This is a genomic window from Streptomyces cyslabdanicus (genome assembly GCF_052663305.1).
In genome coordinates this window covers 1-54,467 of record NZ_JBQRUW010000014.1, presented here as the reverse complement: position 1 = coordinate 54,467, position 54,467 = coordinate 1, and the positions used below count along the sequence as shown (strand labels likewise).

Annotated in this window: 48 protein-coding genes and 3 pseudogenes; 25 read left to right on the top strand and 26 right to left on the bottom strand. The window is 73.2% G+C overall.

Annotation, left to right across the window (positions count from 1 at the left end; genetic code table 11):
* Positions 1-92: 92 nt before the first annotated feature.
* Both ACTYVM_RS10190 and ACTYVM_RS10185 read right to left on the bottom strand, forming a co-directional pair.
* Complete coding sequence (locus ACTYVM_RS10190; protein ID WP_445525591.1) at positions 93-476, bottom strand: anti-sigma factor antagonist; 384 nt, start codon at positions 474-476, stop codon at positions 93-95.
* A gap of 427 nt (positions 477-903) precedes the next feature.
* Positions 904-1,815: pseudogene (locus tag ACTYVM_RS10185) on the bottom strand (ribose-phosphate diphosphokinase); the annotation flags it as partial.
* 260 nt (positions 1,816-2,075) lie between these two features.
* Between ACTYVM_RS10185 and ACTYVM_RS10180 the strand changes: the two are divergent.
* Positions 2,076-3,329, top strand: a complete 1,254-nt coding sequence (locus ACTYVM_RS10180; RefSeq protein WP_445525590.1) for a lectin — start codon at positions 2,076-2,078, stop codon at positions 3,327-3,329.
* Between the two features lie 253 nt (positions 3,330-3,582).
* Here the strand turns inward: ACTYVM_RS10180 and ACTYVM_RS10175 are convergent, their stop codons facing one another.
* The gene (locus ACTYVM_RS10175) at positions 3,583-3,816 is read right to left on the bottom strand and encodes a hypothetical protein (protein ID WP_400028472.1); all 234 of its coding nucleotides are present in this window, start codon (positions 3,814-3,816) and stop codon (positions 3,583-3,585) included.
* A 108-nt stretch (positions 3,817-3,924) separates the two neighbouring features.
* On the opposite strand from ACTYVM_RS10175, the gene ACTYVM_RS10170 reads away from it, so the two are divergent.
* Positions 3,925-4,944 (top strand): PHP domain-containing protein, encoded by a 1,020-nt coding sequence (locus ACTYVM_RS10170; RefSeq protein ID WP_445525589.1) that lies wholly within the window; start codon positions 3,925-3,927, stop codon positions 4,942-4,944.
* Between the two features lie 91 nt (positions 4,945-5,035).
* A complete protein-coding gene (locus tag ACTYVM_RS10165) occupies positions 5,036-6,064 on the top strand; it encodes an SDR family oxidoreductase (RefSeq protein WP_445525588.1) in 1,029 nt (342 codons plus the stop codon).
* 33 nt (positions 6,065-6,097) lie between these two features.
* Here ACTYVM_RS10165 and ACTYVM_RS10160 read toward each other — a convergent pair whose 3' ends face one another.
* Together ACTYVM_RS10160 and ACTYVM_RS10155 are read right to left on the bottom strand one after the other, a co-directional pair.
* Positions 6,098-6,703 (bottom strand): DUF6624 domain-containing protein, encoded by a 606-nt coding sequence (locus tag ACTYVM_RS10160; RefSeq protein ID WP_445525587.1) that lies wholly within the window; start codon positions 6,701-6,703, stop codon positions 6,098-6,100.
* A 146-nt stretch (positions 6,704-6,849) separates the two neighbouring features.
* Positions 6,850-7,359 carry an ATP-binding protein gene (locus ACTYVM_RS10155; RefSeq protein WP_445525586.1) on the bottom strand — a complete coding sequence of 170 codons (510 nt, stop codon included), beginning with the start codon at positions 7,357-7,359 and terminating at the stop codon, positions 6,850-6,852.
* Between ACTYVM_RS10155 and ACTYVM_RS10150 the strand changes: the two genes are divergently transcribed.
* Together ACTYVM_RS10150 and ACTYVM_RS10145 are read left to right on the top strand one after the other, a co-directional pair.
* Complete coding sequence (locus ACTYVM_RS10150; protein WP_445525585.1) at positions 7,250-7,987, top strand: Scr1 family TA system antitoxin-like transcriptional regulator; 738 nt, start codon at positions 7,250-7,252, stop codon at positions 7,985-7,987. The two genes, ACTYVM_RS10155 and ACTYVM_RS10150, sit on opposite strands and share 110 nt — an antisense overlap.
* Before the next feature lie 3 nt (positions 7,988-7,990).
* Positions 7,991-8,236, top strand: coding sequence for a DUF397 domain-containing protein (locus ACTYVM_RS10145; RefSeq protein WP_445525584.1), 246 nt, complete (start codon positions 7,991-7,993; stop codon positions 8,234-8,236).
* Between the two features lie 113 nt (positions 8,237-8,349).
* Here ACTYVM_RS10145 and ACTYVM_RS10140 read toward each other — a convergent pair whose 3' ends face one another.
* From ACTYVM_RS10140 to ACTYVM_RS10130, 3 genes are all read right to left on the bottom strand, one after another.
* Positions 8,350-9,561, bottom strand: a complete 1,212-nt coding sequence (locus ACTYVM_RS10140) for a cysteine desulfurase-like protein (protein ID WP_445525583.1) — start codon at positions 9,559-9,561, stop codon at positions 8,350-8,352.
* 76 nt (positions 9,562-9,637) lie between these two features.
* On the bottom strand, positions 9,638-10,924 hold the full coding sequence (locus ACTYVM_RS10135) for an ROK family transcriptional regulator (protein ID WP_445525582.1): 1,287 nt from the start codon (positions 10,922-10,924) through the stop codon (positions 9,638-9,640).
* Positions 10,925-11,016: 92 nt separating this feature from the next.
* Positions 11,017-12,072, bottom strand: coding sequence for a phosphotransferase family protein (locus tag ACTYVM_RS10130; protein WP_445525581.1), 1,056 nt, complete (start codon positions 12,070-12,072; stop codon positions 11,017-11,019).
* Positions 12,073-12,156: 84 nt separating this feature from the next.
* Here ACTYVM_RS10130 and ACTYVM_RS10125 point away from each other — a divergent pair, with 84 nt between their 5' ends.
* From ACTYVM_RS10125 to ACTYVM_RS10110, 4 genes are all read left to right on the top strand, one after another.
* Positions 12,157-12,651: an FBP domain-containing protein gene (locus ACTYVM_RS10125; protein ID WP_445525580.1), complete on the top strand. Its 495-nt coding sequence runs from the start codon at positions 12,157-12,159 to the stop codon at positions 12,649-12,651.
* A gap of 53 nt (positions 12,652-12,704) precedes the next feature.
* On the top strand, positions 12,705-14,012 hold the full coding sequence (locus ACTYVM_RS10120; protein WP_445525579.1) for an FUSC family protein: 1,308 nt from the start codon (positions 12,705-12,707) through the stop codon (positions 14,010-14,012).
* Positions 14,009-15,046 (top strand): hypothetical protein, encoded by a 1,038-nt coding sequence (locus tag ACTYVM_RS10115; RefSeq protein ID WP_445525578.1) that lies wholly within the window; start codon positions 14,009-14,011, stop codon positions 15,044-15,046. The genes ACTYVM_RS10120 and ACTYVM_RS10115 overlap by 4 nt, the downstream gene beginning before the upstream one ends.
* 571 nt (positions 15,047-15,617) lie before the next feature.
* Positions 15,618-16,865, top strand: a complete 1,248-nt coding sequence (locus tag ACTYVM_RS10110) for a lactonase family protein (RefSeq protein ID WP_445525577.1) — start codon at positions 15,618-15,620, stop codon at positions 16,863-16,865.
* Here the strand turns inward: ACTYVM_RS10110 and ACTYVM_RS10105 are convergent.
* The 10 genes from ACTYVM_RS10105 to ACTYVM_RS10060 all read right to left on the bottom strand — a co-directional run bounded on the left by ACTYVM_RS10105 (position 16,833) and on the right by ACTYVM_RS10060 (position 27,723).
* Positions 16,833-17,558 carry a DUF2470 domain-containing protein gene (locus ACTYVM_RS10105; RefSeq protein WP_445525576.1) on the bottom strand — a complete coding sequence of 242 codons (726 nt, stop codon included), beginning with the start codon at positions 17,556-17,558 and terminating at the stop codon, positions 16,833-16,835. The two genes, ACTYVM_RS10110 and ACTYVM_RS10105, sit on opposite strands and share 33 nt — an antisense overlap.
* 88 nt (positions 17,559-17,646) lie before the next feature.
* Positions 17,647-18,501: a pentapeptide repeat-containing protein gene (locus ACTYVM_RS10100; RefSeq protein WP_445525575.1), complete on the bottom strand. Its 855-nt coding sequence runs from the start codon at positions 18,499-18,501 to the stop codon at positions 17,647-17,649.
* Positions 18,502-18,548: 47 nt separating this feature from the next.
* Positions 18,549-19,391: an alpha/beta fold hydrolase gene (locus ACTYVM_RS10095; protein ID WP_445525574.1), complete on the bottom strand. Its 843-nt coding sequence runs from the start codon at positions 19,389-19,391 to the stop codon at positions 18,549-18,551.
* A 60-nt stretch (positions 19,392-19,451) separates the two neighbouring features.
* Positions 19,452-20,357, bottom strand: a complete 906-nt coding sequence (gene sigJ, locus ACTYVM_RS10090) for an RNA polymerase sigma factor SigJ (RefSeq protein WP_445525573.1) — start codon at positions 20,355-20,357, stop codon at positions 19,452-19,454.
* Positions 20,358-20,483: 126 nt separating this feature from the next.
* A complete protein-coding gene (locus tag ACTYVM_RS10085; RefSeq protein WP_445525572.1) occupies positions 20,484-21,785 on the bottom strand; it encodes an alpha/beta fold hydrolase in 1,302 nt (433 codons plus the stop codon).
* A gap of 108 nt (positions 21,786-21,893) precedes the next feature.
* Positions 21,894-22,934 (bottom strand): LacI family DNA-binding transcriptional regulator, encoded by a 1,041-nt coding sequence (locus tag ACTYVM_RS10080; RefSeq protein ID WP_445525571.1) that lies wholly within the window; start codon positions 22,932-22,934, stop codon positions 21,894-21,896.
* A gap of 103 nt (positions 22,935-23,037) precedes the next feature.
* Positions 23,038-24,123, bottom strand: coding sequence for a rhamnose ABC transporter substrate-binding protein (gene rhaS, locus ACTYVM_RS10075; RefSeq protein ID WP_445525570.1), 1,086 nt, complete (start codon positions 24,121-24,123; stop codon positions 23,038-23,040).
* Positions 24,124-24,135: 12 nt separating this feature from the next.
* Positions 24,136-25,179, bottom strand: a complete 1,044-nt coding sequence (locus tag ACTYVM_RS10070; protein WP_445525569.1) for an ABC transporter permease — start codon at positions 25,177-25,179, stop codon at positions 24,136-24,138.
* A complete protein-coding gene (locus tag ACTYVM_RS10065) occupies positions 25,172-26,212 on the bottom strand; it encodes an ABC transporter permease (protein ID WP_445525568.1) in 1,041 nt (346 codons plus the stop codon). Before ACTYVM_RS10065 ends, ACTYVM_RS10070 begins: the two co-directional genes overlap by 8 nt.
* Positions 26,209-27,723, bottom strand: a complete 1,515-nt coding sequence (locus ACTYVM_RS10060) for a sugar ABC transporter ATP-binding protein (protein WP_445525567.1) — start codon at positions 27,721-27,723, stop codon at positions 26,209-26,211. The genes ACTYVM_RS10065 and ACTYVM_RS10060 overlap by 4 nt, the downstream gene beginning before the upstream one ends.
* Before the next feature lie 291 nt (positions 27,724-28,014).
* Between ACTYVM_RS10060 and rhaI the strand changes: the two genes are divergently transcribed.
* The 6 genes from rhaI to ACTYVM_RS10030 all read left to right on the top strand — a co-directional run bounded on the left by rhaI (position 28,015) and on the right by ACTYVM_RS10030 (position 35,813).
* The gene (gene rhaI / locus ACTYVM_RS10055) at positions 28,015-29,175 is read left to right on the top strand and encodes an L-rhamnose isomerase (protein WP_445525566.1); all 1,161 of its coding nucleotides are present in this window, start codon (positions 28,015-28,017) and stop codon (positions 29,173-29,175) included.
* A 90-nt stretch (positions 29,176-29,265) separates the two neighbouring features.
* Positions 29,266-31,305 carry a bifunctional aldolase/short-chain dehydrogenase gene (locus ACTYVM_RS10050; RefSeq protein WP_445525565.1) on the top strand — a complete coding sequence of 680 codons (2,040 nt, stop codon included), beginning with the start codon at positions 29,266-29,268 and terminating at the stop codon, positions 31,303-31,305.
* On the top strand, positions 31,302-32,756 hold the full coding sequence (locus ACTYVM_RS10045) for a rhamnulokinase (protein ID WP_445525564.1): 1,455 nt from the start codon (positions 31,302-31,304) through the stop codon (positions 32,754-32,756). The genes ACTYVM_RS10050 and ACTYVM_RS10045 overlap by 4 nt, the downstream gene beginning before the upstream one ends.
* A gap of 152 nt (positions 32,757-32,908) precedes the next feature.
* Positions 32,909-33,664 carry a (Fe-S)-binding protein gene (locus ACTYVM_RS10040; RefSeq protein WP_445525563.1) on the top strand — a complete coding sequence of 252 codons (756 nt, stop codon included), beginning with the start codon at positions 32,909-32,911 and terminating at the stop codon, positions 33,662-33,664.
* Positions 33,661-35,163 (top strand): LutB/LldF family L-lactate oxidation iron-sulfur protein, encoded by a 1,503-nt coding sequence (locus ACTYVM_RS10035; protein ID WP_445525562.1) that lies wholly within the window; start codon positions 33,661-33,663, stop codon positions 35,161-35,163. The genes ACTYVM_RS10040 and ACTYVM_RS10035 overlap by 4 nt, the downstream gene beginning before the upstream one ends.
* Entirely contained in the window at positions 35,160-35,813 is a 654-nt protein-coding gene (locus ACTYVM_RS10030; RefSeq protein WP_445525561.1) for a LutC/YkgG family protein, read from the top strand. The genes ACTYVM_RS10035 and ACTYVM_RS10030 overlap by 4 nt, the downstream gene beginning before the upstream one ends.
* A 152-nt stretch (positions 35,814-35,965) precedes the next feature.
* Here the strand turns inward: ACTYVM_RS10030 and ACTYVM_RS10025 are convergent, their stop codons facing one another.
* Together ACTYVM_RS10025 and ACTYVM_RS10020 are read right to left on the bottom strand one after the other, a co-directional pair.
* Positions 35,966-36,646, bottom strand: coding sequence for an ABC transporter ATP-binding protein (locus tag ACTYVM_RS10025; protein ID WP_445525560.1), 681 nt, complete (start codon positions 36,644-36,646; stop codon positions 35,966-35,968).
* Positions 36,643-37,761 carry an FtsX-like permease family protein gene (locus tag ACTYVM_RS10020; RefSeq protein ID WP_445525594.1) on the bottom strand — a complete coding sequence of 373 codons (1,119 nt, stop codon included), beginning with the start codon at positions 37,759-37,761 and terminating at the stop codon, positions 36,643-36,645. The genes ACTYVM_RS10025 and ACTYVM_RS10020 overlap by 4 nt, the downstream gene beginning before the upstream one ends.
* Before the next feature lie 115 nt (positions 37,762-37,876).
* Between ACTYVM_RS10020 and ACTYVM_RS10015 the strand changes: the two genes are divergently transcribed.
* A complete protein-coding gene (locus ACTYVM_RS10015) occupies positions 37,877-38,464 on the top strand; it encodes a TetR/AcrR family transcriptional regulator (protein WP_445525559.1) in 588 nt (195 codons plus the stop codon).
* A 186-nt stretch (positions 38,465-38,650) separates the two neighbouring features.
* Here the strand turns inward: ACTYVM_RS10015 and ACTYVM_RS10010 are convergent.
* Positions 38,651-39,172, bottom strand: a pseudogene (locus tag ACTYVM_RS10010) (GNAT family N-acetyltransferase); the annotation flags it as partial.
* A gap of 117 nt (positions 39,173-39,289) precedes the next feature.
* The gene (locus ACTYVM_RS10005) at positions 39,290-40,321 is read right to left on the bottom strand and encodes a cytochrome c oxidase assembly protein (RefSeq protein WP_445525558.1); all 1,032 of its coding nucleotides are present in this window, start codon (positions 40,319-40,321) and stop codon (positions 39,290-39,292) included.
* Between the two features lie 489 nt (positions 40,322-40,810).
* On the opposite strand from ACTYVM_RS10005, the gene ACTYVM_RS10000 reads away from it, so the two are divergent.
* The 6 genes and pseudogenes from ACTYVM_RS10000 to ACTYVM_RS09975 all read left to right on the top strand — a co-directional run bounded on the left by ACTYVM_RS10000 (position 40,811) and on the right by ACTYVM_RS09975 (position 47,181).
* Entirely contained in the window at positions 40,811-42,604 is a 1,794-nt protein-coding gene (locus tag ACTYVM_RS10000; RefSeq protein WP_445525557.1) for a bifunctional metallophosphatase/5'-nucleotidase, read from the top strand.
* Between the two features lie 448 nt (positions 42,605-43,052).
* Positions 43,053-45,362, top strand: a complete 2,310-nt coding sequence (locus ACTYVM_RS09995; RefSeq protein ID WP_445525593.1) for a heavy metal translocating P-type ATPase — start codon at positions 43,053-43,055, stop codon at positions 45,360-45,362.
* Between the two features lie 198 nt (positions 45,363-45,560).
* Positions 45,561-45,818, top strand: a complete 258-nt coding sequence (locus ACTYVM_RS09990; RefSeq protein WP_400028419.1) for a DUF1876 domain-containing protein — start codon at positions 45,561-45,563, stop codon at positions 45,816-45,818.
* Between the two features lie 201 nt (positions 45,819-46,019).
* On the top strand, positions 46,020-46,475 hold the full coding sequence (locus ACTYVM_RS09985) for a cyclic nucleotide-binding domain-containing protein (RefSeq protein WP_445525556.1): 456 nt from the start codon (positions 46,020-46,022) through the stop codon (positions 46,473-46,475).
* A 73-nt stretch (positions 46,476-46,548) separates the two neighbouring features.
* Positions 46,549-46,680: pseudogene (locus ACTYVM_RS09980) on the top strand (CBS domain-containing protein); the annotation flags it as partial.
* A 111-nt stretch (positions 46,681-46,791) separates the two neighbouring features.
* The gene (locus tag ACTYVM_RS09975; protein WP_445525592.1) at positions 46,792-47,181 is read left to right on the top strand and encodes a CBS domain-containing protein; all 390 of its coding nucleotides are present in this window, start codon (positions 46,792-46,794) and stop codon (positions 47,179-47,181) included.
* 49 nt (positions 47,182-47,230) lie between these two features.
* On the opposite strand, the gene ACTYVM_RS09970 is transcribed toward ACTYVM_RS09975, so the two are convergent.
* Both ACTYVM_RS09970 and ACTYVM_RS09965 read right to left on the bottom strand, forming a co-directional pair.
* Complete coding sequence (locus tag ACTYVM_RS09970) at positions 47,231-48,127, bottom strand: universal stress protein (protein WP_445525555.1); 897 nt, start codon at positions 48,125-48,127, stop codon at positions 47,231-47,233.
* A gap of 108 nt (positions 48,128-48,235) precedes the next feature.
* Positions 48,236-48,649 (bottom strand): Hsp20/alpha crystallin family protein, encoded by a 414-nt coding sequence (locus ACTYVM_RS09965; RefSeq protein WP_400028413.1) that lies wholly within the window; start codon positions 48,647-48,649, stop codon positions 48,236-48,238.
* Between the two features lie 281 nt (positions 48,650-48,930).
* Between ACTYVM_RS09965 and ACTYVM_RS09960 the strand changes: the two genes are divergently transcribed.
* Positions 48,931-49,512, top strand: coding sequence for an Rv1733c family protein (locus tag ACTYVM_RS09960; RefSeq protein WP_445525554.1), 582 nt, complete (start codon positions 48,931-48,933; stop codon positions 49,510-49,512).
* Between the two features lie 53 nt (positions 49,513-49,565).
* Here ACTYVM_RS09960 and ACTYVM_RS09955 read toward each other — a convergent pair whose 3' ends face one another.
* Complete coding sequence (locus ACTYVM_RS09955; protein WP_445525553.1) at positions 49,566-50,684, bottom strand: baeRF2 domain-containing protein; 1,119 nt, start codon at positions 50,682-50,684, stop codon at positions 49,566-49,568.
* Between the two features lie 251 nt (positions 50,685-50,935).
* On the opposite strand from ACTYVM_RS09955, the gene ACTYVM_RS09950 reads away from it, so the two are divergent.
* A complete protein-coding gene (locus ACTYVM_RS09950; RefSeq protein ID WP_400028407.1) occupies positions 50,936-51,676 on the top strand; it encodes a PP2C family protein-serine/threonine phosphatase in 741 nt (246 codons plus the stop codon).
* 40 nt (positions 51,677-51,716) lie between these two features.
* On the opposite strand, the gene ACTYVM_RS09945 is transcribed toward ACTYVM_RS09950, so the two are convergent.
* Positions 51,717-52,361: a protein-L-isoaspartate(D-aspartate) O-methyltransferase gene (locus tag ACTYVM_RS09945; protein WP_445525552.1), complete on the bottom strand. Its 645-nt coding sequence runs from the start codon at positions 52,359-52,361 to the stop codon at positions 51,717-51,719.
* A 303-nt stretch (positions 52,362-52,664) separates the two neighbouring features.
* Here ACTYVM_RS09945 and polX point away from each other — a divergent pair, with 303 nt between their 5' ends.
* A complete protein-coding gene (polX, locus tag ACTYVM_RS09940; protein ID WP_445525551.1) occupies positions 52,665-54,392 on the top strand; it encodes a DNA polymerase/3'-5' exonuclease PolX in 1,728 nt (575 codons plus the stop codon).
* The last annotated feature ends 75 nt before the right edge of the window (positions 54,393-54,467 follow it).

The window sequence follows — 54,467 nt, the reverse complement described above, 5'->3', positions numbered from 1 at the left end:
TGGTTGGGGCACCCCCAAGGTGGTTTTACTCCCGGGGGCCATCCCGCCGGGCGGCGCACCGAGGGCCGGCCCGCGTCCGGCGGCGTGCCCGGTCACACGGAGCCGGACGCGGCCCCGTGCTGTTCCAGGGCCGCCTCCAGCGTCGGCTGCGGGGGCAGCAGCCGGGACAGACCGGTGACCTTGAGGATGCGCAGGGTCAACGGATGCGTGCACACCAGGTGCAGCTCTCCACCCTGGTCGAGGACCCGGCCGCGGGCCCGGTACAGCAGGCGCAGGCCGGAGCAGTCGAAGAAGTCCACGCGGCTCAGGTCGAGCACGACCCGGGCACCGGGCCGTGCCGTGACCCGGTCGATGTGCGGGGCGATCTGCGCCTCGGCGGCGATGTCGATCTCGCCGCGGAACTCGAGCACCGTGTGCCCGCGGTCCCGGTGGACGCGCAGATGCCGGGTGAACGGCGGCGCAGGATCGTGCTGCACGACGACATTCCCCTCCAACCGGCTCCTCGTGCGACGGGCCCGGAGACCACAGCATCCCCCGGCCTTCGGGGCCCAACACCCCTACCTACTCTGCAAGTTACCCTCGCAGGAGGGAAATCCAGCATGTTCGGTTGACATATGTCTCCGCGGTGCGGCCGACTGAGGCTACTCGCCGGGCGGCGCGTCGAACAGGGCGCTGACCGACTCCCCGTTGTGGATGCGGCGTACGGCCTCGGCTAGGGCCTGTTGCGAAAGTCCCGTCGTCCGCCCGGAGGGCGGGCCTCGCGGCGTCAGGTGCGTGCTCTGGGGGTCCCCCCTGCTCGAAGAGCTTGGGGGAGTGCCGGGCCCTGGCCCTCGTACTGGACGTACTTGGGTCAGAGCCCGGTGCGGCGAGAGTGCGTGCCTGGCGTCGCGGGGCAGACGGGACTTTCGCAACAGGCCCTAGGGCCGGGGCGATGGACAGGATCCGCAGCTTGCCCTTGTGCGTCCGGTACTCCTCGTCCTCCACCGGCACGGGCACGGTGTTGGTGCACACGATCTCCAGGACGTCGCTCTGCTCGGTCAGCCGTTTGAGGGCGCCCGCCGCGAACAGGCCGTGGGTGCAGGCGACGCGGATGGACCGGGGCCCCAACTCACGCAGTCGATCCAGGAGTTCGAGCACGGTGCTGCCCTTGGCGATCTCGTCGTCAAGCACGATGACGTCCCGTCCGGCCACGTCACCGATGACGGAGCTGATGCTCACCCGGTCGTCGGCGTAGCGCTGCTTGGCCCCGGCGGCGACCCGGGCTCCGATCATCCGGGCGAACGCGGCCGCCTCCTTGGCGTTGCCCAGGTCCGGAGAGACCACGGTGGTGCGGGACAGGTCGTACTGCCGGAAGTGTTCGGCGAGTTCACGCAGCGCGTGCAGATGGTCGACGGGCACCGAGAAGAAGCCGTGCACCTGCGGGGCGTGCAGCGTCATCGCCAGGACACGGCTCGCGCCCGCCGCGACCAGCAGGTCGGCCACCAGCCGGCCGCCCAGCGAGATGCGCGGCGCGTCCTTCTTGTCGGAGCGGGCGTAGGAGTAGTGCGGCATCACGACGGTGATCCGCCCGGCGGAGGCGCCGCGGGCCGCGTCGCACATCAGCAGCAGCTCGACCAGGTGCTCCTGCACCGGCTTGACCAGCGGCTGGATGAGGAAGACGTCCCGCTCCCGGCAGTTCGCCCGCAGCTGCACCTCCAGGCAGTCGTTGGCGAACCGGCTGACCCGCGCCGGGCTGAGGGGCACGCCCAGATGCGCGCAGACCTCCGCCGCCAGCTCGGGATGGGCGCTGCCGCTGAACACCGCGATGTCTCGCACGATCCGCTCCTCGCCTGATCACTGACGACTGCCGCTCATGCTACTGATCACGCGGGAACCCGGTCGCCGCACGCCGCCGGGGCGGGCCAGGGCCTCGGGCGTTGCGACGCCGCCCGCGGCAACTTCCGGAGTGATGGCCGGAATTGGTCCGTACCACGTATTGACGCTCCCTTATCTCACTCCTTGAATCAAGGGCGACACATTCACCCCCCACCACGGTCGGCGGCCCGGGCCCGGGCCGCCGCACGGAAGGGAGAGCCGTGGTCCGTCCACGCCTGCTCCGCAGATGTCTGTTCGCCGCCCTGTCCGCGATCCTGGTCGGCTCCGCCACCGTCGGGACCGCCGAGGCCGACTCCCCGAAGGCGGCCGTCCCCACGGCGGCCGCCGCCGTCACGTTCTCCGACACCTTCGACGGTCCCGCCGGCGCGGCCGTCGACTCCTCCAAGTGGCAGCTCGAGACCGGCGACAACGTCAACAACCACGAACGCCAGTACTACACGGCGGGCAACAGCAACGCCGCCCTGGACGGCCAGGGCCATCTGGTCATCACCGCGCGCCGGGAGAACCCGTCCAACTACCAGTGTTGGTACGGCACCTGCCAGTACACCTCCGCCAGGCTGAACACGTCCGGGAAGTTCTCCGCGCAGTACGGGCACGTGGAGGCCCGGATGCAGATCCCGCGCGGGCAGGGCATGTGGCCCGCGTTCTGGATGCTCGGCACCGACCTCGGGCAGGTCGGCTGGCCGAACTCCGGCGAGATCGACGTGATGGAGAACGTCGGTTTCGAGCCCTCCACGATCCACGGCACCATCCACGGCCCCGGCTACTCCGGCGGGGACGGTATCGGCGCGTCCTACTCGCTGCCCGGTGGCCAGCCCTTCGCGGACGCCTTCCACACCTACGCCGTCGACTGGGCACCCGACTCGATCACCTGGTCGGTGGACGGCACCGTCTACCAGCGCCGCACCCCCGCGGACCTGGGTGGGCGGAGCTGGGTGTTCAACAAGCCGTTCTTCCTGATCCTGAACCTCGCCGTGGGCGGCGACTGGCCGGGCGACCCGGACGGCGCCACCTCCTTCCCGCAGCAGCTGGTGGTCGACTCGGTCTCGGTGACCACGAGTGACGACGGGCCCGCCGGCGGCGCGATCCGGGGCCTGGCCGGCAAGTGCGTGGACGTGGCCGGGGCGAGCCCCGCCAACGGCACCCCGGTACAGCTCTACGACTGCAACGGCACCCCCGCCCAGCAGTGGACGGTCGCCTCGGACGGCACCCTGCGCGCGCTCGGCAAGTGCCTGGACGTCACGGACGGCTCCACCACGGACGGCGCCACCGTCCAGCTGTGGGACTGCACCGGCGGACCCAACCAGAAGTGGGTGGTCTCCTCGGCGCGGGACATCGTCAACCCGCAGGCGGACAAGTGCCTGGACGTCACCGACAACAACTCCGCCAACAGTACCCGGCTGCAGATCTGGACCTGCACGGGTGGCGCCAACCAGAAGTGGACGGTGGGCTGAGCCCTCGGGCCGGCACCAGTGCCCGCGGCTAGGGTCTTCCGTTTGGATCAGGCCGGCATGATCCAAACGAGAGGCCCTAGGTCCTGTCGTCAAACTCCCGTCGTCCGCCCGGAGGGCGGGCCTCGCGGCGTCAGGTGCGTGCTCTCGGTGTGCCGGGCCCTGGCCCTCGTACTGGATGTACTTGGGTCAGGGCCCGGTGCGGCGAGAGTGCGTGCATGGCGTCGCGAGGCAGACGGGAGTTTGACGACAGGGCCTAGTGCACGGTCCAGGTGAACTTGTCGCCGCCGACCCAGCGGACGACGTCCGGATCGTCGAGGTCGTGGACGTTGATGCCGAAGGCGGCGGCGGCCTCCAGGACGTCGATGACGGTCTTCGCCTCGCCGACCACCTCGCCGTCGATCTCCACGATGCGGAAGGGCGGACTGCCCGGCTGCACGGCGAGCACCAGGATCCGCGGCCGGGAGATGTGCAGGGCAGCTTCGGTCATACCTGCAAGGGTAAAACGCCGCCCGCGGCGACGGGTTTCCGTCGGACACCGGAGTGCCGCGTGATGCGGTCCCGGTGGCTCCGGGGAACCCTGGGGGTGGAGGTGGCGATGGACCCTGTCGAGGCACTGGACCGGATCGCCTTCCTGCTGGAGCGGTCCCTGGCGCCGACCTACCGCGTGCGCGCCTTCCGCACCGCCGCCCGGGTCCTGTCCGGACTGCCCGAGCACGAGGTCGCCGAGCGCGCCACGGCCGGGACGCTCCAGTCGCTCAAGGGCGTCGGCCCGAAGACCGCCCAGGTGGTGCGGGAGGCACTGGCCGGGCAGGTGCCCGGCTATCTGCGCGCGCTGGAGGACGAGGCGGACGCGCCGCTCGCCCCGGGCGGTGAACGGCTGCGGGCGCTGCTCCGCGGCGACTGCCACCTGCACTCCGACTGGTCCGACGGCGGCAGCCCGATCGACGAGATAGGCCGGACCGCGGCGCGCCTCGGGCACGAGTGGGCGGTGCTCACGGACCACTCACCGCGGCTGACGGTGGCCCGCGGGCTGTCCGCCGAGCGGCTGCGCGAGCAGCTGGAGGTGGTCGCGAAGCTGAACCGGACCTGGGCGCCGTTCCGGCTGCTGACCGGCATCGAGTGCGACATCCTCGACGACGGCTCGCTCGACCAGGAGCCGGAGCTGCTGGAACGGCTGGACCTCGTGGTGGTGTCGGTGCACTCCACACTGCGGATGGACGCCCGCTCGATGACCCGCCGCATGGTGACCGCCGTGCGCGACCCGCACTCCGACGTCCTCGGCCACTGCACCGGACGGCTGCTGACCGGGCGGCGGCGGCCGGAGTCGGAGTTCGACGCGGACGCGGTGTTCGCCGCGTGCGCCGAGACCGGCACGGCCGTGGAGATCAACAGCCGCCCGGAGCGGCTCGACCCGCCGCGGCGGCTGCTGCGCCGGGCCGTCGGGGCCGGCGTGCTGTTCTCCGTCGACACCGACGCCCACGCGCCCGGCCAGCTGGACTGGCAGATCCACGGGTGCGCGCGGGCCGAGGAGTGCGGGGTGCCCCCGGAGCGAGTGGTGACCACGTGGACCGCGGAACAGCTACTGGCCTGGACCCACGAGCGCCGGACGCCCTGAGGCACCTGGTGCTCGTCCGCGCGGTCCGCGTCGGCCGGCCGGGGCCGGGTACTCGGTGGTTCGCACTGTCCGCCGCCGAGAGGAGCCGAAGGTGAGCAGCGCTTCGGGCAGCCGGGTCGTCGTCACGGGCGCCACCGGCAATGTCGGCACAAGTGTCGTACGCGTTCTCTCCGAGGATCCGGAGATCGGGTCCCTGCGGGGGCTGGCCCGCCGGATCCCACAGTGGTCGCCGCCGAAGACGCAGTGGGCCTCGGTCGACCTGTCCTTCGAGCAGTCAGGGCTGGCCGGGGAGTTCGCGGGCGCCGACGCGGTGATCCATCTGGCCTGGGCCTTCCAGCCCACGCACGACCCGGCGGCCACCTGGCGCACCAACGTGCTGGGCAGCATCCGGGTCTTCGAGGCGGTGGCCGCCGCACGGGTGCCGGTCCTCGTGCACGCCTCGTCGGTCGGCGCGTACTCACCGGGGCCGAAGGACCACGCGGTGGACGAGTCGTGGCCGACCCACGGCTGGCCGGACGCCGCGTACTGCCGGGAGAAGGCGTATCTGGAACGAGCCCTCGACGTCTTCGAGCGGGACCACCCGGACGTGCGCGTGGTCCGGATGCGCCCGGCCTTCCTGTTCAAGCGGGAGTCGGCGAGCGAGCAGCGCCGGATCTTCGGCGGCCGGTTCCTGCCGGGGCAGCTGGCCCGGCCCGAGCTGATGCCGTTCCTGCCGGACGTCCCGGGCCTGCGGGTGCAGGCACTGCACACGGACGACGCCGCCCGCGCCTACCGGCTGGCGCTCGCGCACGAGGTCCGGGGGGCGTTCAACCTGGCCGCCGAACCGCCGCTCGACGCGCGGGTGCTGGGCGAACTGCTCGGCTCCCGGCCCGTACGGCTGCCGCGCACCGCCGCGCGTTCGGCGATCGCCGCCGCGTGGGGGCTGCGCCTGCTGCCCGCGTCCCCCCAGCTGTTCGACGCGGTGCTCCACCTCCCCCTGATGGACTGCACCCGGGCCCGCACCGAACTGGGCTGGCGCCCGGAGCGTACGGCGACCGAGGTGCTCCAGGAGTTCCTCCAGGGAATGCAGCGGGGCGCGGGCGAGGAGACGGAGCCGCTGCGGGGCCGCAAGGTCGGATGAGCCGCGGCGGGCCCAGGGGCGGCCCCGGAGGTGTCAGCCGTGCGCCCGCAGCGCCCGCATCTGCTCCTCCAGCGGGCCGAGTCCGACGTCCCGGCGGCGCTCGTCGAGGGTCTGCGGGTGGCGGACGGGGTACGGGCGCAGGGTGGCGGGGTTGATCCGCGTGCCGTAGAACTGCGGCTCGCCCAGTTCCACGGCGCAGTGGTCGGCGATGTAGGCCAGGTGGACCGCGGGGCAGCGGCCGTCCGCGGTCGCCTGGGCGATGAGCTCCCGGCAACGCAGCCGGAAATCCAGGTCCGGGGCGTGCAGCAGGATCATCAGGGCCGCCGTCGACGCGGCCCCTCCGACGGCCTCGACGGTCGGCCAGCCGTGCCGGCGCACGATCGCGGCGAGCGCCTCGGCGTTGTCCCCGCGGCACCGCGCCACACGCCGCCGCCGCTCCGCCGTGGGCGCGGCACCCGCATCCCGCGTCGACTCCCGGTCCGCATCGGCCCTGCGCACCAACTCGGCCGCGACCGGAGAACCGGCCTCCCCCGACAGCGCCAGGGCACCCTGCCCAACCGGCACCACCGCACCCCGGCCGCCCGGCGGCACCGCGCTCTGCTCGCCCGGCGGTACCTCGTCCCGCTCCGCCGGCGACACCGCTTCCCACTGCCCCGGTGGTGGGGCTGTCTCGGGCTGTCCCGGTGCCGGTGTGTTCGAGAGTGCGTGGGGCGTCCGGGCCGTGGGGTCCCCGTTCGGGTCGTGGGGTGTCGTGGGGGTGTCCACGGGGTGGTCCGGGGAGGCCGTCATGGTGCCGTGCCCCCGCGGCGGCGCAGCGTGAACCAGACTCTCTTGCCGGGGCGACCGGGCTCCGGCGGGGCCATGCCCCAGTCGTCCGCCAGCGCGGCCACGATGGCGAGTCCGCGTCCCGACTCGGCGGTCTCGTCGGCCGATCGCGGCCGTGGCAGCACCGGCGAGGAGTCCGCCACCGTCACGCGGAGGATGTGCGCGCCCCCCTCGATGGTCACGGTGACCGTGTCGTGCGGGCCGGTGCGCGCGTGCTCGACCGCGTTGGCGAACAACTCGTCCGTGGCGAGCACCGCGCCGTCGCGCTGATCGGCCGACAGCGGCAGCCGGGCGAGCTGCCCGGCGACCAGACGCCGTACGGCGGCCGCCCAGGAGGGGTCGGCGGGCACGGTGGAACGGATGCGGAAGGGTTCGTCCGCGGCGGCGGCCCCCGCGGAGCCGGCCGGCCGGTGCCCGGTGTCCGCCGGCGCGGGCGGCGGCCCGGGACGCCGGGCGCTGGATGCCGTCATCGGTCCTCCTTCGGAAGCGGCGGCGCGGCGCCCCGCGTCAGGACGGCCACACGCGCCCGCGTACCCCTGGCGGGGCCGGGGGCCCGCGGGCTCCTCGACTGTCCGTCGGTCACGGTGGCCATCCAGGTCTCGCGTCGTGTTCCCGTGCGGGCCGGGCTCCACATCTGGCAGAACGTCAGTTCTGTTGCTGAAAAGCGCAGTTGGCCGGTACGACGACCCGCTGCGCGACAGCACTTCCTGTCACTATGGTCTCGGACACACTCGGCCCGCAACCTGCGTTCTGATAATTTCAGAACGTTCACGAACACCCTGCCTCTGTCGTCGACGACATGCCACACTGCACGCGACGAAGGCCGTTCGGGAGGTAGGACGTGAGGGAGAACCGCTCAGGCGGGAGCGCGCCCACCGTCCTGCGGATGGTCCTCGGCAAGCGGGAGTCGAAAGAGTCGTGGACGATACGGTGCTGCGCCGTCCCGTCGGCGGTCCCGCGGTGATGCGGGCCCAACCGGACCGGCTCGTCGAGGTGCTCCGGATGCCGAGGGTCAGCGTCCGGGTCATGCCCTACCGGCCGGCGGAACCGGTCGCACGGACCAGGGACATCCTGGGCGAACTGCGTAAGGAGTTGTGATCCATGGCATCCAACGCCCCTCTGAACAGCGGCATGCCGGTCGGCGACCTGGGCACCGAGGGCTGGCACAAGCCCTGGAGCGACACGAACGGCAACTCCTGCGTCGAGGCCAAGCGCCTTCCCGACGGCAGGGTCGCCCTCCGCCAGTCCACCGACCCCGAGGGGCCCGCGCTGCTCTACACCCGGGAGGAGATGATCGCGTTCCTGCGGGGCGTCAAAGCAGGCCAGGCGGACTTCCTGGTCGACTGAGCCCGCGGCGACGTCATCCTTATGAACTCCGGCTCTGCGTACGGGTGTTGACGCTGGGTTGAAGGACGACAAGGTACTCCGGCAGCTGCTTCGCACGGACATCCACGGCGGCTCTACGGCGCCGTGCGCAGGAAGTCCGCCAGCGCCTCCAGAAGCCGGTCGACGTCCTCCTCGTCGTTGTACGGGGCCAGTCCGATCCGCAGCCCGCCGGTGTCGCCCAGGCCGAGCCGGCGGGAGGCCTCCAGGGCGTAGAACGCGCCCGACGGCGCCGCGACGGCGTGTTCGGCCAGGTGGCGGTAGGCGTCGACGGTGCTGCGGCCCTCGATGGTCAGCAGCAGGGTCGGGGTGCGCTCGGCCGCGCGCGAGCGCACGGTGATCTGCGGGAGCCGGGACAGCTCCTCCTCGATCCGGCGGCGCAGCGCGTCCTCGTGCCGTTCGAGCGAGCCGAAGGACGTGCGGAGCCGTTCCCTCCGGGTGCCGCGCGCCTGCGGATCCATCCCGGCGAGGAAGTCCACCGCGGCCCGCGTGCCGGCCAGCAGTTCGTAGGGCAGGGTGCCGAGTTCGAAGCGCTCGGGAACCGCGTCGGACGAGGGCAGCAGCTTGTCCGGGCGCAGGGTCTGAAGCAGGTCCGGACGGCTCGCCACGACGCCGAGGTGCGGGCCGAGGAACTTGTACGGGGAGCAGGCGAAGAAGTCGGCGCCCAGGGCCGCGAGGTCGACCGGGGCGTGGGCGGTGTGGTGCACGCCGTCAACGTAGAGCAGGGCGCCGCTCTCGTGGGCCAGGGCGGCGATCGCGGGCAGGTCCGGGCGGGTGCCGATCAGGTTGGAGGCGGCGGTGACCGCGACCAGCCGGGTGCGCTCCGACAGCTGGTCCGCGACGTGCCGCGCGGTCAGTTCACCGGTCGCCGGGTCGAAGTCGGCCCAGCGCACGACGGCTCCCACGGCCTCGGCGGCCTGGACCCAGGGACGGATGTTGGCGTCGTGGTCGAGCCGGGTGACGACGACCTCGTCGCCGGGCGCCCAGGTCCGGGCCAGCGTGCGCGAGAAGTCGTACGCCAGCTGGGTGGCGCTGCGCCCGAAGACGACCCCGGACGGCTCGGCGCCCAGGAGGTCCGCCAGGGCCCGACGGGCGGCGGCGACGCACTCCTCGGCGTTGCGCTCGCCGGCCGTCGCCGGCCCCCGGTTGGACAGCGGACCGGCCAGCGCCTCGGCGACGGCGTCGATGACCGGCTGCGGCGTCTGGCTGCCGCCCGGCCCGTCGAAATGGGCCCACCCGGCCTTCAGGGCGGGGAACTGCGCGCGGACACCGGCGATGTCATGCGTCACGGGCTACTCCTTCGAACGCTCCTGGCGCGGGATACGGCCCCCATGATCCATCGCCCCGCGCCCCGGGGACAGCCCCCTACGTTCCGCGTTCCTCCAGGGCCGTCCGCCAGGCGGGGACCGGGTCCTTCGGGGCCGGGTCGGCGCGGCGGCCGCCGCGCGTGAAGAAGTCGGCGAGGGGGAGGATCGCGGCGCCGACGGTGACCGCGTCCGGGCCGAGTCGGCCCAGGTCGACGGTCACCCGTTCGGCGGGGTGGCGCAGGGCGTACGCGGTCGCGTGGCGGCGTACCGCGGGCAGGAAGCGGGGGCCGAGCTGGAGGCCGGCCCAGCCGCCGATGAGGATGCGCTCGGGCTGGAAGAGGTTGATCAGGTCGGACAGGCCGGCGCCCAGGTACTCGGCGGTCTCCTCCAGCACGGCGAGCGCCACGGGGTCGGCGGCGGTCCCCTCGGGCGGGTAGGCGGCGGCGAGCAGCGCGGTCAGCGCGGTCTCCTCGTCGGTGCCCCGCGGCGGACGGCCGCCCTCCTCGCGCCAACGCGCCAGCAGGGACTCCGCGCCGGCGTACGCCTCCAGGCAGCCGAGGGCGCCGCAGCGGCAGCGGCGCCCCCGTACACGTACCGTCAGATGCCCCCACTCCACGGCACGGCCGCGCTCCACCTCGGGGGTGACCAGGCAGGCGCCGACGCCGGAGCCGAAGAGCACCACGACCGCGTTGCGGGCGCCGCGCCCGGCGCCGAACCACATCTCGGCCTGGCCCAGGGTCTTGGCCCCGTTGTCGATGAAGTACGGGACGCCGTCCGGGAGCCGGGAACCGTCGCGGAGCAGGGACTCCAGGGGCACCGCGTCCCAGCCGATGGTCTGCCCGTGCACGACGGCACCGCGGTCGGGGGTGGGCTCGACGATGCCAGGGACGCCGATGCCGACCCCGAGGAGGCGCTCCGGGGGCAGCCCGGCCGTGGTCAGGACCTCGGCGATCCCGTCCCGGATGTGCCCGGTGATCACGTCGACGTCGTGGCGCTGCGGCTCCAGCGCCCGTTCGGTGCGCGCCAGTTCGGTGAGGGTGAGGTCGAACAGCTCGACCCGGACCCGGGTCTCGCCGACGTCCACGCCGATCATGTGGCCGCTGCCGGGCACGACGCGCAACAGGGTGCGCGGGCGGCCGCCGTCGGAGTCGACGCTGCCGGCCTCCTCGACCAGGCCGTCGGCGGCCAGGTCGGCGACGACGTTGCTGACCGAGCCGGAGCTGAGGCCGGTCGCGGGGCCGAGCTCGAAGCGGCTGAGGGGGCCGTCGAAGTAGAGCCGTTGCAGTACGGCCGAACGGTTGCCCCTTCTGAGATCGCGCACCGTGCGCCCGTTCCGCCCCGCCATGTGGCTCCCCTCCCGAACCATGCCCGAGCTGCAACATACCGCCGCGGGCCGTCCGGGCGCGACTTCTGCGGGCCCTTAGTCCACGCAATAAATTAAGAGGTGACGGTGAGTCGGGTGATCTCCTCGAGGGCGGCGGACAGTTCGGGGGCGACGTGATCGCGCACCCAGCGTTCGTGCTCCTGCCCCAGGGCACGCGGAATCGTCTCGGTGAGCATGATCAGATACAGGTAGCTGCGGTACAGGGCGAGCCGTAGCCGGGCCGTCCGGCCGAACTCGGCCCGGCCGCCGGCCGCGCGGTAGCCCGCGAGGAAGGCCCGGTCCTCGCGGATGTCCCCGAGCAGGGCGAGCGAGACGAAGTCGGCCGCGGGATCGCCCCAGAACATGCGCTCGCCGTCGATCAGGCCCCCGATGCGCACGCCGTCCTCCGAGCGGTCGACGAGGATGTTGCCCGGCCACAGGTCGAAGTGGACCAGGCGGGGCACGGCGACCTCGTCCAGGGCCTCGTACGCGGACCCGGCCGTGCGGGCGATCTCGTCGACGGGCCGGGGCAGCCGGGCGCCGTAGCGGCGGGCGTCGTCGAGGACGGCGGCGTACATGGCGGTGAAGGCGGTGCGCCAGTCGGGGGCGAGCGGGCCGAGCGCGCCGGAGGGGTAGCCGAAGCCGGGGCCGGTCACCTGGTGGAGCCGGGCCACCTGGCCGCCCAGCCGAGCGCGCAGGTGCGCCGCTTCGGTGTCCGTCACCGACGCGTCCCACGGCTCGCCGGGGCAGGCCGTCATCAGCAGCTGGCGCCGGTCCGCCTCCTCGCCCTCCGCGACCACGCGCGGCGCCGGCACTCCGGCCCGCCCCGCCCTCCGGCAGAACTCGGCCTCGCCGACCAGGAGGTCCCTCTCGTAGCGCAGTCCGGGAGCGGTCGGGGCGGGCGGGACCTTCAGCACGTAGCGGGTGCCGTCGGCCAGGCGCAGCTCCTCGACGCTGTTGTAGGTGCCGCCGCCCAGCGCACGGAGCCGGGCGAGCCGGCCGGGCGGGACGCCCGCGGCCCGCAGAGCGCGCCGGGCCCGCCCCCACGACCGCGTCGACGGGGTGTCCGGGTCACCGGAATCCGCGTCCCCGACAGCCACGTCCTCGACAGCCGTGTCCTCGAAATCCATTGGACCCCCCTCTCGGATCCTGCTTACCCTAGCCGCAAAACTAATCCCTTTAGGAAACATTTTTCCCGTCATCCCGGAGCCCCCATGAGATCACTGACCGAGCAGGACGTCCGCAACTCGTTCGTCAACTGCTCCAAGGGCGAGGCCAAGCGCCTGTCCCTGCCCCGCGACCTCGGCGACCGTCCCTGGGACGACCTGGACTTCCTGGGCTGGCGCGATCCCGGAGCGCCCGACCGCAGCTATCTGGTCACCGAGCAGAAGGGCCGGCTCATGGGCGTCACCCTGCGCTTCCCCGCCTCGCAGCGCGGGTTCCTGCACCGCAGCATGTGCTCGATCTGCCTGACCACCCACCGCGGGGGCGGGGTCTCCCTGATGACCGCCCGCAAGGCCGGAGCGGCGGGCCGCGAGGGCAACTCGGTCGGCGTGTACATGTGCACCGACCTCGCCTGCTCGCTCTACGTGCGCGGGAAGCAGGTCCCGGACTCCGGCGCGCGCTTCGAGGAGAGCCTCACGCTGGAGCAGCAGATCGCCCGCACCACGGCCAACCTGGCGGCCTTCCTGGACAAGCTGTACGCCTGACGGCGCCGCACGGTCACGTTCGACCCCCGCGCGATCGGGGAACTGCGCAAGGGATGCGGAAGGTACGTGACTGGACCTCGCCCCTGCTCCGGCTGGCGAAGCGGCACCGGGACCCCGTGGTCGTGCAGGCGCTGCGCTCCACGACGGCGGCGACGATCGCGTATGTGATCGCGTTGCGGCTGAGTCCGGAGCCGGCGCCGCTGACCGCGCCGCTGACGGCTCTGCTCGTCGTCCAGGTGACCCTCTACTCCACGCTGACCACCGGCATCCGCCGCGTGAACTCCGTGGTGGCCGGAGTGCTGGTGGCCATCGCCTTCTCGCTGCTGGTGGGGCTGACCTGGTGGAGCCTCGCACTGGTGATCCTGGCGGCGCTGGCGGTCGGGCACATGGTGCGGGTGGACGAGTTCGTGCCCGAGGTGGCGATCAGCGCGATGCTGGTCCTCGGCGTCACCGCCGTGGGCAGTACCGCCTCGGCGCGGGTCGAGGAGACGCTGATCGGCGCGGGGGTCGGGCTCGCCTGCAACCTGCTGCTCGCTCCCCCGGTGTGGACCGAACAGGCCGGTGCGTCGATCGAGGGCCTGGCCCGGCGTGTGCGGCAGCTGATGCTGCGGCTGGGCGAGGAGGCGGCCGGGCATCCGCCCGTGGAGCTCGCCGCGCAGCGGCTGCACGAGGCGCGCCGGCTGGACCACGACATCTCCGAGGTGGATGCCTCCCTCCGGCAGGCCGAGGACAGCCTGCGGCTCAATCCGCGGGTGCGCGAGGGCATGCTGCACCGGGTGGTGCTGCGCACCGGTCTCGACACGCTGGAGATCTGCACGGTCGTGCTGCGGGTGCTGGCGCGCACCTTCACCGACCTGACGAAGCGGCGGGCCCCCGAGCCGATGTTCTCGCCGCAGACCGGAGCCCTGGTGCAGGAGTTGCTGTCCGAGATCGCCGACGCGGTGGTCAGCTTCGCGGTGCTGGTCACCACGGACGTCAGCGCGAGCGCCGAGGAGGCCGAGGCCCGTCTGGCCGCGGAGCTGCGGCAGACCTCGGCCACCCGCGACAAGGTGGCGCGGCTGCTGCTGGAGGAGGCGCAGCGGGACACGACCCGGTGGCAGCTGTACGGCGCGGTACTCACCGAGGTCGACCGCATCATCGACGAGATGGACACCGAGCACCGCTCACGCCGGCTCCTGGAGGAGCTGGACCGCTACAACCGCGCCCAGCGCGAACGCGCCCCTCGGCTGCCCCGGCTCGGGGATCGGCTGGGCGCGCCGGTCCGGCAGCGGCGGAACCGTGAGGGCGTCGCGCGGCGTTCTGTGCGAGAGGGGCGCGGTCGTCCGACGGCGCGGTCCTGTGAGGGAGGGGAGCGGGCATGACCGAGGCGAAGGTGCGGATCGACGGGAACACGCTGCGGCTGCCGGGCGGTGTGGCGGTGCGGTTCGTGCGCACCCTGCGGCTGCCGGAGCGGGGGACGCATCCGCTGCCGCCGGGGCTTGGCGAGTTCCCGCTGCGCCGGGTGGCCGACTACGCGGACTCGGTGCCCGAGGAGTGGCGGGCGCGCGGCGGGGTGATGCTGCCGGTGTACCTGCGCGAGGCGATGTGGCTGAGCTTCGCGGGCACGACGGAGCCGGCCGCCCTCCAGGTCGGCGTGGGCAAGGTGTGCGCGGTGTCGGGCCGGCCGTGGAGCGACCGGCTGCGCCGCGACCCGCAGAACTACGTGGTGCTGCCCCGCCAGCCGTGGCTGGACGGCATCAACTCCGGCGAGGGCACCGTGCGTCAGTTCGTCGCCGTGCCGCTGGGCCTGGGGGCGAGCGTCGAGGGCCAGGTCACGGGCGAGGAGGTGTGGGGCGGCGTGCAGGTGCAGTCGTTCCCGCTGAACGACGCCGAACTGGCCCGGTGGCGCGAGGAGGAGCGGCTGCGCCGGCGTCGGGAGGCGGCCCGGTCGGCCCAGATCTTCGGTGGCGCCCCCATGGCGGCAGCGGCCCCGCCCGCGCCCGGCGCCGCGCCGGCCGCCCCCCGCCGGGCCGCGCCCGCCATGGGGCTCGGCGTCGGCGGCTCCATGCGCCAGGAGGTGTACCGGGACGACCGACCGCCGGGCGCCTGGTCCGAGCGGCCCGCCGGGCGGGTGTTCGTGCACCTGGTGACGCCTCCCCAGTGGCGCCGCATCACCGGCGAGGCTCCCCCGCCGTCGCCCGTGGACCGCGCCGCGTACACGAACGCCGGCCTGCCCTGGTTCGACTACTACGACCAGGACGCCGAGGACCTCGCCCCCACCGACGCGCTGTCGGCCGTGCGCCCGGCCGGTGACTGGCTCGGCGACGACCACGAGCCGTGGCAGGAGCCGTCGCCGCACCAGGTACACCCTCTGAAGGACGCGCCGGGCAGGCCGGTGGAGGACGGGGACTGGTAGCCGCGCCGACCTCCCACCTCACGCGACCCGGGGCACGCGCGTGCGCGCACGTGCCCCGCGTCCACCCGGACCCGGGGCACGTGCGCGCAGGCGGACCGCGCGTCCATCCCGGACCCGGCCGACCGTCGTCGTCCTGCACCAAGCGTCTCGCTCCGGGCTCCGGGCTCCGGGCTCCGGGCTCCGGGCTCCGGGCTCCGGGCTCCGGGCTCCGGGCTCCGGGCTCCGGGCTCCGGGCTCCGGGCTCCGGGCTCCGGGCTCCGGGCTCCGGGCTCCGGGCTCCGGGCTCCGGGCTCCGGGCTCCGGGCTCCGGGCTCCGGGCTCCGGGCTCCGGGCTCCGGGCTCCGGGCTCCGGGCTCCGGGCTCCGGGCTCCGGGCAAGGCATACCGGCGATGGACGCGGCCCGCGACCTGCGGGACCTGTGGTGGAGTTCGGCGTGCGGGGACGACCTGGGTGGCGGCGGCGAGGGGGTGTCGGTGCGCAGCCGCGGCGTCCTGCCGCGGTTGCGTGGGAGCGGTGGCCCGCGTCAAGGTGGCAGTCACGATCGGGGCAGCCGACGACCTGAGGTGCGGGCATGGACGGTGGTGCGAAGGCATCGGGAGAAGGGTCTCCCCTGACCGGGCGGAGCCCGGAGCCCGGGGGAGGCTGGAGCAGGCGGCGGTTCGTCGGAGCGCTGGCGGGAGCCGCCGCCGTGGTGGCGGTCCCGGCTCCCGCGGCCCCCGGGTCCGGGTCCGCGCCCGGGAGCGCGCCAAAGGCCGCCGCGAGCGGCCGGGAGCAGGCGGCGAGGCCGTCCGGGCGGCGGCCCCTGTACCTGGGCACCTACACCTCCGTGCCGGGCGGCGGCAAGGGCATCGGCCTGGCGGTGTACGACCCGGTGTCGGGCTCCGTCGGCGGCCGGGGCACTCTCGCCGAGGTCGCCGACCCGTCCTACCTCGCCGTGCATCCCGACGGCCGCACGCTGTACGCGGTCGACGAGCGGACGAACGGCGGCGTGACCGCGGTGCGGCTCGCCGACCGGAGGGTCCTGGGCACCCGCAGCACCGGCGGGGCGGCGCCCACCCATCTGTCCGTGCACCCGAGCGGGCGCTGGCTGCTCAGCGCCAACTACGGGTCCGGCAGCGTGGCCGTGCACCCCATCGCCGCCTCGGGCGCGCTCGGCGAGCGGGCCGACCTGGTGACCCACACCAGCCCGCCGCCCGGACCCGGGCAGCAAGGGCCGCACGCCCACCAGGTCATCACCAGCCCCGACGGCGGCCACGTCCTCGCCGTGGACCTCGGGACCGACACCGTCTACACCTATCGCCTGAACACCGGCACGGGCCGCCTCACCGAGGTCTCCCAGGCGCACACCCGGCCCGGCGCCGGACCGCGCCAGCTGACCTTTCACCCGAACGGCCGATACGCCTATCTCGCCAACGAGGTCGGCGACACCGTCGCGGTCTGCGCGTACGACCGGTCCACGGGGCGGCTGACCATCGGCGCGACGGAGTCGACGGGCGGGGGCACGGGCGCGAACTATCCGTCGCAGGTCCTGGTCACGGCCGACGGCCGGTTCGCGTACCTGGCCAACCGGGGCCACAACACCCTGGCGCGCTACGCCGTGGAGGCGGGCGGGGCCCGGCTCCGGCTGCTGGGCACGACCCCGGTCGCGGGCGACTTCCCGCGTCAGATCGCCTTCTCGCCCGACGGCGCGCTGCTGTTCGCCGCGAACCAGAAGTCGAGCACGGTCAGCGTCTTCCACGTCGACCGCGCGAACGGCGCGCTGCGCCTGGCGGGTACGCCGTTCCCCTCACCCGTCGCCGTCTGCGCGCTGCCGCTGTAGGGCGCGCGGGCAGGATGCGGCGCCCGCCTGGAGCAGCAGGGCGTGCATGCGTTCGGTGAGCGCGGCGACGTCGTCGGCGGGTGTGTGGAACGGCAGGCGGACGTCGCCGTGGCCGCGGGCGCGTTCGATGCGCAGGGTCAGTGCGTGCCGGTCGACGGCGAGCGGCCGGACGCGTACCGCGCCGTGCAGGCTGTCGGGTCCGACCAGCCGGGTCAGCCGCTCCACCGCCTCGGGATGGGCGTCGGCGAGGTGGGTGAGCAGACCGGCCTCCGCCAGGGCGAGCGGATCGGGCGCGGCGGCGGTGAACTCCTCGATGCCGACGACGACCGTGCCGGACGGCTGCCGCAGCACGACACGCGCGGGATGGAACACCAGGTGCCGGGCCTCGGGGACGAGCCGGCCGGCGAGCCGGAGCCGGGCGCGGATCCGGTCGCGCACGGGGACGGGGGCGACGTCGGCGAACTCCAGGACGGCCGACGGCTCGCCGCGCGGCGCGCGGATCGCGGCGCTGCCCAGGGCGCTGTCCTCGGGCACGCGCAGCACGACGCGGCCGTCCCCGCGCACGGTGTGGGCACCGACGTACTCCTCCCGTCCGCCCTGCGCGGTCACCGCGCAGGACCAGGCGGCGGCGAGCACGGACCGCGCCCGCTGGGCCGCTCCTGGCACCGCCGTCCAGGTCTGGCTGTCGTCCATCCCTCAACCTCCTTCTTAGGTAAGGCTTGCCTAACCTATCGAAGATCGGGGGGCGTGCCAACCAGGGAGGGCGTCGTCGACCGGGCGGTCAGCTCCGCGCCGTCCAGTGCGCGGGACGGGAGACCGATCCGGGCAGCCGGGTGCCGGTACTGCCCCGGGCCGCGTCAACCTGCGGCTGGGTGAGGAAGAACGCGCCGGTGAGATCGGCGTCCGTCAGGTTCGCGTTGCGCAGGTCGGCGCCGATCAGGTCCGCGTCCCGCAGATCCGCTCCGGTGAGGTCGGCGGCGATCAGGCAGGCGCCGCGCAGACTGGCCCCGCGCAGGTCCGTCCGATTCAGCCGGGCCCCGATCAGGTCCGCGCCGCGCCGGTCCTTCGGCCGTCCCTTCCCGCGCCGCACCCCGGCCCGCGCCAGCTCACTGGCGCGCAGCAGCAGGACGTTGACCTCCCGGCGGTGGGCGTCCACGTCCAGCGCGACGAGTTCGACGGGCGGCAGGAGGGTGAGCTGTTCGGTCCGCTCCAGCGCCCGGCGCAGCTCGCCGTGCACCGGGCGGGCGGCGCCCAGGGCGAGCGCCTCGGTCACGTACCACATCAGCTCGTGCAGGTGCCGCACGACCGGGAACACCTCGAACATCAGCCGGGCGTCCTCCCCGTCCTCCCCGGCCGTGCGCCAGTCCCGCCCGCCGAAGACGACCTGCGAGACCTTCTGTCCCGCGCCGAAGCAGTCGTAGACCGTGCACCCGGTGAAGCCCTGCTGCCGGAGCCGCGTGTGGATGCCGCACCGGTGGTCGTCCCGAAGGTTCGGGCACGGCTTTCCCGCGGGCTTGTCCAGGGCGAAGTCCGCGGAGGCGGCGAAGGGCAGGGCGACACAGCACAGCCCGAAGCACCGCGCGCAGTCGCCGCGCAGTCCGCTCCGGTCGTGCCCGGCGTCTTTCCGGTCTTGCATGGTGTGTCAGCCTTCTGATCGTGGTGTGCGGGGCCCGGACGGGCGGTTCACCGCAGGAAGGCGGCGGTGGCCGCCACGAACCGGTCGGCGTCGTCGAGCCACGGGTAGTGCCCCGCACCGGGCTGGACGACCCGTTCGGCGTGCGGGAAGATCCCGGCGTACTCGGCCATGGCGGCGGGAGGCGAGTTCAGGTCGACCTCACCGGCGAGCACGAGCACCGGGGAGGTGAACCGGGCGAGCGCCGCCCGGGTGGCGTCCGGGTCGAAGGCGCCGTCGGCGGCGTACGCGGCCGCGGCCTCGGCGTTCTTCTGCGCGGCGTCGGCGGCGTCGAGGGCCCGGGCCGCCGCGTCCCAGCGGCCGTGGCGGAGCGGCGCGAGCGCCTGCCAGTGGGCGTCCGCCGCCCGGCCCGCCGTGATCTCCTCCAGGGCCGCGTACGCCGCCGCGAACCAGGGCTCGCCCGCACGCCGCCGCGCCGTCTCGCGCCGGTCCTCGCCGGTGACCTCGATACCCACGGCCAGGACGCTCGGCGTGATCAGCGCCAGTCTGCCGACGCGTTCGGGGTGGCGGGCCGCGTACAGCGCCGCCAGGTTCGCGCCGGCGGAGTGCGCGAGCACGTCCACGCGCTCCACGCCCAGATGCTCGCGCAGTGCCTCGACGTCGTCGACGAGCCGGTCGCAGCGGTAGCTCGCGGGGTCCCGCGGGACCGCCGATCCCCCGGTGCCCCTGAGGTCCGGCAGCACCAGCCGCCGGTGCGCGGACAGACCGCCGAGGTCGCCGAGGTAGTCCGAGGCCCGCATGGGTCCGCCGGGCAGGCAGATGACCGGAGGGCCCTCTCCGAGGACGCGGTGGGCGAGGGTCGTCGCGTCGTACGCGCGGTGGTGGTCGGGCATGGCGACGACCCTGTCAGGACCGCCGCCCGCCGGGCAACCGAGTTCCCGGCCCCGGGCCGCTCAGCAATCCCGTGCGGCCGCCAGGTCCAGGTGTCCGAGCCGTTCGGGGTCGGCCAGGATGTACATGTGGGTGATCCGGCCGTCGGCGACGACCACGCCCATGACCGACAGCGGCCCGTCCTCGGGCGCGTTGGCCATCCCGACCGAGCCGTTGACCAGCACCAGGCGGGCCGTCCCCGCGTACTGCGAGAACGTGAGGGCCTGGGCGGCCACCGTCCTCGCCCCGTGGACCACCTTGGAGGCGGCCGCGCCCCGGGCGAGCACGCCGGAGTCGACCCGCAGCACCACGTCCGGGTGGAGGACCGCCACCAGCGCCTCGAAGTCGCCGCCGCGCGAGGCGGCGAGGAAGGCCTCAAGCACCTGCTTCTGCCGGGCGAGGTCGGCCTCGACGGACGGGGTGGCGCCCTGCACCCGGCGGCGGGCGCGGCTGACGAGCTGCCGGGTCGCGGCGGCGCCGCGCTCCACGATCGGCGCGATGTCGTCGAAGGGCACCGCGAACAGGTCGTGGAGCACGAACGCCAGCCGCTCGTCGGGCCGAAGCGTCTCCAGGACGACGAGCAGGGCGAGGCCCACCGAGTCGGCCCGGACCGCCTCCTGCTCCGGGTCGGTCGGGGTCAGGGACCGGATCACGGGGTCCGGGACGAAGGTGTCGAGGGTGTCGTCGATCGGCTCCTCGCGGCGGGCCCTGCGCGCACGCAGCAGGTCGAGGCAGACCCGGCCGGTCACGGTGGTGAGCCAGGCGCCGAGGTTGCGGATGGCGCCGGTGTCCGTGCGGGTCAGCTTCAGCCAGGTCTCCTGGACGGCGTCCTCGGCCTCGGGCACCGAGCCGAGCATGCGGTAGGCCACCGCCCGCAACTGCCCGCGGTGCTCCTCGAAGTTCCGTGCCAGGACTTCCTCGTCAGCCATGCCGGCCATGTCCTTCCCACCCCGTTCCCCCGTGTGTCCCGAGCATCCTAGTGCCGCGTCAGGTGACGTTTGCCCCGCCGCGGCACTAGGCCTCGGGGTCACGGACGTGGACCGCTCCCGCCGAGGTCACACGTCGCCGCGGACCAGACCGAGCAGCCGGTCCAGGACGCGGGGCCCGCCGGCCCGGACGCCGTCGTGCTCGAACTCGTCGGTGACCCAGGTGCGCAGGCCCCGGATCGCGCGGGCGGTACCGAGGGCGTGGGCGGTGTCGACGTACATGTCGTCGTGGTAGACGGCCGCGGCGACCGGGACCTCGTTGACGGCGAGGCGGGCGGGGTCGTACAGGGGCTGCCAGTCGGTGCGGGCGGCGAGCACGTCGGCGGTCTCGCGCAGCGGGCGCAGCGCCGGGTCGCAGTCGAACATCCAGGGGTGCACGCTCTCGCCGGTGAACAGCACCGGCCCGTCGCCGGCGAGGGCCTTGGCGGCGTCGAACTGCGGGAACTCCGCGCGGACCCGCTCGGCCGACCAGGCGGTGGGGCGGGCGTCCTGACCGTAGATCGCCTCGTGGACGAGGGCGTACAGCGGGTGACCCGCGTACGACAGCAGGCCCTGCACCTCCTCCTGGAAGGCGTCGGACAGTTCCGGGCCGTTCGGGGTGCGGACGAAGGCGTGTTCAAGGAGGAAGTGGAGTCGGTGGCCGCCGTCGCCACTGCCGAGCATGATGCCGAGCGACTGGAACGCCTCGACGGTCAGCCGGTAGCCGTTCGGGAGCACCACGTCGTGGGTGAGCAGGTGGTCGGCGATGCGGCGGGCGCGGTCGACGTCCTGCGGGTAGCGGGCGTAGTGGGCGGCGACCTTGCGCTCGATGCGCGGGTAGGCGGCCCGGTAGACGTCGTCGGCGTGGGCGTCGAGCGCGGGCAGTCCGCCGGTGATCAGGGCGGCGGCCATGCCCTCGGGGTGCGTGGACAGGTAGTTCACGGCGCAGAAGCCACCGAAGCTCTGCCCGAGGACGGTCCAGGGCGCGCCGCCGGTCAGCTCGGGACGGATCGCCTCGCAGTCGCGGACGATCGAGTCGGCGCGGAAGTGCGTGAGGTAGTCGGCCTGTGCGGCGGCGCCGCCGCGCAGCGGCAGGGTCTGGCGGTTGGCGGGCGTGGAGTGGCCGGTGCCGCGCTGGTCGAGGAGCAGGACCCGGTAGTCCTCCAGGGCGCGGCCGAGCCAGGCCTGCCGTCCGATGAAACGGTTCGCCCCGAAGCCGGGACCGCCCTGGAGGTAGACCAGCCACGGGAGGTCCCTGTCGGCCTTGTCCCGCGCGACGGCCTCACGTGCGTAGAGCTCGATCGTCTCCCCTGCCGGGTCGTCGTGGTCGAGCGGCACGGTGAAGGTGCGGTCGGTGAGGACGACGCCGGGGTGGCGGTAGCTGACGGTCAAGGGTTCTCCCGGGACGGAGGGTTTACGGCCGCGTCCCAGTTCAGCACATGTTCCTCCGTCGTCCGAGCGCGGGGAGCAGGAATTCGTGTCGCGTGCGCGGTGGACGCGTCAGTAGGTGGCCGCCGGGCGCCCGGGCAGGCTGGAGCTGCGTACCACCAGCTCCGGCTGGAGCACCACCCGGCGGTGCTCGTGCACCGCCGGTGCCCCCGGCGCCTCGGTCTCCTCCAGCAGCAGCTCCGCCGCCAGGGCGCCCATGGTGACCGCGGGCTGGCGGACCGAGGTGAGCGGCACGGCCGCGGCGGCGGCGAACTCGATGTCGTCGTAGCCGACGATGGCGAGGTCGTCGGGGACACGGACCCCGGCCGCGTACATGGCCTGCAGCACGCCGAGGGCGAGCAGGTCGTTGGCGCAGAAGACGGCCGTGGGCCGGTCGGCGAGGCCCAGGAGGCGGGCGCCGGCGTCCCGTCCGGCGGCCACGTCGAGGCGCTCGGTGGGCAGCTCGCGCAGCGCGTCGGGGCCGAGACCGGCCTCGGCGAGCGCGTTCAGGGCGCCGGTGCGGCGGTCGCGCACCTGGTTCAGGCCGGGCGGCCCGCTGACGTACGCGAGGGAGCGGTGCCCCGCGTCCACCAGGTGCCGTACCGCCAGGGCGCCGCCCGCCACGTCGTCCACGGAGACCGAGCACTCGGTGGCGCCCTCGGCGACCCGGTCGACCAGGACGAAGGGGATGCCGTGGCGGCGGAAGGCGGCGATGTTGCGGCCGGTGGCGTCGGCCGGAGTGAGCAGGACGCCGCGCACCCGCTGTTCGGCGAAGAGGGCCAGGTACTCGGCCTCCTCCCCGGGACTCTGCGCGCTGTTGCAGACCATCACGCCGAGCCCGGCCGCGCGGGCCGCCCGCTCGGCGCCCCGGGCGACGTCCACGAAGAAGGGGTTGCCCATGTCGAGGACGAGCAGCCCCATGATCCGGCTGCGGCCCGCACGCAGTTGGCGCGCGGACTCGCTGCGGACGTAGCCGAGCCGGTCGATCGCGGACTGCACGCGGACCCGGGTCTCGGTGGCGACGGTCTCCGGACGGTTGATGACGTTCGAGACCGTGCCCACGGAGACACCGGCGGCGCGTGCGACGTCCTTGATACCCACCGATGGGGCCATCGGGCGGAAACCTCCAGGGATGCGAGGAGCGGCGGGTGAGCCTTCACAGTATCGTCATGGCACCGCACGTCCGAGCCGGTCAGAGGGGGGCCTGCGGCAGACCCTAGAAGTCGAACTGGTCGATGTTCCCGGCGTTGAAGACGGTCGGCTTGCCGAGGTTGATCAGACCGTCCTTGCCGATGGTGTACGACCCCATGGCGCCGGCCTCGAAGGTCTCGCCCTCCTTGCCGGTGATCTGCCCGGAGGAGAGGGCGACCGCGGTGTACGCGGCCAGCTCGCCGAGCTTGGCCGGGTCCCACAGCTCGAAGGCCTCGACGGTGCCGTTCTTGACGTACTTGCGCATGTCGTTGGGGGTGCCGAGGCCGGTCAGCCTGACCTTGCCCTTGTACTTGGAGCCGGACAGGTACTGGGCGGCGGCCTTGATGCCGACGGTGGTCGGGGAGATGATCCCCTTCAGGTTCGGGTACTGCTGGAGCAGGCCCTGGGTCTGCTGGAAGGACGCCTGCGCGTCGTCGTTGCCGTAGGCGACCTTGACCAGCTTGACGTCCTTGTACTTGGGGTCCTTCAGCTCCTGCTTCATGTAGTCGATCCAGGTGTTCTGGTTCGTCGCGGTCTGCGCGGCGGACAGGACCGCGATCTCGCCCTTGTAGCCGATCTGCTGCGCGAGCAGCTGCACCTCGGTGCGGCCGAGGTCCTCGGCGGACGCCTGTGAGACGAAGGCGTCGCGGCACTCGGGCTTGGTGTCGGAGTCGTAGGTGACGACCTTGATGCCGTTCTTCATGGCCTGCTTCAGCGCGGTGCACAGGGCGCCCGGGTCCTGCGCGGACACGGCCATCGCGTCGACCTGCTGCTGGGTGAGGGTGTTGACGTAGGAGACCTGGCCGGAGGTGTCGGTGGCGCTGGACGGTCCGACCTCCTTGTACGTCTCGCCCAGTTCCTCCAGGGCTTTCCTGCCGCCGCCGTCGGCGGAGGTGAAGTAGGGGTTGTTGACCTGTTTGGGCAGGAAGCCGACGGTCAGGCCCTTCTTGGTGGGAGCGTTCGGGTCGGCCTTGCCGGCCGGGGAGGCGACCGCTCCGCCGTCCTTGCCGACGTCGCTCTTGGTGGTGCCGCCGCAGGCGGTGGCGGCGAGGACGAGGGAGGTCGCGGCGGCGAGGGCCGCGCAGGTGCGGCGGATCGTCGACTTGCGCATGGTGAACGTCCTTTACGAGGGTGGCGGGGTGGGCGGAGCGGTTGACGAAGTCGGTGTGGGCGCCTTGGACGCGGGCGCCGAGGAGACTCGGCGCCCGCCCCTGGCCACGGAGACCTGGCGTGCGACCCGCGGGCCGAGGACGGAGACGACGAGCAGGACGCCGGTGACGACGATCTGCGACTGTGCGGAGACGTTCAGCAGGCTCATCACGTTCTGCGACGCGCCCAGCAGGAAGACACCGGCGACGGCGCCGCCGAGTGTGCCCTTCCCGCCGTCGAAGTCGATGCCGCCGAGCAACACCGCCGCAACGACGGACAGTTCGAGCCCGGTGGCGTTGTCGTAGCGGGCGCTGGCGTAGTGCAGGGCCCAGAAGACGCCGGTCAGGGCGGACATGAGGCCGGTGGCGACGAACAGGACCAGCTTGTTGCGCCTGACCCGGATGCCGGCGAACCGGGCCGCCTCCTCACCGGCGCCGATCGCGAACAGCGATCGCCCGAAGGGGGTGGCGTGCAGGGTGACCAGGGCGATCGCCAGCAGGAGCAGGAACGGCAGGAAGGCCTGCGGCAGGAAGGTGTCCCCGACGCGTCCGGCCGCGAAGTCCAGGTACAGGGTGGGGAAGTCGGTCACCGCGTCGGACCCCAGCACGATCTGTGCGATGCCCCGGTAGGCGGCGAGGGTGCCGATGGTCACCGCGAGGGAGGGCAGCCCGAGCCTGGTCACCAGCAGACCGTTGACCAGGCCGCACACCGCGCCGAGGAGCAGGCACAGCGGGATGATCGTCTCGATCGCCATGCCCTGGTTCCACAGGGCGCCCATCACCGCGCCGGACAGACCGGCGGTGGAGGCCACGGACAGGTCGATCTCACCGCAGACCACGAGGAGGGTCATCGGCAGGGCGATCAGCGCGATCGGCAGGGTGTTGCCGATCAGGAACGACACGTTGAGGGCGTTGCCGAAGCCGTCGACGAATCCGAAGGAGAACAGCAGGACGACGACGAGCAGGGCACCGACGACGGTGTCCCAACGCACGGCACGGGAGAGGGTGAGGTCAGCCATGGCGGACGTTCCTCTTCTTCAGGGCCGAGGCCACGCGCAGCGCGACGACGCGGTCGACCGCGATGGCAAGCAGGAGCAGGACGCCGTTGATCGCCAGCACCCAGACGGAGCTGACGCCGAGGGCGGGCAGCACGCTGTTGACGGACGTCAGCAGCAGGGCGCCGAGGGCCGCGCCGTACACGCTGCCGGAGCCGCCGGTGAAGACCACGCCGCCGACCACGACCGCGCTGACGACGGTGAGTTCGTATCCGCCGCCGGTGCCGGAGTCGACGTTGCCGAACCGGGCCAGGTACATCGCCCCGGCGAGGCCGGCGAGGCCGCCGCAGAAGGTGTAGGCGGCCAGGATGCGCCTGCGCACCGGGATGCCGGCGAGCCGGGCCGCCTCCGGGTTGGAGCCGAGCGCGTACAGCTCGCGGCCGCTGCCGTAGTGCTTGAGGTAGTACGCCGTCGCCACCAGGACGGCGAGGGCGATCAGGGCCAGGTAGGGCACCGCCCGGATCCCGCCGGAGCCGAAGTCGACGAAACCGCCGGGCAGGTCGGCCGCGGTGATCTGGCGGGAGCCCACCCAGACGGAGTCGATGCCGCGGATGATGTAGAGCGTGCCGAGGGTGACGACGAGCGCCGGCACCTGACCGAGGCTGACGAGGAGTCCGTTCAGGAGGCCGAGGCCGACACCGAGGAGCACCGCCAGGACGACGGCCACCACGGGGTCGCCGCCGCCCCGCAGACAGGTACCGGCGGCGAAGGCGCAGATACCGAGCGTGGAGCCGACCGACAGGTCGACGTTGCGGGTGATGACGACCAGGGACTGGCCGGTGGCGACCAGCACCAGGATGGTCGCGTTCAGCAGCAGGTCCTTGACGCCCTGCTCGGACAGGAATGCGCTGTTGCCCGCCCGGCCGACCGCGATCAGCGCCAGAAAGACGACCAGGATGGCGAGTTCACGCATCCTGAACACCCGGTCGACCAGCCGGGTGCCACCGGACCGGTGCGCCTCGGCGGCGGAGGCGGGGTTGGGGGCGGTCGCGGTCACGCGGCCCTCCCCGTGGCTGCGGCCATCACGGATTCCTCGGTGGCGTCGGAGCGGGGGATCTCGGCGGTCAGCCGACCCTCGTGCATCACGAGCACGCGGTCGGCCATGCCGAGGATCTCGGGCAGGTCGGAGGAGATCATCAGGACGGCCACCCCGTCGGCGGCCAGTTCACCGAGCAGCCGGTGCACCTCGGCCTTGGTGCCGACGTCGATGCCGCGGGTCGGCTCGTCGACGATGAGCACCTTGGGGCCGGTGGCGAGCCACTTGGCGAGGACGACCTTCTGCTGGTTGCCGCCGGAGAGCGTGGAGACGGCGTCGGCGATCCGGGCGTACTTGACCCTGAGCCTGACCGCCCAGTCCAGGGAGCGGCTGCGTTCCGCGCCCCGGTCCACCAGGCCGGCCTTCACGGTCGCCCGCAGTCCGGTCAGGCCGATGTTGCGCTCGATGGACATGTTCATCACCAAGCCCTGGGCGCGCCGGTCCTCGGGGACCAGGGCGAGCCCGGCGGCCATCGCGGTGGACGGGGCTCCCCTGGTGAGCCGGTGTCCGTCGACCTCGACCTCGCCGCCGTCCCAGCGGTCGACACCGAAGACGGCGCGTGCGACCTCCGTGCGCCCGGCGCCGACCAGTCCGGCGAGGCCCACGATCTCGCCGCGCCGCACGTCGAAGGAGATGTCGGTGAAGGCACCCTCGCGGGTCAGCCGGCGCACGCTGAGCGCCACGTCGCCCGGTGTCACCTCCTGCTTGGGGTAGAGCTCGTCGAGGTCGCGGCCGACCATGCGCCGCACGAGGTCGTCCTCGGTCATGCCGTCCAGTGGCTCGTCGGCGATCCAGGCGCCGTCGCGCAGGGTCGTCACCCGTCGGCAGATCTCGAAGATCTCCTCCAGTCGGTGCGAGATGAACAGCACGGCGGCGCCCTGGTCACGCAGGGCGCGCACGACGTTGAAAAGACGGGCGACCTCACTGCCGGTCAGGGCCGCGGTCGGCTCGTCCATGACGAGGACACGGGCGTCGAAGGAGAGCGCCTTGGCGATCTCGACGATCTGCTGGTCGGCGATGGACAGTCCACGTGCGGGACGATCGGGGTCGAGATCGACACCGAGACGCCCCATCAGGGCGCGGGTGGCCTCGCGGGTGGCCTTGTGGTCGATGCGGCCCAGGGCCCGTCGCGGCCTGCGGCTCATGAAGATGTTCTCGGCGATCGACAGGTCGGGGAAGAGTGTCGGTTCCTGGTAGATCACGGCGATGCCGGCGTCGCGGGCGTCGCCGGGGCCGTGGAAGACGACGGGCTCGCCGTCGAGCAGCACCTGGCCGGTGTCGGGCCGGTGCACCCCGGCGAGGGTCTTGATGAGGGTCGACTTGCCGGCGCCGTTCTCCCCGGCGAGGGCGTGCACCTCTCCCGGAAGCAGCTCCAGGGACACGTTCCTGAGGGCACGCACCGCACCGAAGGACTTCGAGACGTCCCTGAGCGCGAGCACCGGGGCCGGGCCCGCGACGGACGGGTGAGTCATGGGGAGCTCCTCGACGACGCCGGCGGAAGGGCCGCCCCACGCCGTGAAAGGTTTCAACCTGGATGCCGGGACGTTAGGCAAGGAGCCGATGTCACGTCAATGGGTGCGGATCGAAAACATCCCAGCGTCGAAAGCGCCGAAGGAATAACGGATGACTGCCCACGCCTGAAGGGTTGACACCCCCGCCGGCGGCTCATAGCTTCCGTTCCTGAATCGTTTCATAGGAGGCTGTTCAGAGACCTGCCAAGGCCTGTCAGCAGACTTTCGACCCGACGTCACAGGAGCCCTGCAGTGACCGAGCTCGCCGCGGTGAAGGCCGCCCTCAAGACCCAGGCCGTCGAGACGCCGTCGTGGGCGTACGGGAACTCGGGGACCCGCTTCAAGGTCTTCGCGCAGGCGGGCGTACCGCGGACACCGTGGGAGAAGGTGGACGACGCGGCCCAGGTGCACGCCGTCACCGGCGTCGCGCCGGCCGTCGCCCTGCACATCCCGTGGGACCGGGTCGACGACTACGCGGCGCTCGCCCGGCACGCCGCGGACCGCGGTCTGAAGCTGGGCGCGATCAACTCCAACACCTTCCAGGACGACGACTACAAGCTCGGCAGCATCTGCCATCCGGACGCGGCGGTGCGACGCAAGGCGGTCGACCACCTGCTGGAGTGCGTCGACATCATGGACGCCACCGGGTCGAGAGACCTGAAGCTCTGGTTCGCCGACGGCACGAACTATCCCGGCCAGGACGACGTGCGGGGGCGGCAGGACCGGCTGGCCCAGGGGCTGGCCGAGGTGTACGAACGGCTCGGCGAGAGGCAGCGGATGCTGCTGGAGTACAAGCTCTTCGAGCCGGCCTTCTACGCCACGGACGTCCCGGACTGGGGAACGGCGTACGCGCACTGCCTGAAGCTGGGACCGAAGGCGCAGGTCGTCGTGGACACCGGACACCACGCCCCGGGCACGAACATCGAGTTCATCGTCGCCTCCCTGCTGCGGGAGGAAAGGCTCGGCGGGTTCGACTTCAACTCCCGGTTCTACGCCGACGACGACCTGATGGTGGGCGCGGCCGATCCCTTCCAGCTGTTCCGGATCATGTACGAGGTGGTGCGCGGGGGCGGGCTCACGTCCGGGGTCGCGTTCATGCTCGACCAGTGCCACAACGTCGAGGCGAAGATTCCGGCGATCATCCGTTCCGTGATGAACGTTCAGGAGGCCACGGCCAAGGCACTGCTGGTGGACCGGAACGCGTTGTCCGCCGCACAGGGCTCCGGGGATGTGCTCGAGGCCAACGCCGTGCTGATGGACGCGTACGACACCGACGTGCGTCCGTTGCTGCGCGAGGTGCGGGAGGAGATGGGGCTGGACCCCGAGCCTCTTGCGGCGTATCGCCGGTCGGGGTGGGCGGAGCAGATCGTCGCCGACCGGACGGGGGGCCGGCAGGCCGGGTGGGGAGCCTAGGGCCTGCTGGGGCCCAGGGCCTGTTGCGAAAGTCCCGGGAATCTTCCGCCGAGTACGCCTTCTCGCACTCCCCGCTCCTGAAGGGAACCCATGTCACTCCACCCTGAAGCCTCCGCCCTCCTCTCCCGGTCCCATCGGCTCGGTGCCGACCCCCGAAACACCAACTACGCGGGCGGCAACGCGTCCGCGAAGGGCACCGGCACCGATCCCGTCACCGGCGGTGACGTCGAGCTCATGTGGGTGAAGGGGTCGGGCGGCGACCTCGGGACGCTCACCGAGGCCGGCCTCGCCGTGCTGCGGCTCGACCGGCTGCGGGCGCTCGCCGGCGTCTACCTCGGTGTCGAACGCGAGGACGAGATGGTCGCCGCGTTCAACTACTGCCTGCACGGCACGGGAGGGGCGGCGCCCTCCATCGACACGGCCATGCACGGGCTGGTCGACGCCCCGCACGTGGACCATCTGCACCCCGACTCCGGTATCGCGCTCGCCTGTGCCGCCGACGGGGAGAAGCTGACCGCCGAGTGCTTCGGGGACCGGGTGGTGTGGGTGCCGTGGCGGCGGCCCGGGTTCCAGCTGGGGCTGGACATCGCGGCGGTCAGAAAGGCCCATCCGCGGGCGATCGGCTGCGTGCTCGGCGGGCACGGGATCACCGCGTGGGGCGCGAGCTCCGAGGAGTGCGAACGCAACTCGCTGCACATCGTCCGCACCGCCGAGGACTTCCTCGCCGCACGCGGGAGGCCCGAGCCGTTCGGGGCGGTCGTCGACGGGTACGAGGCGCTGCCCGAGGGCGAGCGGAAGGAGCGGGCCGCTGCCCTGGCGCCCCATGTACGCGCGCTCGCCTCGCGGGACAGGGCGCAGGTCGGGCACTTCAGCGATGGGCACGTCGTGCTCGACTTCCTCTCCCGTTCACGGCATCCGCACCTCGCCGCGCTCGGCACCTCCTGCCCCGACCACTTCCTGCGGACCAAGGTCCGGCCGCTGGTTCTCGACCTGCCGCCGACGGCTCCCCTGGAGCAGGCGATCGCCCGGCTGAAGCAGTTGCATGCCGAGTACCGCGAGGAGTACACCGCCTACTACGTCAGGCATGCTCTGCCCGGCTCCCCCGCGATGCGCGGCGCGGATCCGGCGATCGTGCTCGTGCCGGGCGTCGGCATGTTCTCCTTCGGCAAGGACAAGCAGACGGCCCGGGTGGCCGGCGAGTTCTACGTCAACGCCGTCAACGCCATGCGGGGCGCCGAGGCCGTGTCGGCGTATGCGCCGATCGAGGAGTCGGAGAAGTTCCGTATCGAGTACTGGGCACTGGAGGAGGCCAAGCTCCGGCGGATGCCCGCGCCGAAGCCCCTCGCGACACGCGTCGCACTCGTCACCGGCGCGGGCAGCGGCATCGGCAGGGCGATCGCGCGGCGGCTCGTCGACGAGGGCGCGTGCGTCGTGGTCGCCGATCTGAACGCTCGCGGTGCCGCCGCCGTCGCCGAGGAACTGGGCGGGCCGGACAAGGCGGTCGCCGTGACGGTGGACGTGACGGACGAGGAACAGATCGCGGGTGCCTTCGAGGCGGCGCTGCTCGCCTTCGGCGGGGTGGACCTGGTCGTCAACAACGCCGGTGTCTCGGTGTCCAAGCCGTTGCTGGAGACCTCTGCCGAGGACTGGGACCGCCAGCACGACATCATGGCGCGCGGGTCGTTCCTGGTCTCGCGGGAGGCCGCGCGGGTGATGATCGCCCAGGGGCTGGGCGGTGACATCGTCTGCATCGCTTCCAAGAACGCCGTGTTCGCCGGCCCCCACAACATCGCCTACTCGGCCGCCAAGGCCGACCAGGCGCATCAGGTGCGGCTACTGGCGGCCGAGTTGGGTGAACACGGGATCCGGGTCAACGGGGTCAACCCGGACGGGGTCGTACGCGGCTCCGGAATCTTCGCGGGTGGCTGGGGCGCGCAGCGGGCCGCCGTGTACGGGGTGCCGGAGGAGAAGCTCGGCGAGTTCTACGCCCAACGGACGCTGCTCAAGCGGGAGGTGCTGCCCGAGCACGTCGCGAACGCCGTCTTCGCGCTGACCGGTGGGGAGCTGACCCACACCACGGGACTGCACGTCCCCGTCGACGCCGGCGTCGCGGCCGCCTTTCTGCGATGAGCCCTGAGGTGAAGGCGTACGCCGCCGTCGATCTCGGTGCGTCCGGCGGCCGGGTCATGGTGGGCCGGGTGGGCCGCGACCGGTTGGAGCTGACCGAGGCGCACCGCTTCCCCAACCGGCCGGTGCGGCTTCCCGAGGGGCTGCGCTGGGACGTGCTCGCCCTGTACGCGGGGGTGCTGGACGGACTGCGGGCGGCGGGCCGGGTGGACTCCGTCGGCATCGACGGCTGGGCCGTGGACTACGGCCTGCTCGACGCGGACGGCGCCCTGCTCGGCAGTCCCGTCCATTACCGCGACGCGCGCACCGAGGGCGTGGCGCGGAAGGTCTGGGCGACGATGCCGGCCGCCGAGCTGTACGCGGCGACCGGTACCCAGTACGCGCCCTTCAACACCCTGTACCAGTTGACGGCGTCCCGCACCTCCCCCCAACTCGCCACCGCACGACGCCTGTTGCTGGTTCCCGACCTGCTGGTGTACTGGCTCACGGGCGAGCAGGGGACCGAGCTCACGAACGCCTCGACCACCCAGCTCGTCGACCCGCGCACGCACGACTGGTCGTACGAGGTCGCGGCCCGGCTGGGTATCGACCTGGACCTGTTCGCGCCGTTGCGCCGGCCCGGGGATCCGGCGGGCGTGCTGCGGCCCGAGGTGCTGGAGGAGACCGGGCTGCGCGGGCCCGTGCCGGTGACGACCGTCGCCTCGCACGACACGGCGTCCGCGGTGGCCGCCGTGCCCGCCGTCGGGGAACGCTTCGCGTACATCTGTACGGGCACCTGGTCGCTGGCCGGCCTGGAGCTGGACGCGCCGGTGCTCACCGAGGACGGTCGCGCCGCCAACTTCACCAACGAGCTGGGGCTCGACGGCACGGTCCGCTACCTGCGCAACATCATGGGGCTGTGGCTGCTCCAGGAGTGCCTGCGGGCCTGGGGCGACCCCGACCTGGGCGAGCTGCTGCGGGAGGCGGCCGAGGTACCCGCGCTCCGGTCGGTCGTGGACGCGGGCGACACCGCCTTCCTCGCGCCGGGCCGGATGCCGGAGCGGATCGCGGCGGCCTGCGCGGCCTTGGGCCAGCCGGTGCCCGGCTCCCCCGCCGAGATCACCCGCTGTGTCCTCGACTCCCTCGCCCTCGCCCACCGCCGGGCGGTCGCCGAGGCGCGGCGGCTCGCCGACCACCCCGTCGACGTCGTGCACCTCGTGGGCGGGGGCGCCCGCAACGCCCTGCTGTGCCGGCTGACCGCCGACGCCTGCGGGCTGCCCGTGGTCGCCGGGCCGGCCGAGGCGGCGGCCCTCGGCAACGTCCTGGTGCAGGCCCGGGCGCACGGGCTCGTCGGCGACCGGGCCGCGATGCGGGCCCTGCTCGCCCGGACGCAGCCGCTCGTGCGGTACGAGCCGGGCGGCGACGCGGCGGCCTGGCGCGCGGCCGAGGCCCGGCTCACCGCCGTCAGCCCGTGAGCCGCCGCGTCGCCGGGCCCAAGCCCGCGGACTTCGCCACGCCGGAACCCGAGGTCTCCCGTCGGGCCCTCGTCCGACGGGAGACCTCTACGCTGAACGCGTGTGGGCGGTGCCCCCATCGCCCGTCCGACGACCTGCGACGAGGAGCCGCGATGCGTGTCGCTCTGTTCCTGACCTGCGTCAACGACACGCTCTATCCGGACACCGGGCGCGCGGTGGTGAAACTCCTGACCAGGCTGGGCGTGGAGGTGGACTTCCCCATGGCCCAGACCTGCTGCGGGCAGGCGCACTACAACACCGGGTACCGGCACGAGGCCGAGCCGCTGGCCCGGCGTTTCTCCGAGGTCTTCCGGGACTACGAGGCGATCGTGACCCCGTCCGGTTCCTGCGGTGCGATGGTGCGGGAGCTGTATCCGCGCATGGGCGCGCGGGCACGGGCCGAGGGGCGCGGGAACGGACTCGCGGCCGTCCTGGCCCCGGTGGTGCCCAGGACGTACGAGCTGACGGAGTTCCTGGTGGACGTGCTGGGGGTGACGGACGTGGGCGCGTACTACCCGCACACGGTGACCTACCACCCGACCTGCCACGGGCTGCGGAGCCTCGGCCTGGGCGAGCGTCCGCTGCGGCTGCTGCGGGCGGTGAAGGGGCTGGAGCTGGTGGAGCTGCCCGGGGCCGAGGAGTGCTGCGGCTTCGGTGGCACCTTCGCGGTGAAGAACCCCGACGTCTCGGCGGCGATGGGCGCCGACAAGGTGCGCAACGCCGAGTCGACGGGCGCGGAGGTGCTGTGCGCGGGCGACAACTCGTGTCTGATGCACATCGGCGGCACGATGGCCCGCCTCGGGACGCGCATGCGGCCCGTCCACATCGCGGAGATCCTGGCCGGCACGGAGGAGGAGGCCGCGGCATGAGCACGACGTTCATCGGGATGCCCGGCTCCCCGGCCTTCCCGTCCTTCCCCCGGGCCGCGCACGAGGCCGTGCGCGACACCACCCTGCGCGGCAACCTGCGGCACGCCACGCACACCATCCGCGCCAAGCGGGCCGCGGCCGTGGCGGAGCTGCCGGACTGGGCGGAGCTGCGGGAGGCGGGCCGGCAGATCAAGGACCACACCCTGCGCCATCTGGACCGGTATCTGGTGCAGGTGGAGGAGGCGGTGACGGCCGCGGGCGGCACCGTCCACTGGGCCGTCGACGCCGACGAGGCCAACCGGATCGTGGCCGACCTGGTCAAGGCCACCGGCGAGAGCGAGGTCGTCAAGGTCAAGTCGATGGCCACCCAGGAGATCGGCCTCAACGAGGCCCTCCAGGCCGAGGGCATCCGGGCCTACGAGACCGATCTCGCCGAGCTGATCGTGCAGTTGGGCCACGACCGGCCCTCGCACATCCTCGTGCCCGCGATCCACCGCAACCGCGGCGAGATCCGGGACATCTTCCGGTCCGAGATGGACCGGTGGGGGCGCCCGGCCCCCGAGGGCCTCAGCGACACGCCCGCCGAACTCGCCGAGGCCGCGCGCCTGCACCTGCGGGAGAAGTTCCTGCGCGCCAGGGTCGGGGTCTCCGGCGCCAACTTCGTCGTCGCCGAGACCGGCACGCTGGTCGTGGTGGAGTCCGAGGGCAACGGGCGGATGTGCCTGACCCTGCCCGAGACGCTGATCTCGGTCGTCGGCATCGAGAAGATCGTGCCCACCTGGCGCGACCTGGAAGTCTTCCTCCAGACGCTCCCCCGCTCCTCGACGGCCGAGCGGATGAACCCGTACACGTCCATGTGGACCGGCACCACCGACGGCGACGGGCCCGAGACCTTCCACCTGGTGCTCCTCGACAACGGCCGCACCGACACCCTCGCCGACGAGGTCGGCCGCCAGGCTCTGCGCTGCATCCGCTGCTCGGCGTGCCTGAACGTCTGCCCGGTCTACGAGCGGGCCGGAGGGCACGCCTACGGCTCGGTCTACCCCGGTCCGATCGGCGCCATCCTCAGCCCCCAACTGCGCGGCACGGCGAGCGAGATCGACGCCTCCCTGCCGTACGCGTCCTCGCTGTGCGGCGCCTGCTACGAGGTGTGCCCGGTCGCCATCGACATCCCCGAGGTGCTGGTCCACCTGCGCGAGCGTGTCGTCGAGGGCGGCCCGGCGACGCGGGCGGGCAACAAGGTGCTCCTCAGGCCGGCCAAGGGGCACGCCGCCGAGCGCGCGGCCATGCGCGCGGCCCGCTGGGCCCTGACCCGCCCCGGCGCCCTGCGCGGCGGCCAGCGGCTCGCCTCCCGCACCCGCCGCTTCCACCCCCGCACCCTGCCCGGGCCCGGGCGGGCCTGGAGCGGGAGCCGCGATCTTCCCCCGGTGCCGGCGGAGCCCTTCCGCGACTGGTGGCAGCGCACGCACGGCACACCCGGCGGAAAGGACGCGACGTGAGCAGCAGGGACCGGATCCTGGGCCGGGTACGGCGTGCCCTGGCGGACGTACCGCCGGACGACCGGCCGTACGAACAGGCCGTCTCCCGCGACTATCTGCGCCGGCACGGCGACCGGAGCGCCGAGGAGACGGTGGACCTGCTCGCCGAGAACCTGGCCGACTACCGGGCGATCGTGCACCGCTGCGATGCCGAGGGGCTGCCCCGGCTGATCGCGCACCTGCTCGGCGCACGGGGCTCGAAGACCGTCCTGGTGCCGCCCGCCCTGGAACCGGACTGGCTCGCCGCCGTCGAGGCCGGGGTCGCCCGGGTCGCGGACCGGCCGGACAGCACCCCGCACGAACTCGACCGGGTCGACAGCGTCGTCACCAGCTGCGCGGTCGCGGTCGCCGAGACCGGCACCCTCGTCCTGGACGGCTCGCCCGACCAGGGCCGTCGCCGGATCACGCTCGTCCCCGACCACCACATCTGCGTGGTGCGCGTCCCGGAACAGGTCGTCTCCTCCGTGCCGCAGGCTCTGGACCGCCTCGACCCGACCCGCCCGCTGACCTGGATCTCCGGCCCCTCGGCCACCAGTGACATCGAACTGGACCGGGTGGAGGGCGTACACGGGCCGCGCACCCTGGAGGTGGTGCTGGTGAGCGGGGAGTGACGCCGTCGGGCGGTGCTCCGTCCGCCTCGCCCCTCGACAAGAGTCCACGATGATCACGGTCCCGTGCGGAGAACCCGCGCTCCCGGGCCTCTGGGAGCCGAGTCGGTGACCCGGCTCCCGGAGGCCCGTTGACGTGGTGGGACGGCGGCTTTTCAGACTGCTTTCCGGGAGCCCGCGTGCAGGGCGGCCATGTCGACGGTGCGGTCCGCCGCCTCCACCACCAGCGGGTCGTGGGTGGCGACCACGGTGACACAGCCGTACCGGTGCGCCGTCTCGGCGAGCAGGCCGACGATGCCGGCCGCTCGTTCCCGGTCGACCGCGGCCGTGGGTTCGTCGACGAGCAGCAGTTCCGGTTCGAGCAGCAGGGCGCGGGCGATCGCGATGCGCTGCCGCTCCCCGCCGGACAGTTCGTCGGCACGGTGCCGCAGCCGGTGTGCCAGGCCGACTTCCGCGAGCAGTTCCTCGGCGCGTGTCCGGACGGCACGCCGTGAGCGCCCTGCGACGGACGCGGCGGCAAGCATCTGTTCGAGCGCGGTGAGGCCGCTGAGCAGGTTGCCGCTCTGGAACACGTAGCCGATGCGGTCGCGGCGCAGGCGGGCTTGTTCGGCCGAGGACAGCCGGGCCATGTCGCCGCCGCCCAGCAGGACCTGCCCCGAGTCGGGCCGCAGCAGCGCCCCGGCGACCGCGAGCAGCGTCGACTTGCCCGACCCGGACGGGCCGACCAGCGCGGTCAGGGCCGCGGGCGCGAAGTCGGCGGTCAGGTCGCGCAGGGCGGTCGTACGGGACTCGCCGCGGCCCAAGGTCACGGTGACATCGCGCAGTTCGAGGCTCATCGGCCGGCTCCCAGCATGGTCATCGGGTCGACGGTGGTCACTTTGCGGAGCGTGGCGGCGGCACCGGCGAGCCCGACGAGCACGACGGTGGCCATAGTGGCGGTGAGGGAGGCACCGGGAAGGCTGAACGGCACCTCGGTGCCCACCAGCAGCCCCAGACCGGCGGCGAGAGCCGCCCCGGTCGCCGTGCCCGCGCCGACGACGACCGCGGCCTGGGCGAGGGTGTGGCCCAGCAGCCGGAGCCGGGAGGCGCCCATCGCGCGCAGCAGCGCCAGTTCGGGCCGCCGCTGCACGGTCCAGACGGCGAAGAAGGCGCCGACGACGAGCGGGGCGATGGCGTACAGGAACGCCTGGATGGAGGTCATGGTCACGCGCTCGCCCGTGTAGCCGGGCGCGGCGGCGTAGGCGTCCGCCACCGTCAGCGTGCGGGTGCCCAGCGCCCGGTCCGCGGCGGCCAGGTCCGCGTCCGGGTGGGCCTTCACCGCGATGGCGCTGTACTGCCGCGGTGGTTCGGCGGTGGGGTTCCGGGCACCGGGTGTGGCGAACCGGACCCGCTGCCAGGTCTCGACGGGCAGATAGGCGACGGGCACGTGGCCGTAGGAGGAGCGGCCCGTGGTCCCGGTGACCTTCAGGGCGATGCCCAGGCGGTCGACGTCGAGGGTATCGCCGATGCGTACGCCGTCCTTGACCAGTTGCTGCGAGACGACGATGCCGGAGGGGGAGCCGGCCGAGAGGGCGGCGCCGGAGGTGGCACCGGGGTCTAGGAACGAGCCGGGTTCGACGCCGAAGGCGGCGAAGTCGACCTCGACCTTGCGGTGCGTGGTGCCCCGGGCGATGGAGACGCCCAGCGGGGTGGCGTCGAGGCCCTTGCGGGCGCGCCAGCCGTCCAGGTCGGCACGGCCGACGAGACTGCGGGCGAACTGATCGGAGTCGGCGCCACGGGCGAAGGCGAGGTGGGTGGTGGGAAGCCTGCGCAGCGCGGAGATCGTGTCGTCGCCGAGTCCGGTGGTGAAACCGGTGACGATGCCGACGAGCGCGGCGACCAGGGCCACGACACCGCCCATCAGGAGAAAACGGCCGCGGGCCGCCCTCAGTTCGAGCAGAGCCAGGTACACGGACATGCCTTCCAGGCAATCTTAGGGACAGAGTGTCCCCAAGATAGAAGATGGCGACACGGCGTCCCCAAGCGGGGGTGCCCATGGTCTCCGCGGAGCTTCTACACTGGCCTGCGTGCCCAAGATCCGTGCTGCCTCCGTCGCCGACCACCGGGCCCAGCAGCGCAGGGCTCTGATCGTCGCCGCGCGGGAGCTTCTGCAGGAGGGCGACGCCTCGGCGGTCACCTTCGCGGCGGTGGCGACACGTACGGGTCTGGCCCGCAACAGCGTCTACAAGTACTTCGCCGACCGCGGTGAACTGCTGTCGGAGGTCGTACGCGAGGCGACGCCCCGCTGGACGGTCCGCATCCGGGAGGAGATGGCCGAGGCGCCGTCGCCCGTCGAAGGCGTGGCGGCCTATGTGCGGGCGCAGCTGATCCTGGTACGGGACGGGGAGCACCGTATCGCCCAGGCCCTAGCCGGCGACCGTGACGCGGCCGTCCTGAGAGAGGGGGCGGCCGAGGCGCACGCACGGATCCTCGAACCCCTGATCACCACACTGGTGGAGCTGGGCGACGACACGCCGCACCGCACGGCGCGCCTGTTGCAGGGCCTGGTGAACGCGGCAACGACGGCACTGGAGTCCGGCGACGACTTCGACGCGGTGACCCGACGCGCGGTCCTGCTGGCCATGGGCGCCGTGGCCGCCCTGGCCGAGACGTAGGCCCCGGCCCTCGGACAGCTCCACCACTGTCTCCAGACCCGGCAGCCGTTCGACGAGCAACGTGCCTTCGCGCCACTCCTTCCAGCGCCTGCGTGACCCGCGAACCCGCCCGGCTTCGTCAACGAGAACAACGGCACTTCGACAGATCCACGCCGTCGAGCCCGAGCTCAATCGGAGGGCGTGACCTGGGGCCCGCAGGCCGAGCCACTGATCGGCGTCCCAGGCCCGGAACCGCTCTACTTCGGTGAACCCCAGCTTCGCCGCGAGGCGCATCGAGCCGACGTTAGCGGTCTGGGTGGCGAGCACCACCGGCTCACCGGGAAGGACGCTTTCGAACCAGTCAAGTGCCGCCGCGCACGATTCGGCGGCATACCCGGATCCCCACGCCCGTGGCAGGAACAGGTAGCCGAGATCGGCCTTGCCCGCGGCAGCCGGGCAATGGTGCTCCGGCGCTCTCCTGAGCAGGATCTGGCCGATCATCGCCCCATCGAGATCGACGACGAAGCTCCCGGGCCACCGCTCGGGCACCTCGGGCAACTCGCGTTCAAGCTCGTCACGCGGGCGGGGTCCACCGAGATAGGTGTGCACATCTGGCGACGCCAGCAGCTCGATGAACGCCGCACGGTCCCGGGCCTCGGGCTCACGGAGCACGAGCCTCTCGGTCCTGATCGGTGCAGGCGGCCAGGCAACGGGTCCGAGATCAGTCATGTCGGCAGCCAATCAGCAGGCTCAGCAGTGATCAAGACTCGCGGACCCTCTTGACTTCTTAGCCCCTTGAGATGTCTCAGAGGACCGGGGCCGAACTCCACGGCGGGTGGAACGGGATCAGCCGGTGCCGTGCTGGCGCCGGATCCGGTCGGCCACCTCATTCTGCTCGGTCTCCCACCAGGGGCGGACGAGCGCGGGCGCGGACGCCGGGGCCGGCTCGCCGCCCGGCGGGGGCGGCACGGCGACGCGGGCGAGTTCCTGGTCGAGACGGCGGTCGAGGGCGGCGTTCTGGACGCGTTCGGCGCGCGCCCACTGCACCAGGATCGCCAGGATGAAGGGGAGCGCGACCAGTTCGGCGATGCTGAGCATCGCGCCGCCGCCGATCTGCTGGTCGCGGTGGACGTCGGTCGCCCAGGTGGGCGCGTGCTCCTGGTACCAGGCCCCCGCGATCAGCGTCCCGTGGGTCATCACCACGATTCCCGGCACCGCGTCGACGATGCCGTCCAGGAACACCAGCGCGGCCCGCACCGGATGAGTGCACCAGGACGGCAGCGCCTGCTCGTGGGTGAGCATGGGGACGACGAACAGGCAGCCGGCGGCGAGCAGATGCAGGTACATCAGCTCGTGCAGCCAGCCGACGCGCAGCGCGGTGGCGAAGTACGGCGTGAAGTACACGACGAGCTCGGTGGCGAGCACGAATGCCGTACTGACCAGAGGAAAGGTGAGCACGCGCACCAGCCGTCCGGTCATCGCCCGCCGTACCCGCTCCGCGCCGCCCTCCGGCAGCGCCTCCACCGCGAGCCGCAGCGGGTCGCCGAGGGCCAGACCAAGGGGCGCGACCAGGTCGAGCAGGATGTTCTGCACGGCGGCCGGCCAGAACAGGACGTGGTCGTACACGGCCAGCGACGACATCGTGGCCACCACCAGCGTGCCCAGTCCGAGCAGCGCGAAGACGACGGTGCGGGCGGGCGACCAGTTCCCGCCACGCCGCCGCAGCCGCAGCACGCCCCAGCCGTACAGCCCGCCCAGGACGGCCACCACGACCAGCGCCGGGACGTCCGGCTGCCAGGAGGACAACAGACGACCGAGGGTCGGCTCGGGAAGCTGCCCGGCCGACAGTTCGGCCATCGCCTCAGGAATCATGCGCATCGCTCTCTATCAACCCACAGGGGACAAGCCGGTTCGTGCCCCCTGCGGACGGTAGCCGCCGGTGACCGCGCGCGGGGCGGTGGGGTGAGGGTGTCCGGCGCGTCGCGTCACCACGGCACCAGGCCGGGCAAAGGGCTGCTCAACGGGCCGAACCGCCCGGGAGCCGGGGGCCCCGGGAGCGCACCGGAGGCCGGGCGAGCCGTACCCGAAGGTGTCATCGTGTACCGGGCGTGACGAATTCACACGGATTACTCACCGTCCGCTTACCTCGGCGACCGCCCTTCGACCGCTCCTCGCCCCCCTCCGACCGCTCTCCGACTACCCTCCGGCCACTCCGGCCGCCCACACGAACCGGTCAAAATCCCCCTGAACAGCGAAAGGCCGCCAGATGGAAACCTCTCCGTAACCGCAAAGTTCCTGACAACTACGCGCGTTGACCCTAGGCTGCGGCCTGCTGCCCCCACGATCCAGTCACACCAGGAAGGCATCATGTCGCCGACCCATTCCCGTCGCCCGGCTCCGCGAAGAGTCGTCGTCGCGGCGCTCGCCACGGCCGCGGCTCTCGCCACCGCCGGTGCGCTCGCCGCGGCCAACCCCGCGCAGGCCGGCCCCGACGCCGACTCGGCTCCGCTCAAGGACCTCCAGCTCCTCGCCATCAACGACTTCCACGGCAACCTGGAGCCGCCCGCCGGATCCTCCGGGCAGGTCACCGAGCTGGCGTCCGACGGCACCACGAAGAACATCGACGCCGGTGGTGTGGAGTACCTGGCGAGCAGCCTGCGCACCGCGCGCAAGGGCCACGACCGGTCGCTGACCGTCGCCGCCGGCGACATCGTCGGCGCCAGCCCGCTGCTGTCCGGCCTCTTCCACGACGAGCCGACCATCGAGGCGATGAACAAGCTCGGCCTGGACGTCACGGGCGTGGGCAACCACGAGTTCGACGAGGGCAAGGACGAGCTGCTCCGCCTCCAGAACGGCGGCTGCCACCCGGTCGACGGCTGCTACGACAAGGGGCGCAAGTTCAAGGGTGCCGACTACCCGATCCTGTCGGCCAACGTGATCGACGAGAAGACCGGCAAGCCGCTCCTCAAGCCGTACGTCGTGCAGAACGTCAACGGCGCGAAGGTCGGTTTCATCGGCGTCACCCTCAAGGGCACCCCGGACGTCGTCACGGCCGAGGGCGTCAAGGGACTGAAGTTCCTCGACGAGGCCGAGACGATCAACAAGTACACCAAGGAACTCCAGCAGCAGGGCATCCACGCGATCGTCGCGCTCGTCCACGAGGGCGGATACCCGGCTTCCTCGGCGTACAACTACGACTGCGACGCGGGCGGCAGCACCGGCCTGAGCGGTCCGATCGTGGACATCGCCAAGAAGGTCGCGCCGGAGGTCGACGCCCTCGTCACCGGCCACACCCACAACGCGTACGTCTGCTCCATCCCGGACCCCGCGGGCCACCCCCGCCTGGTGACCAGCGCCGCCTCCTACGGCCGGCTCTTCACCGAGCTGAACATGAAGTACGACCCCCGCACCAAGGACATCGTCCGCGCCACGGTCAAGGGCTCCAACCGCGTCGTCGACCGGACCCAGACCAAGGCCGCCGACCTGACGCAGCTGCTCGACTACTGGCAGAAGCTGGCCGCGCCGGTCGCCAACACGCCGATCGGCTACATCACCGGCGACATCACCCGCAACGGCGCCGTCGAGTCTCCGCTGGGCGACCTGATCGCGGACGCGCAGCTGGCGCACGCCAAGTCCCTGGACAGCCGCGCCGTCGTCGCGCTGATGAACCCCGGCGGCATCCGTGCCGACCTGGTCTACTCCGCCTCCGGCAACGAGGGCGACGGCGTGGTGACCTACGGCGAGGGCTTCGCGGTGCAGCCGTTCAGCAACACGGTCAACCTCAAGGACCTGACCGGCGCCCAGCTGATCACCGTGCTGCAGCAGCAGGTCAGCGGCGGCAACGCCGCCGCCCCCAAGTACCTTCAGATCTCCGACGGCCTCACCTACACCCTGGACCTGACCAAGACGGGCGCCGACCGCGTCGTCGCGGACTCCGTCAGGCTGGACGGCAAGCCGATCGACCCCAGCGCCACCTACCGCGTCGCCATGAACTCCTTCCTGGCCGACGGCGGTGACGGCTTCACCGAGTTCGCCAAGGGCACCGACCAGCTCGTCGGCAGCGACGACCTGGCCGCCCTGGTCGACTACCTGACGGCGACCACCTCGGCCGCCGCGCCGTACACGCCGACCGCAGCCGACCGGGTCACCGTCGTCAAGTAGACGACGAGCCGACCGATCGGACGAGGGCGGGCCCTGAGGGCCCGCCCTCACGCGTGTCCGCGGGCGGGTGCCGGCCGATCGGCGGGCCTCGGCGGGGGGCACCCGCCCGATGTGCCCGCCCGACGGGTCCCGGCTCTCGGCGCGGCAGAGTCCGCGGGCCCCGGCAGTGCCGTTCGGCCCTGGCCCGCGGCTCCCGGCCGGGCGGAGACTGGGAGGGACCGACGTACGGGACCGACGGGACCGACGTACGGGACCGCGCGGCCGGGACGTGGCGTCCGGCCTGCGCCCGCGACAGGAGGTACGCCATGACGGGAGCCGTCGCCGGACCCGCCCGCCGCACCGCGCGGGCGGCCACGGTGCTCCCCCGCCGCCCCGCCCCGCCGCCGAGCCGCGCACGGCGGCTCCCGTGAGCGCTCCGGCCGGGAGCCGCGGCACCCCGAGGTGGTCGCTGCGCCGCCTGGCCAGGGCACTGACCCCGACCACCGCCGAGTTCCAGCCGGTGCTCCTGGCCGTCACCGCGGCGGCCCTGGTCGCCGGGGGCGTCGCCTGGCTGTCCGGGAACCCCGGCCTGGCCGACGTGTGCTGGGGGCTCGGCACCGTCGCCGCCGTCGTGCCCGCGCTGGGCTGGGTGGTGGCCGCGCTCCGTCAGGGGCGTACGGGCGTGGACCTGATCGCGGTACTGGCGCTCGGCGGCACCCTGGCGGTCGGCGAGTTCCTCGCCGGCGCGCTGATCGCCCTGATGCTCGCCACCGGCCGCACCCTGGAGGCCGCGGCCGAGCGACGCGCCTCCCACGACCTGGTCGCCCTGCTGGAGCACGCGCCCCGCACGGCCCGCCGCCGCACCGGGAGCGCGGTCCGCACGGTGCCGCTCGCCGAGGTCGGCGTCGGCGACCTGCTGGTGGTGGGTCCGGGCGAGGTCGTCCCCGTGGACGGCAGGGTGGTGGACGCCCTGGCCGTGCTGGACGAGTCGGTGCTCACCGGCGAGGCCGCACCCGTCGAGCGGGCGCGGGGGCAGGAGGTGCGCAGCGGTGTGGTCAACGCCGGTGCCGCCTTCGAGATGCGGGCCGCGGCGACCGAGCAGGACAGCACGTACGCCGAGATCGTACGGCTGGCCCGGCAGGCGGGCGCCGAGTCGGCCCCCGTCGTCCGGCTGGCCGACCGCTACGCGGCCTGGTTCCTGCCGCTGTCCGTGGCGACCGCCGCACTGGCCTGGCTGCTCAGCGGGTCCGCGGTGCGGGCGGTGGCGGTCCTCGTGGTGGCCACGCCGTGCCCCCTGCTGCTCGCCGCCCCGGTCGCGATCGTCTCCGGCCTGTCCCGTGCCTCCCGGCTCGGCGTGGTGGTCCGTGACGGCGGCGCCCTGGAGAACCTGGGGCGGGCCCGTACGCTGCTGCTCGACAAGACCGGAACGCTCACCGGCGGCCGGCCGCGCGTGGTCGACGTGACCGCGGCGCCCGGCTGGAAGCCGGCCGACGTACTGCACCTGGCGGCGACCCTCGACCAGTACGCGCCGCACGTCCTGGCACGGGCCATCGTCGACGCGGCGCGCGAGCGCGGGCTGGACCCGGGCGTGGCGCTGGAGGTGGTGGAGGAGGCCGGCCGGGGGATCTCCGGCGTCGTCGGCGGGCGCGGGGCCACCATCGGCCGGCTGCCCGCCGGCGCGGCGGCTCCCGGGTGGGCCCGGGCGGTGGAGAACCGGGCGATGCTGGACGGCGCCGCGGTGGCCTGGCTCACGGTCGAGGGCCGTCCCGTCGGTGCCGTGCTCCTGCGCGATCCGGTGCGGCACGACGCCTCCCGGACGCTGCGCCGGCTGCGCACGGCGGGCATCGAGCGGATCGTCATGCTCACCGGGGACCGGCCCGAGCCCGCCCGTGAGGTCGCCGCCGTCCTCGGGCTCGACGGCGTGCACGCCGAACTCTCCCCGGCCGGCAAGGTGGCCGCGGTCCGCGCCGAGCAGAAGCGCGCGGTCACCGTGATGGTGGGGGACGGCGTCAACGACGCACCGGCGCTCGCCGCCGCGGACGTCGGTGTGGCGATGGGGGCGCGCGGAGCCACCGCCTCCTCCGAGGCCGCCGGCATCGTCCTGACCACCGACCGCCTGGACCGGCTGGCCGACGCGGCGGCGGTCGCGGCGCGGGCACGGCGCATCGCCGTGCAGAGCGCCCTCGGGGGCATGTTGATGTCGCTGGCCGCCATGGCCGCGGCCGCCTTCGGACTGCTGCCGCCCGCGGTGGGCGCCCTGCTCCAGGAGGGGATCGACGTCGTGGTGATCCTCAACGCGCTGCGCGCCCTGCGCGTGGACCGGGCGGGCCGGCCGGCGCTCGAACCCGCCACCGAGGCGCTCATCCGCCGCTTCGCCGCCGAGCACGACGATCTGCGGGACGTCGTGGAGGCGGTGCGCGCGGCCGCGGCCCGGCTCACCGCACGCACCGGCCCGGACGCCCTGACGTCGGTGCGTGAGGTGCACCGGCTGCTGACCGAGCGGCTGCTGCCCCACGAGTACGCCGAGGAGCACCAGCTCTACCCGGCCCTGACGCCCCTGCTCGGCGGACCCGAGGCGACCGCCACCATGAGCCGGGCGCACGCCGAGATCGAACGGCTCTCCCGGCGCATCGCCACGCACCTCTCGCTGGCCGACGCCGAGGGCGCCCTCACGTCCGAGCAGTCCGAGGACCTGCTCGCCTGCCTCTACGGCCTGCACACCGTGCTGCGCCTGCACTTCGCCCAGGAGGAGGAGAACTACTTCTCACTCGCCCCGTGATCCCGCCCCGTGGCCCTTGCCACCCCGTCTGTCGGGTGGCGGACGGCGGTCGGCCGGCCGGCCGGGGTGGGCCTTTCGGCTCTGGCGCGGGCGCGGGCGTGCGCGCAAGGTGAGAAGTGGCGGGAAAGCCTCGTACGGGTACCGGGCCTCGTACGGGGCGGGACAGCCCCGTACGGAACGCGCACGGAAGTGGTCACGATGGAAGCCAAGCAGTGGACCGTGCAGATCTACATCACCGAGGACGGCGACGACACCCACGCACGTGCCGTCCTCACCACCCGCGACACGTCGATCGTCACCGGCCGGGGCGTGGCCCGACGCAACCCGATCGACCGTCCGATTCCCGAGATCGGGGACGAACTCGCCGTCAGCAGGGCCCTGGAGGACCTCTCCATCCGGCTGCACGACGTGGCCTCCGACGACATCGTCGAGCTGGCCGGACCCGCGCCGGCCTGACGGACGCCCGCGCGGCGACGGACGGACGGGGTCCTTTTGGGGCCGAAGGGCCCCCTGGCGGGCCCGAGCGGCCCGTGGCGGCGCGGGCCGTGCGGGAAGAGGCTGAACACAGATCGCCGGACCCACCGGGCGCGAGGCCGCGGTGCCGCACGACGAACTCGCCGACCGAGCAGGGCGGCAGGAACGAGAGGAGCCGGAGCGATGACCTCCACCACCACCCGGGCCGCGGCCCTTCCGGCCGAGCACCGTGCGCGGCTCATGCGGTTCGCCCGCGAGTCCTCCTTCGACATGGGTGCCCGTCTGTTCCACGAGGGCCGGCACGCCGACCGGTTCTGGATCATCCGGACCGGCACCGTCGCCCTCGACCTGCACGTACCGGGCCGCAGCGCCGCCGTCATCGAGTCGCTGGGCCACGGCGAACTGGTCGGCTGGTCCTGGCACTTCCCGCCCTACGTGTGGCAGCTGGGCGCCGAGGCCACGAGCCCGGTGCGGGCCTACGAGTTCGACGCCGAGGCGGTGCGCAAGCTGTGCGGCGAGGATCCCGAGTTCGGCCACGCCGTCGCCGTCTGGGTCGGCGGTGTGGTCGCCCACCGACTGCACGCGGCCCGTATCCGGCTGCTCGACCTGTACGCCCCCTACGGCAGCGGGGGCCGGTGAACCCCACCCGCGACCGCACCCACGTTCCGAGGAGGAGACCGTGCACGGCAGCCCGCACACCGTGAGCGACGTCATGACGCAGACGGTCGTGGCCGTCGGCCGCGACGCCCCGTTCAAGGAGATGATCGGTCTCATGGCGCAGTGGAAGGTCAGCGCCGTTCCGGTGCTCGAGGGCGAAGGGCGCGTGATCGGGGTCGTGTCCGAGGCCGACCTGCTGCCCAAGGAGGAGTTCCGCGACAGCGACCCCGACCGGTTCACCCAGCTGCGCCGGCTGCCTGACCTGGCCAAGGCGGGCGCCGTGACGGCCGGGGAGCTGATGACCTCCCCCGCGGTCACCGTGCACCCCGACGCCACGCTCGCCGAGGCCGCGCGCATCATGGCCCAGCGCCGGGTCAAGCGGCTGCCCGTCGTCAACAGTGAGGGAATGCTGGAGGGCATGGTCAGCCGGGGCGACCTGCTGAAGGTCTTCCTGCGGTCGGACGACGAACTCGCCGAGGAGATCCGCCGGGAGATCGTCTCCTCGCTCTTCCCCGCCCCGCCCGAACCCGTCCAGGTCAGTGTCCGCGACGGCGTGGTCACCCTCACCGGCCGCATCCGGGACACCTCGCTGGTGCCCGTGGCCGCCCGCCTGGTACGGGCCGTCGAGGGCGTTGTCGACGTCGACTGCGACCTCACGAGCGGCGCGACGCCGGCCGAGCCGCGCTGACCTCGACGGCCTCAACGCGCCCGCGTCAAGGCCGCGGCAGTCGTGCGGGTCAGTCGTGCGGTACGAGCACGACCGGCCGGGTGACGTGGTGGACGAGGGCGTGCGCGACCGGACCCGCGTGGGCGCCGACTCCGGGGTGCCTCCTGCGGCGGCCCACCACCAGCAGGGCCGACCCGCTCACGGCGCGCGGCAGAACGTGGGCCGGACGCCCCTCGTGCAGGGTCTCGGCCACGTACACGGCGGGGAACTTCCGCCGCCAGGGCTCCAGCAACGCGGTGAGCTGCCGTTCCGCCTCCTGCCTGAGCGATCCGCGGGTCCGCGCGTCCGGCAGCCCGTGGCTCAGCGGCACGTGCCAGGCGTGCACCACCCGCAGGGGCGCCCTGCGCAGTTCGGCGGTGCGGAAGGCGAAGTCCAGGACGGCGTCGCAGGGGCCGTCGGTGTCGACGGCGACCGCCACGTCGCGGAGTGCGGTCAGGGTCGTGGGACGTCCGAAGGCGTCCGGGAGGTGTTCGCTCTGCGCGCTCTCCCCCGCTCGTACGAGGACGACGGGTCGCTCGGCGTGCAGCGCGGTCGCCATGGCCACCGAGCCGAGGACGAAGCCTCCGACCGCGCCGAGCCCCTGGCTGCCGATGACCAGCAGTTCGGCGTTCTGTGCCTCGTCGAGCAGTGCGGGACCCGGCCGGCGGCGCACCTGCTCGCCGGACAGCTCCAGCCGCGGGTACGACGCGGTGAGCTGGTCGACGGTGTCCCGCAGCATCCTCCGCGCGCGGGACTGCGGCACGCGCATCTCGGGCAGGTCCGCTCCCTGGGCGGTGTCGGGCAGGCCTTCCCAGGCGTGCACCAGCCGAAGCGGCAGCCCTCGCCTGAGGGCTTCCCTGGCCGCCCAGTGGGCCGCGGCGAGGCTCTCCCGCGAACCGTCCAGGCCGGCCACGACAGGTCTCAGCATGACGGTCACCTTCCCTCGTCCCCTCGCTGTCCCCTCGCTCGTGCCCCGGCGAGGTGCGCGGCCGGCGTCACACCAGTCGCGCACCCCGGTGTGGTGCAGCGCCCCTGCTCAGGCGTGCCGCACCGGGATGGTCCTGGTACCCGTCTTCTCCTCCGGGACCGGGACCGTGATGGTCAGGACTCCATCCTTGTACTCCGCGTTCGCCTCGTCGCCGCGGGCACCGGCCGGCAGCCGGACCGAGCGGGCGAACGTGCCGTAGAGGAACTCCGTGCGGTGCTTCTGCGTGCTTTCCTCGATGCGCTCGGCCCGCAGGGTCAGCATGTTCTCCTCGACGGTGATCTCGACGTCCTTCGCCGGGTCGATGCCGGGGAGTTCGGCCCGCAGCACGTACGAGCCGTCGCTCATGTGCTCCTCGATCCGGATGCCGTGCAGTGCCGGGGCGTTCGGGCCCCCTGCCTCCACCCATCCGAACAGGTCGGGCAACGTCGGCCAGCCGGGCAGCCGCTCGATCACGCCGCTCATGTCACCCGCCTCCCTTCGTCTTGTCCCGTTGTCCAGTCTCGCGCGTCCGGGCCGCGGCGGAGGGGGGCCGACCGGCCCGGCGGGTGGCGGGCGCGGTGGGCCCGAGGTCCCGCCCCGGCGGGGACGAACGGCCGGTGTGCCCGTGGTCGGGCGGCCCCGGGCGGGACGGCCACGAGGATGTCAGGCTGAAAGTGGAGGCAGTCGTTCGGGCGACCGTCTGCTCGGCGGGCCGGGGGTGCACAAGGGACCCGGGGGCGGTCGCAGGACCGGAGGGAGCAGCCATGAGGGCGAACACATCCGTCCGGCGCCCGCTGTGGCGGTGGCGGCGCAACCCGATGCGCCGGCGCGAGGACGTGATCGAGGGCTGGGTCCTGCTGGCCACCTGGGCCGTCGTCGTGGTGGGCGCTCCGCTGACGGGGGTGGTCGTCGGACAGGCGACGGCGGACGGCCTCGCCCGGCAGCAGGTGGAGCGGCACACGGCCACCGCCGTGCTGGTCCGCACCGAGCGCTCGCCCGGCGCCACCGTGGCGGCGCCGGGCGACCGGGTCATGGGGACCGTCCGCTGGACGGCACCGGACGGTACCCGGCACGAGGACCGGACTGCGGTCGCGTCCACCCTCGCGGCGGGCGACCGGATCGTGGTCTGGACCGATCCGCACCACCGGGTCACACCCCCGCCCCTGACCCCGTCCGAGGCCGCGACGCAGGCGGCCGCCACGGGCGCGATGGTGTCGCTCGCCCTCGCGGGGGCGGCCGGCGGCGGATGGTGCGCGGCCCGTGCCGCACTCGACCGGCGCCGCGCCCGCGCCTGGGAGGCGGAATGGCGCAAGGTCGGACCGCAGTGGGGCCGCGCGGCCCGCTGAGGACCACGGTCGTCATGTCCCCCGTGCTGCCCGGCCGTTGAGGATGATGGCCGTCATGTCCCTGGTACGCCCTGGCCGTTCCGGGGCAGCGGATAGCGGAGCAGGACGCCCACGCCCTCGTGCAGCCGCACCTCCCGCTCGGGCACCAGGACCAGTTCCGCCCGCGTGCCGACCAGGGCCCGGGTCAGCGCCGCGTCGGCGCGCTCCGCGCGCACGTCCTGAACGCCGTAGGAGTGCAACTCCTCTTCGGTGAGGGCGAGTTGGCCGGGTTCCGGGCCAACCCACAGGCGCCGGGGCGACTCGGGGTGGTTGTTGAGGAACAGCGCCCTGACCCGGCCCCGTTGCAGCGCCGACACGGCGGCTGACAGTCCTTCGGCCGTCGCTCCGCCCTGTGCCCGCTGGGCCAGGAAGACGTCCAGCAGGCCCCGGTCGTGTGCGGCCATACGTCCGCTGAAGAGGCTCTCGAGCCGCTGCTCCAGCACGGCCCGGCCCGGCACCGCCTCCCCCGTGTCCTCCACCGTGGTGACATGTCCGCGCAGGGACTGGGGAAGCCGGTTGACGAGGATGCCGCGGGCCCAGACGTCACCCGCCACGACCACGGCCTCGCAGTCGATGCGCCGTGCGTGGCCCTCCAGTTCCTGACCAATCACCTGAGCCGCCCGGGGCCAGTCGGTCGCCGGGACCTCCTCGTGCAGGCGGCGCCCGGGGGCGACCTTGGTCAGGGGCCAGGTGCCGGCCTCGGCGTCCACGCGTACGGTGCCGGTCGCCTCGGTGGAATGACGTCCGCCGTAGCGGACGCGCACCGCCAGGTACGGGATCCCGGGCGCGTGCTGGACGATCAGCGGCATGGTGTCCGGCAGCGTTCCGAAGTGGGCCGTGTCCCGCGTCGGCGGGGCCGGCAGCTCGTCCAGCAGGGCCGCCTGGCCGTGCGCGGTGAACACCGCCTGCCCGTGAGTGCCGGGTACCTCCGTGTCGCTGCCCAACAGGTCCGCCACCGCGGCGATGGTGCCCCCGTCCGCCCCCTCGGACGTCAGGGCGTCCCGCAGACGGCGCCACCGCAGTGCTATGGCCGCGTCGGGATCGGCGACGGCGCTGTCGCGGGAGGTGTCCAGATACACCGACGCGAACGGACCGGACTGCTTGTACAGAGGTTCGAGAAAGGAAAGCCTCATGGTCGCTCCCGACTGCCCCGCCGCCCCGCGCCCACCCGAAGCCGCCCACGGCGGCCTCCTGGCGAACTCCCGGCCGGCCCGCCAGTCACCCACGCCCTCAGTCTCGCACCGATCCGACCCGCCTGCCGTCCCCACGCCCGGCGCGGTCGAGGGCGGCTCCGGCGGCTCGGGCTGCACGGCCCGGCGGGCCACAGGACAATGGAGTCGGCGCGCGATCCGCCCGGACGGGCAGGGGAAGGCGGTGGCCTGTGATGACGTACGTCGCTGTGAGTGCGCTGAGCCATCCGGGACTGATCCGCGACCACAACGAGGACAGCCTGGTCGCCGGACCCTGGACCCTGTGCGCCACGGTGACCGAGAACCCGCAGACGCTGGTGTTCCCCCTCGGTACGCCCCTCGTCGTCGCGGTGGCCGACGGGATCGGCGGCCAGCCCGGCGGCCACGTGGCCAGTGCCCTGGTGGTCCGGCAGCTCGCTCTGGCCGGGCCCGCCCTGAGCGACGAGGACGACGTCCGCGAGGTGCTGCACGCCTGCAACCGACGGGTGTACACCGCCGCAGAAGGCGACGGTCCGGCCACGATGGGCACCACCGTCGCGGGCGCCGTCGTCCTGCCCGGGTCGCTGCTGGCGTTCAACGTGGGCGACAGCCGGATCTTCGCCGCGCCCCGGGACGGGCTGCTCCAGGTCAGCGTGGACGACAACCCGCCGACCCCGCCGGGGCAGCGCACGACGTCGCTGCTGACCCAGGCCCTCGGCGGCGCCCGGACGTACCACGCCGTCACCCCGCATGTGACGGCCTGTCCCCTGGCCCCGGGCGACCGGTACCTGATCTGCACCGACGGCCTGACCGACCCGGTGCCGAACGACGTCCTGGTCGAGCTGCTGCGGGAGTTCGACGACGGCCGGGCGGCCTTCGAACTGTGGAAGGCCGCCATCGCGGCCGGAGGACCCGACAACATCACGCTCGCGGTGGTGCGGATCGTGGACCGGTGACCTCCCCGCGGGCCCCGTTCCCGAAGGATGTTCGAAGGACTCAGGAGTCGAAGCCGTACCGCCCCCGCAGGCGCACGAAGCACGCGGGCGTGAGCACCCGCCGCGGCTCCAGTCCCCTCGCGGTGCGCAGGAAGGACACGACCTGCTCCCTGCCGCCGGGCCCGACGGGCTGCACGAGGCGGCCGCCCGGCCGCAGTTGCGCGGACAGCGGCGCGGGAACCTCCGGGAAGGCGGCGGACACGACGACCGCGTCGTAGGGAGCACGCTCCGGCACTCCGCCGCTGCCGTCCCCGACCCGCAGCTCGACGTTCCGCAGGCCCTGGCCGGCCAGGTTGCGCCGTGCCTGCTCCGCGAGGTCCGGCCGCAGCTCGACGGTCACGACGTCGGCGGCCAGGGTGGCGAGCAGCGCGGTCTGGAAGCCGAGTCCGGTACCGACCTCCAGGACGTGCTCGTCCCCGCTCAGCGCGAGGCCGTCGATCATCAGGGCGGAGAGCGAGGGCTGGGTGGTCACCTGTCCGTGGCCGATCGGAAGGGGGATGTCGCGGTGGGCGTCGGCGCGGTGACCGGTGGGCACGAACGCCGCCCGGGGCGTGGCGCGTACGGCCCCGAGCAGCCGTTCGTCGCGGACACCGGCGGCTCGAACGGCCCGGACGAGAGCCTCGGCCGAATGGGCGGCTCCGGACATCGCACTGCTTCCCCTGCGCGGTCGGAGGGCGAGCGTGCCGTCGCACTGGCGCCCTCGCAGTCATCGTCCCACCTGGCCCGCCGGACCGGTCGGTTCCAAGTGCCGCGACAGGCAACGTTTGCCCCGTCGCGACGCCCGGCACGCCCTCTCGCCGCACCGGCCGAAAGCCCAAGTACATCCAGTACGCGGACTTCCGGCCGGCACTCCCCCAAGCTCTTCGAGCAGGGGGGACCCCCAGAGCACGCACCGGACGCCGCTCCTTGACGGGCAAACGTTGCCCGCCGCGACACTAGACTGAGAGACGTGGTTCGGGCCAACGAGGAGGTCGAGGCACTCCTTCAGGAGTACGCGGACCTCATCGCCATCACCGGAGGCGACGCGTTCAAGGCGCGCGCCTACGAGAAGGCCGCCCGCGCGATCGGCGGCCACCCCGCCGACGTCTCCCGCCTCGATGTCGCGGGTCTGAAGGAGATCCCGGGCGTGGGCAGGTCGATCGCGGAGAAGGTCGTCGAGTACTTCCGCACCGGCAACGTCACGGTGGTGGAGGAGACGCGGGCCACGATTCCGGCGGGCGTACGGCAGTTGATCACCATCCCCACCCTCGGACCCAGGAAGGCGATGACCCTCTACGAGGACCTGCACATCTCCTCGGTGGCCGAGCTGACCGACGCGATCAGGGCGGAGAAGCTGCGCGACCTGAAGGGCTTCGGGAAGAAGACCGAGGAGAACATCCTGCACGGCATCGCCCTCATGCGGCAGGCCGGGGAGCGGATCCCACTGGGCACCGCCATGGAGTCCGCCGAGGACGTCGTCGCCGAGCTCTCCCGGATCACCGGGTGCGCGCAGTGCGCGTTCGCGGGATCGCTGCGCCGCATGAGGGAGACCATCGGGGACATCGACGTCCTCGTCGCCGCCGAGCGTTCGGCGCCCTTCATGGACGCGCTCACCGAGCTGCCCTCGACCGGCGAGGTCGTCGTGCACGGCGCGAAGAAGACCTCGATCCGCACCGACACGGGCCTCCAGGTCGACCTGCGCGTGGTGCGCCCGGACTCCTGGGGCGCCGCGCTCCAGTACTTCACCGGTTCCAAGGCGCACAACATCCGCACCCGGACGATCGCCGTCCACCTGGGGTTGAAGCTCTCCGAGTACGGTCTGTTCGACGCCGAGAGCGGCGAACGGGTCGCCTCCCGCTCGGAGGACGAGGTGTACGCGAGGCTCGGCCTGCCGTGGATCCCGCCCACGCTGCGCGAGGACCGGGGCGAGATCGAGGCCGGCCTGCGCGGCGAGCTGCCCGAGGTGGTCACGGAGGACGACGTCAAGGGTGACCTGCACACCCACACCGACCTCACCGACGGTCTCGCCCCGCTGGAGGAGATGGTCGCCGCGGCCGCCGACCGGGGCTACGCGTACTACGCGGTCACCGACCACGCGCCCGACCTCGCCATGCAGCGCATGACCGAGGAGAAGGCCCTCGCCCAGCGCGAGCAGGTGCGCGCGCTGGACGGCCGGCACCGCGGAATGCGGGTGCTGCACGGCACCGAGCTCAACATCGGCCCGGACGGGGACGTGGACTGGCCCGACGAGTTCCTCGCGGGTTTCGACCTCTGCGTGGCCTCGGTGCACTCCCACTTCGGGCTCAGCCGCAAGGCGATGACCCGGCGGCTCGTGCGCGTCTGCGAGAACCCCCGCGTCCATGTCATCGGCCATCCCACCACCCGTCTGATCGGCAGGCGGCCGGGCATCGACGCCGACCTCGACGAGGTGTTCGCCGCCTGCGCCCGCACCGGCACGGCCCTGGAGATCAACGCCCAGCCGGACCGTCTCGACCTGAGCGACGAGGACGTCCTGCGGGCCCGGAGCCACGGGGCGAAGTTCGCCGTCGACTCCGACGCCCACTCCCTCCTCCACCTCGCCTACCTGCGCTACGGGATCGGCACGGCACAGCGCGGGTGGCTGACCCCGGACGACGTGATCAACACCTGGCCGCTGCGGCGACTGCGCCGCTTCCTGCGCAAGGAGCGGGCCGCCTGAGGCACCCCGGGCCGGGCGGCCCGGGGGGGTGGAGGGACGAAACAGGGGGGGTGGACATCGCAAACACGAGGGGGG

What these genes read in the sequence shown, in the direction of transcription:
- ACTYVM_RS10120 (WP_445525579.1), top strand. Translation starts at nt 12,705, where the DNA reads ATGCGGAAGGTACGTGACTGGACCTCGCCCCTGCTCCGGCTGGCGAAG.
- ACTYVM_RS10005 (WP_445525558.1), bottom strand. Translation starts at nt 40,321, where the DNA reads ATGCGCATGATTCCTGAGGCGATGGCCGAACTGTCGGCCGGGCAGCTT.
- ACTYVM_RS09955 (WP_445525553.1), bottom strand. Translation starts at nt 50,684, where the DNA reads ATGAGGCTTTCCTTTCTCGAACCTCTGTACAAGCAGTCCGGTCCGTTC.
- ACTYVM_RS10150 (WP_445525585.1), top strand. Translation starts at nt 7,250, where the DNA reads ATGCGGAAGGGTTCGTCCGCGGCGGCGGCCCCCGCGGAGCCGGCCGGC.
- ACTYVM_RS10175 (WP_400028472.1), bottom strand. Translation starts at nt 3,816, where the DNA reads ATGACCGAAGCTGCCCTGCACATCTCCCGGCCGCGGATCCTGGTGCTC.
- ACTYVM_RS09985 (WP_445525556.1), top strand. Translation starts at nt 46,020, where the DNA reads ATGACCTCCACCACCACCCGGGCCGCGGCCCTTCCGGCCGAGCACCGT.
- ACTYVM_RS10135 (WP_445525582.1), bottom strand. Translation starts at nt 10,924, where the DNA reads ATGGCGGGGCGGAACGGGCGCACGGTGCGCGATCTCAGAAGGGGCAAC.
- ACTYVM_RS10045 (WP_445525564.1), top strand. Translation starts at nt 31,302, where the DNA reads ATGAGCCCTGAGGTGAAGGCGTACGCCGCCGTCGATCTCGGTGCGTCC.
- ACTYVM_RS10040 (WP_445525563.1), top strand. Translation starts at nt 32,909, where the DNA reads ATGCGTGTCGCTCTGTTCCTGACCTGCGTCAACGACACGCTCTATCCG.
- ACTYVM_RS10035 (WP_445525562.1), top strand. Translation starts at nt 33,661, where the DNA reads ATGAGCACGACGTTCATCGGGATGCCCGGCTCCCCGGCCTTCCCGTCC.
- ACTYVM_RS10115 (WP_445525578.1), top strand. Translation starts at nt 14,009, where the DNA reads ATGACCGAGGCGAAGGTGCGGATCGACGGGAACACGCTGCGGCTGCCG.
- ACTYVM_RS10145 (WP_445525584.1), top strand. Translation starts at nt 7,991, where the DNA reads ATGGCATCCAACGCCCCTCTGAACAGCGGCATGCCGGTCGGCGACCTG.
- ACTYVM_RS10100 (WP_445525575.1), bottom strand. Translation starts at nt 18,501, where the DNA reads ATGCAAGACCGGAAAGACGCCGGGCACGACCGGAGCGGACTGCGCGGC.
- ACTYVM_RS09960 (WP_445525554.1), top strand. Translation starts at nt 48,931, where the DNA reads ATGAGGGCGAACACATCCGTCCGGCGCCCGCTGTGGCGGTGGCGGCGC.
- ACTYVM_RS10095 (WP_445525574.1), bottom strand. Translation starts at nt 19,391, where the DNA reads ATGCCCGACCACCACCGCGCGTACGACGCGACGACCCTCGCCCACCGC.
- ACTYVM_RS09945 (WP_445525552.1), bottom strand. Translation starts at nt 52,361, where the DNA reads ATGTCCGGAGCCGCCCATTCGGCCGAGGCTCTCGTCCGGGCCGTTCGA.
- ACTYVM_RS10060 (WP_445525567.1), bottom strand. Translation starts at nt 27,723, where the DNA reads ATGACTCACCCGTCCGTCGCGGGCCCGGCCCCGGTGCTCGCGCTCAGG.
- ACTYVM_RS09975 (WP_445525592.1), top strand. Translation starts at nt 46,792, where the DNA reads ATGACCTCCCCCGCGGTCACCGTGCACCCCGACGCCACGCTCGCCGAG.
- ACTYVM_RS09965 (WP_400028413.1), bottom strand. Translation starts at nt 48,649, where the DNA reads ATGAGCGGCGTGATCGAGCGGCTGCCCGGCTGGCCGACGTTGCCCGAC.
- ACTYVM_RS10130 (WP_445525581.1), bottom strand. Translation starts at nt 12,072, where the DNA reads ATGGATTTCGAGGACACGGCTGTCGAGGACGTGGCTGTCGGGGACGCG.
- ACTYVM_RS10105 (WP_445525576.1), bottom strand. Translation starts at nt 17,558, where the DNA reads ATGGACGACAGCCAGACCTGGACGGCGGTGCCAGGAGCGGCCCAGCGG.
- ACTYVM_RS10110 (WP_445525577.1), top strand. Translation starts at nt 15,618, where the DNA reads ATGGACGGTGGTGCGAAGGCATCGGGAGAAGGGTCTCCCCTGACCGGG.
- ACTYVM_RS09950 (WP_400028407.1), top strand. Translation starts at nt 50,936, where the DNA reads ATGACGTACGTCGCTGTGAGTGCGCTGAGCCATCCGGGACTGATCCGC.
- sigJ (WP_445525573.1), bottom strand. Translation starts at nt 20,357, where the DNA reads ATGGCTGACGAGGAAGTCCTGGCACGGAACTTCGAGGAGCACCGCGGG.
- ACTYVM_RS09990 (WP_400028419.1), top strand. Translation starts at nt 45,561, where the DNA reads ATGGAAGCCAAGCAGTGGACCGTGCAGATCTACATCACCGAGGACGGC.
- ACTYVM_RS10155 (WP_445525586.1), bottom strand. Translation starts at nt 7,359, where the DNA reads ATGACGGCATCCAGCGCCCGGCGTCCCGGGCCGCCGCCCGCGCCGGCG.
- ACTYVM_RS10025 (WP_445525560.1), bottom strand. Translation starts at nt 36,646, where the DNA reads ATGAGCCTCGAACTGCGCGATGTCACCGTGACCTTGGGCCGCGGCGAG.
- ACTYVM_RS10000 (WP_445525557.1), top strand. Translation starts at nt 40,811, where the DNA reads ATGTCGCCGACCCATTCCCGTCGCCCGGCTCCGCGAAGAGTCGTCGTC.
- ACTYVM_RS09970 (WP_445525555.1), bottom strand. Translation starts at nt 48,127, where the DNA reads ATGCTGAGACCTGTCGTGGCCGGCCTGGACGGTTCGCGGGAGAGCCTC.
- ACTYVM_RS10170 (WP_445525589.1), top strand. Translation starts at nt 3,925, where the DNA reads ATGGACCCTGTCGAGGCACTGGACCGGATCGCCTTCCTGCTGGAGCGG.
- rhaS (WP_445525570.1), bottom strand. Translation starts at nt 24,123, where the DNA reads ATGCGCAAGTCGACGATCCGCCGCACCTGCGCGGCCCTCGCCGCCGCG.
- ACTYVM_RS10050 (WP_445525565.1), top strand. Translation starts at nt 29,266, where the DNA reads ATGTCACTCCACCCTGAAGCCTCCGCCCTCCTCTCCCGGTCCCATCGG.
- ACTYVM_RS10070 (WP_445525569.1), bottom strand. Translation starts at nt 25,179, where the DNA reads ATGGCTGACCTCACCCTCTCCCGTGCCGTGCGTTGGGACACCGTCGTC.
- ACTYVM_RS10080 (WP_445525571.1), bottom strand. Translation starts at nt 22,934, where the DNA reads ATGGCCCCATCGGTGGGTATCAAGGACGTCGCACGCGCCGCCGGTGTC.
- ACTYVM_RS10125 (WP_445525580.1), top strand. Translation starts at nt 12,157, where the DNA reads ATGAGATCACTGACCGAGCAGGACGTCCGCAACTCGTTCGTCAACTGC.